This is a genomic window from Nonomuraea sp. NPDC005650, from assembly GCF_040605375.1.
Lineage (GTDB): Bacteria > Actinomycetota > Actinomycetes > Streptosporangiales > Streptosporangiaceae > Nonomuraea.
This window is the reverse complement of the sequence record NZ_JBEXCR010000061.1, coordinates 1-57671: the sequence shown is the minus strand read 5'-3', so window position 1 is coordinate 57671 and position 57671 is coordinate 1. Positions and strand designations below refer to the sequence as shown.

Annotated in this window: 50 protein-coding genes and 1 pseudogene (1 of these 51 running past the window's edge); 18 read left to right on the top strand and 33 right to left on the bottom strand. The window is 70.0% G+C overall.

Annotation, left to right across the window (positions count from 1 at the left end; genetic code table 11):
• The 23 genes from ABZS69_RS59280 to thrC all read right to left on the bottom strand — a co-directional run.
• Nucleotides 1-236 carry the 5' portion of a F0F1 ATP synthase subunit epsilon gene (locus ABZS69_RS59280; RefSeq protein ID WP_043616272.1) on the bottom strand. It extends 166 nt beyond the left edge of the window, so only the first 236 of its 402 coding nucleotides appear in the window; the start codon lies at nucleotides 234-236; the stop codon falls past the left edge of the window.
• A 101-nt stretch (nucleotides 237-337) separates the two neighbouring features.
• Entirely contained in the window at nucleotides 338-1786 is a 1449-nt protein-coding gene (gene atpD / locus ABZS69_RS59275; RefSeq protein WP_355391298.1) for a F0F1 ATP synthase subunit beta, read from the bottom strand.
• Between the two features lies 1 nt (nucleotide 1787).
• Entirely contained in the window at nucleotides 1788-2690 is a 903-nt protein-coding gene (locus tag ABZS69_RS59270) for a F0F1 ATP synthase subunit gamma (RefSeq protein ID WP_355391295.1), read from the bottom strand.
• Nucleotides 2691-2693: 3 nt separating this feature from the next.
• Nucleotides 2694-4343 carry a F0F1 ATP synthase subunit alpha gene (atpA, locus tag ABZS69_RS59265; RefSeq protein ID WP_355391292.1) on the bottom strand — a complete coding sequence of 550 codons (1650 nt, stop codon included), beginning with the start codon at nucleotides 4341-4343 and terminating at the stop codon, nucleotides 2694-2696.
• A gap of 23 nt (nucleotides 4344-4366) precedes the next feature.
• On the bottom strand, nucleotides 4367-5176 hold the full coding sequence (locus tag ABZS69_RS59260) for a F0F1 ATP synthase subunit delta (RefSeq protein WP_355391289.1): 810 nt from the start codon (nucleotides 5174-5176) through the stop codon (nucleotides 4367-4369).
• Nucleotides 5176-5721, bottom strand: coding sequence for a F0F1 ATP synthase subunit B (locus tag ABZS69_RS59255; protein WP_355391286.1), 546 nt, complete (start codon nucleotides 5719-5721; stop codon nucleotides 5176-5178). Before ABZS69_RS59255 ends, ABZS69_RS59260 begins: the two co-directional genes overlap by 1 nt.
• 35 nt (nucleotides 5722-5756) lie before the next feature.
• Nucleotides 5757-5987: an ATP synthase F0 subunit C gene (gene atpE, locus ABZS69_RS59250; RefSeq protein ID WP_185071369.1), complete on the bottom strand. Its 231-nt coding sequence runs from the start codon at nucleotides 5985-5987 to the stop codon at nucleotides 5757-5759.
• A 71-nt stretch (nucleotides 5988-6058) separates the two neighbouring features.
• Complete coding sequence (atpB, locus tag ABZS69_RS59245) at nucleotides 6059-6859, bottom strand: F0F1 ATP synthase subunit A (protein WP_355391282.1); 801 nt, start codon at nucleotides 6857-6859, stop codon at nucleotides 6059-6061.
• 73 nt (nucleotides 6860-6932) lie between these two features.
• Nucleotides 6933-7148, bottom strand: a complete 216-nt coding sequence (locus ABZS69_RS59240; protein WP_355391279.1) for an AtpZ/AtpI family protein — start codon at nucleotides 7146-7148, stop codon at nucleotides 6933-6935.
• A 66-nt stretch (nucleotides 7149-7214) separates the two neighbouring features.
• The gene (locus ABZS69_RS59235; protein WP_355391276.1) at nucleotides 7215-7637 is read right to left on the bottom strand and encodes a hypothetical protein; all 423 of its coding nucleotides are present in this window, start codon (nucleotides 7635-7637) and stop codon (nucleotides 7215-7217) included.
• 130 nt (nucleotides 7638-7767) lie between these two features.
• A complete protein-coding gene (locus tag ABZS69_RS59230; protein WP_355391273.1) occupies nucleotides 7768-9048 on the bottom strand; it encodes an MraY family glycosyltransferase in 1281 nt (426 codons plus the stop codon).
• 57 nt (nucleotides 9049-9105) lie between these two features.
• A complete protein-coding gene (gene glyA / locus ABZS69_RS59225; RefSeq protein WP_355391270.1) occupies nucleotides 9106-10371 on the bottom strand; it encodes a serine hydroxymethyltransferase in 1266 nt (421 codons plus the stop codon).
• A gap of 64 nt (nucleotides 10372-10435) precedes the next feature.
• Nucleotides 10436-10810, bottom strand: coding sequence for a hypothetical protein (locus ABZS69_RS59220; RefSeq protein ID WP_355391267.1), 375 nt, complete (start codon nucleotides 10808-10810; stop codon nucleotides 10436-10438).
• Nucleotides 10810-12567, bottom strand: coding sequence for a hypothetical protein (locus tag ABZS69_RS59215; protein ID WP_355391264.1), 1758 nt, complete (start codon nucleotides 12565-12567; stop codon nucleotides 10810-10812). Before ABZS69_RS59215 ends, ABZS69_RS59220 begins: the two co-directional genes overlap by 1 nt.
• A gap of 107 nt (nucleotides 12568-12674) precedes the next feature.
• On the bottom strand, nucleotides 12675-13322 hold the full coding sequence (locus ABZS69_RS59210; protein WP_355391261.1) for an L-threonylcarbamoyladenylate synthase: 648 nt from the start codon (nucleotides 13320-13322) through the stop codon (nucleotides 12675-12677).
• Nucleotides 13323-13350: 28 nt separating this feature from the next.
• Entirely contained in the window at nucleotides 13351-14205 is an 855-nt protein-coding gene (prmC, locus tag ABZS69_RS59205) for a peptide chain release factor N(5)-glutamine methyltransferase (RefSeq protein ID WP_355391258.1), read from the bottom strand.
• On the bottom strand, nucleotides 14202-15254 hold the full coding sequence (gene prfA, locus ABZS69_RS59200; protein WP_355391255.1) for a peptide chain release factor 1: 1053 nt from the start codon (nucleotides 15252-15254) through the stop codon (nucleotides 14202-14204). The genes prmC and prfA overlap by 4 nt, the downstream gene beginning before the upstream one ends.
• A gap of 87 nt (nucleotides 15255-15341) precedes the next feature.
• Entirely contained in the window at nucleotides 15342-15560 is a 219-nt protein-coding gene (rpmE, locus tag ABZS69_RS59195; protein WP_355391252.1) for a 50S ribosomal protein L31, read from the bottom strand.
• A gap of 126 nt (nucleotides 15561-15686) precedes the next feature.
• Nucleotides 15687-16322 carry a response regulator transcription factor gene (locus ABZS69_RS59190; RefSeq protein ID WP_355391249.1) on the bottom strand — a complete coding sequence of 212 codons (636 nt, stop codon included), beginning with the start codon at nucleotides 16320-16322 and terminating at the stop codon, nucleotides 15687-15689.
• Between the two features lie 40 nt (nucleotides 16323-16362).
• Nucleotides 16363-17628: a sensor domain-containing protein gene (locus ABZS69_RS59185; protein WP_355391246.1), complete on the bottom strand. Its 1266-nt coding sequence runs from the start codon at nucleotides 17626-17628 to the stop codon at nucleotides 16363-16365.
• Nucleotides 17629-17784: 156 nt separating this feature from the next.
• A complete protein-coding gene (gene rho / locus ABZS69_RS59180) occupies nucleotides 17785-19875 on the bottom strand; it encodes a transcription termination factor Rho (RefSeq protein WP_355391243.1) in 2091 nt (696 codons plus the stop codon).
• Between the two features lie 457 nt (nucleotides 19876-20332).
• Nucleotides 20333-21259: a homoserine kinase gene (thrB, locus tag ABZS69_RS59175; RefSeq protein ID WP_355391240.1), complete on the bottom strand. Its 927-nt coding sequence runs from the start codon at nucleotides 21257-21259 to the stop codon at nucleotides 20333-20335.
• Nucleotides 21260-21272: 13 nt separating this feature from the next.
• Entirely contained in the window at nucleotides 21273-22331 is a 1059-nt protein-coding gene (gene thrC / locus ABZS69_RS59170) for a threonine synthase (protein ID WP_355391237.1), read from the bottom strand.
• A 158-nt stretch (nucleotides 22332-22489) separates the two neighbouring features.
• Here thrC and ABZS69_RS59165 point away from each other — a divergent pair, with 158 nt between their 5' ends.
• The gene (locus ABZS69_RS59165; protein ID WP_355391234.1) at nucleotides 22490-23983 is read left to right on the top strand and encodes a glycosyltransferase; all 1494 of its coding nucleotides are present in this window, start codon (nucleotides 22490-22492) and stop codon (nucleotides 23981-23983) included.
• A gap of 24 nt (nucleotides 23984-24007) precedes the next feature.
• Here ABZS69_RS59165 and ABZS69_RS59160 read toward each other — a convergent pair whose 3' ends face one another.
• Nucleotides 24008-25654 carry a glycosyltransferase gene (locus ABZS69_RS59160; RefSeq protein WP_355391231.1) on the bottom strand — a complete coding sequence of 549 codons (1647 nt, stop codon included), beginning with the start codon at nucleotides 25652-25654 and terminating at the stop codon, nucleotides 24008-24010.
• On the bottom strand, nucleotides 25651-26724 hold the full coding sequence (locus ABZS69_RS59155; RefSeq protein ID WP_355391228.1) for a glycosyltransferase: 1074 nt from the start codon (nucleotides 26722-26724) through the stop codon (nucleotides 25651-25653). Before ABZS69_RS59155 ends, ABZS69_RS59160 begins: the two co-directional genes overlap by 4 nt.
• A gap of 222 nt (nucleotides 26725-26946) precedes the next feature.
• On the opposite strand from ABZS69_RS59155, the gene ABZS69_RS59150 reads away from it, so the two are divergent.
• From ABZS69_RS59150 to ABZS69_RS59135, 4 genes are read left to right on the top strand one after another with little or no spacing between them, the layout of a single operon-like run.
• Nucleotides 26947-27384, top strand: a complete 438-nt coding sequence (locus ABZS69_RS59150; RefSeq protein WP_355391225.1) for a hypothetical protein — start codon at nucleotides 26947-26949, stop codon at nucleotides 27382-27384.
• Nucleotides 27381-28880, top strand: a complete 1500-nt coding sequence (locus ABZS69_RS59145) for a glycosyltransferase (RefSeq protein ID WP_355391222.1) — start codon at nucleotides 27381-27383, stop codon at nucleotides 28878-28880. Before ABZS69_RS59150 ends, ABZS69_RS59145 begins: the two co-directional genes overlap by 4 nt.
• Entirely contained in the window at nucleotides 28877-30874 is a 1998-nt protein-coding gene (locus tag ABZS69_RS59140; RefSeq protein ID WP_355391219.1) for a glycosyltransferase, read from the top strand. Before ABZS69_RS59145 ends, ABZS69_RS59140 begins: the two co-directional genes overlap by 4 nt.
• Entirely contained in the window at nucleotides 30871-32586 is a 1716-nt protein-coding gene (locus tag ABZS69_RS59135) for a glycosyltransferase (protein ID WP_355391216.1), read from the top strand. The genes ABZS69_RS59140 and ABZS69_RS59135 overlap by 4 nt, the downstream gene beginning before the upstream one ends.
• Here the strand turns inward: ABZS69_RS59135 and ABZS69_RS59130 are convergent.
• From ABZS69_RS59130 to ABZS69_RS59115, 4 genes are all read right to left on the bottom strand, one after another.
• Nucleotides 32583-33872, bottom strand: coding sequence for a homoserine dehydrogenase (locus ABZS69_RS59130; RefSeq protein ID WP_355391213.1), 1290 nt, complete (start codon nucleotides 33870-33872; stop codon nucleotides 32583-32585). The genes ABZS69_RS59135 and ABZS69_RS59130 overlap by 4 nt on opposite strands.
• Nucleotides 33869-35251, bottom strand: coding sequence for a diaminopimelate decarboxylase (gene lysA, locus ABZS69_RS59125; protein WP_355391211.1), 1383 nt, complete (start codon nucleotides 35249-35251; stop codon nucleotides 33869-33871). Before lysA ends, ABZS69_RS59130 begins: the two co-directional genes overlap by 4 nt.
• A gap of 124 nt (nucleotides 35252-35375) precedes the next feature.
• A complete protein-coding gene (locus ABZS69_RS59120) occupies nucleotides 35376-35999 on the bottom strand; it encodes an anticodon-binding protein (protein WP_355391208.1) in 624 nt (207 codons plus the stop codon).
• A 25-nt stretch (nucleotides 36000-36024) separates the two neighbouring features.
• The gene (locus ABZS69_RS59115; protein WP_355391205.1) at nucleotides 36025-37836 is read right to left on the bottom strand and encodes a hypothetical protein; all 1812 of its coding nucleotides are present in this window, start codon (nucleotides 37834-37836) and stop codon (nucleotides 36025-36027) included.
• Between the two features lie 105 nt (nucleotides 37837-37941).
• On the opposite strand from ABZS69_RS59115, the gene ABZS69_RS59110 reads away from it, so the two are divergent.
• Nucleotides 37942-39576, top strand: coding sequence for an asparagine synthetase B family protein (locus ABZS69_RS59110; RefSeq protein ID WP_355391203.1), 1635 nt, complete (start codon nucleotides 37942-37944; stop codon nucleotides 39574-39576).
• Nucleotides 39577-39839: 263 nt separating this feature from the next.
• Nucleotides 39840-41555, top strand: a complete 1716-nt coding sequence (treS, locus tag ABZS69_RS59105) for a maltose alpha-D-glucosyltransferase (RefSeq protein ID WP_355391200.1) — start codon at nucleotides 39840-39842, stop codon at nucleotides 41553-41555.
• On the opposite strand, the gene ABZS69_RS59100 is transcribed toward treS, so the two are convergent.
• From ABZS69_RS59100 to ABZS69_RS59090, 3 genes are read right to left on the bottom strand one after another with little or no spacing between them, the layout of a single operon-like run.
• Nucleotides 41542-43809 carry an FtsX-like permease family protein gene (locus ABZS69_RS59100; RefSeq protein WP_355391198.1) on the bottom strand — a complete coding sequence of 756 codons (2268 nt, stop codon included), beginning with the start codon at nucleotides 43807-43809 and terminating at the stop codon, nucleotides 41542-41544. The genes treS and ABZS69_RS59100 overlap by 14 nt on opposite strands.
• Nucleotides 43810-43867: 58 nt before the next feature.
• Nucleotides 43868-44596 carry an ABC transporter ATP-binding protein gene (locus tag ABZS69_RS59095; RefSeq protein WP_355391195.1) on the bottom strand — a complete coding sequence of 243 codons (729 nt, stop codon included), beginning with the start codon at nucleotides 44594-44596 and terminating at the stop codon, nucleotides 43868-43870.
• The gene (locus ABZS69_RS59090; protein ID WP_350729978.1) at nucleotides 44593-45099 is read right to left on the bottom strand and encodes a PadR family transcriptional regulator; all 507 of its coding nucleotides are present in this window, start codon (nucleotides 45097-45099) and stop codon (nucleotides 44593-44595) included. Before ABZS69_RS59090 ends, ABZS69_RS59095 begins: the two co-directional genes overlap by 4 nt.
• Before the next feature lie 130 nt (nucleotides 45100-45229).
• Here ABZS69_RS59090 and ABZS69_RS59085 point away from each other — a divergent pair, with 130 nt between their 5' ends.
• The 10 genes from ABZS69_RS59085 to ABZS69_RS59040 all read left to right on the top strand — a co-directional run bounded on the left by ABZS69_RS59085 (nucleotide 45230) and on the right by ABZS69_RS59040 (nucleotide 55200).
• On the top strand, nucleotides 45230-46477 hold the full coding sequence (locus tag ABZS69_RS59085) for an ABC transporter substrate-binding protein (RefSeq protein ID WP_355391192.1): 1248 nt from the start codon (nucleotides 45230-45232) through the stop codon (nucleotides 46475-46477).
• Nucleotides 46478-46484: 7 nt separating this feature from the next.
• Complete coding sequence (locus tag ABZS69_RS59080; protein ID WP_355391190.1) at nucleotides 46485-47819, top strand: ABC transporter substrate-binding protein; 1335 nt, start codon at nucleotides 46485-46487, stop codon at nucleotides 47817-47819.
• A 12-nt stretch (nucleotides 47820-47831) separates the two neighbouring features.
• Complete coding sequence (locus ABZS69_RS59075) at nucleotides 47832-49208, top strand: ABC transporter permease subunit (RefSeq protein WP_355391187.1); 1377 nt, start codon at nucleotides 47832-47834, stop codon at nucleotides 49206-49208.
• A 52-nt stretch (nucleotides 49209-49260) separates the two neighbouring features.
• Entirely contained in the window at nucleotides 49261-50160 is a 900-nt protein-coding gene (locus tag ABZS69_RS59070) for a carbohydrate ABC transporter permease (RefSeq protein WP_355391184.1), read from the top strand.
• A gap of 106 nt (nucleotides 50161-50266) precedes the next feature.
• Entirely contained in the window at nucleotides 50267-50944 is a 678-nt protein-coding gene (locus tag ABZS69_RS59065) for a uracil-DNA glycosylase (protein ID WP_355391180.1), read from the top strand.
• 10 nt (nucleotides 50945-50954) lie between these two features.
• Complete coding sequence (locus tag ABZS69_RS59060; protein WP_355391177.1) at nucleotides 50955-51290, top strand: hypothetical protein; 336 nt, start codon at nucleotides 50955-50957, stop codon at nucleotides 51288-51290.
• A gap of 174 nt (nucleotides 51291-51464) precedes the next feature.
• Nucleotides 51465-51758: an MTH1187 family thiamine-binding protein gene (locus ABZS69_RS59055; protein ID WP_192790536.1), complete on the top strand. Its 294-nt coding sequence runs from the start codon at nucleotides 51465-51467 to the stop codon at nucleotides 51756-51758.
• 63 nt (nucleotides 51759-51821) lie between these two features.
• Nucleotides 51822-52316 (top strand): SigE family RNA polymerase sigma factor, encoded by a 495-nt coding sequence (locus ABZS69_RS59050; RefSeq protein ID WP_355391174.1) that lies wholly within the window; start codon nucleotides 51822-51824, stop codon nucleotides 52314-52316.
• Complete coding sequence (locus ABZS69_RS59045; protein ID WP_355391171.1) at nucleotides 52313-53401, top strand: hypothetical protein; 1089 nt, start codon at nucleotides 52313-52315, stop codon at nucleotides 53399-53401. Before ABZS69_RS59050 ends, ABZS69_RS59045 begins: the two co-directional genes overlap by 4 nt.
• A gap of 185 nt (nucleotides 53402-53586) precedes the next feature.
• Entirely contained in the window at nucleotides 53587-55200 is a 1614-nt protein-coding gene (locus ABZS69_RS59040) for an FAD-dependent monooxygenase (RefSeq protein WP_355391168.1), read from the top strand.
• Nucleotides 55201-55648: 448 nt separating this feature from the next.
• On the opposite strand, the gene ABZS69_RS59035 is transcribed toward ABZS69_RS59040, so the two are convergent.
• Nucleotides 55649-56221, bottom strand: coding sequence for a hypothetical protein (locus tag ABZS69_RS59035; protein WP_355391165.1), 573 nt, complete (start codon nucleotides 56219-56221; stop codon nucleotides 55649-55651).
• A gap of 867 nt (nucleotides 56222-57088) precedes the next feature.
• On the opposite strand from ABZS69_RS59035, the pseudogene ABZS69_RS59030 reads away from it, so the two are divergent.
• A pseudogene (locus ABZS69_RS59030) lies at nucleotides 57089-57671 on the top strand (hypothetical protein); the annotation flags it as partial.

The window sequence follows — 57671 nt, the reverse complement described above, 5'->3', positions numbered from 1 at the left end:
ACCGACACCTCGTCATCGGCCACGGAGATGAAACCGCCGTGCACGGCCGCCACGAGGTCGCCTTCGCCCTCCCGCTTCACGCGAAGCACGCCGCCCTCGACGAGGACGCCGAGCACAGGTGCGTGTTGCGGCATAATACCGATCTCGCCGTCCACGGTCTTGGCAATCACCATGTCGGCCTCGCCCGACCAGATCTCACGCTCGGGTGAGACAACCCCAACACGTAGCTTCGCCACTTGTGTAGGTTCCTTTCCGATCTGGTGGTGGCGCCCCGTTCATACCCCAAAGCACCACCATAGGTGCAGCGGGCCGCCGAAGACGACCCGCTGCAGGGCGATTAACTACGCTCGAGTTCCTTGGCCTTGGCCACGGCCTGCTCGATGCCACCGACCATGAAGAACGCCTGCTCGGGCAGGTGGTCGTACTCACCCGCGCACAGGCCCTTGAACGAGGCGATGGTCTCGTCGAGCGGGACGGTCTCGCCCGGCTGGCCGGTGAAGGCCTCGGCCGCGTACATCGGGTGCGACAGGAAGCGCTCGATGCGGCGGGCCCGCTGGACGGTGACCTTGTCCTCCTCGGACAGCTCGTCGATACCGAGGATCGCGATGATGTCCTGGAGCTCGCGGTACTTCTGCAGGATCCGCTTGGTCTCCTGGGCCACCCGGTAGTGCTCCTCGCCCACGATCTGCGGGTCGAGGATCCGGGAGGTGGAGTCGAGCGGGTCCACCGCGGGGTAGATGCCCTTCTCCGAGATCGGCCGCGAGAGCACGGTCTGCGCGTCGAGGTGCGCGAACGCGTTGTGCGGGGCCGGGTCGGTGATGTCGTCCGCGGGCACGTAGATCGCCTGCATGGAGGTGATCGAGTGACCGCGCGTCGAGGTGATGCGCTCCTGGAGCACACCCATCTCGTCGGCCAGCGTGGGCTGGTAACCCACGGCGGACGGCATACGGCCGAGCAGCGTGGAGACCTCGGAACCGGCCTGCGTGAAGCGGAAGATGTTGTCGATGAAGAGCAGCACGTCCTGCTTCTGCACATCGCGGAAGTACTCCGCCATGGTCAGCGCCGACAGGGCGACCCGCAGACGGGTGCCCGGCGGCTCGTCCATCTGACCGAAGACGAGCGCGGTGTCCTTGAGGACGTCCGCCTCCTCCATCTCCAGCCAGAGGTCGTTGCCCTCACGGGTACGCTCGCCGACACCGGCGAAGCACGAGGTGCCGCCGAAGTTACGGGCGACGCGGCGGATCATCTCCTGGATCAGAACGGTCTTGCCCACGCCGGCGCCGCCGAACAGGCCGATCTTCCCACCCTGCACGTACGGGGTGAGCAGGTCGATGACCTTGATGCCCGTGACGAGCAGCTCGGTACGGGACTCGAGCTGGTCGAACGGCGGCGACGGACGGTGGATGCCCCACCGCTCCTCGATCTTGAGGGACGCGGTCGGCACGTCGAGCGTCTCGCCCAGCGCGTTCCACACGTGGCCCTTGACGACGTCGCCGACCGGCACCGAGATCGGCGCGCCGGTGTCCTGCACCGCCTGGCCGCGGACCAGGCCGTCGGTGGGCTGCATCGAGATGGTACGGACCAGGTTGTCACCCAGGTGCTGGGCGACCTCCAGGGTCAGGGTCTTGGTCTCCCCGCCGAGGGTCACCTCGACCTTGAGCGCGTTATAGATCTCGGGCATCGCCTCGACGGGGAACTCCACGTCGACGACGGCGCCGGTGACACGTGCCACGCGGCCTGTGCCGGCCGCCGCGGCCTCTACAGTTTCAACAGCCTCTGCAGTCATTTCACTCTTTCCCCGCTGCGGCGTCAGCGAGCGCGTTGGCGCCACCGACGATCTCGCTGATTTCCTGGGTGATCTCGGCCTGGCGAGCCTGGTTCATCTGCTGGGTGAGCACCCGCATCAGCTCGTTGGCGTTGTCTGTCGCGGACTTCATCGCGCGCCGCCGCGCGGCCTCCTCAGAGGCCGCGGACTGCAACAGCGCCGTGAAGATGCGCGACTCCACGTAACGTGGCAGGAGCGACTCCAGCACGTCGGCAGCGGTCGGCTCGAACTCGAAGTACGGCGGGATCGCGGTCGTCTCCGTCGCCTCGGTCTCCTCGACCTCCAGCGGCAGAACACGCTTGACCACGACGTTCTGGGTCAGCATCGAGACGAACTCGGTCGAGACGATGTGGATCTCGTCGATCCCGTTCTCGTCCTTGAACGACTCGATCAGCGTCTGCGCGATCTCCTTGGCGTCGACGTAGGCCGGGTTCCTGGAGAAGCCGACCCACTGCCCGCCCATGTCGCGGCCGCGGAAGGAGTGCCAGGTGACACCCTTGCGCCCGGTGACGAACGGGATCACGTTGAGACCGCGGCTCTCCAGCAGTCCGCGCAGGGCCTCGGCCTCGCGCAGCACGTTGGCGTTGAAGCCGCCGCAGAAGCCGCTGTCGCTGGTGACGATGAGGACGCCCGCCTTGGTGGGGTTCTCCTTCGCCACGGTCAGCGGATGGTCAACGCTGGCCGCGTTGCTGACGACGCCGGTGACGGCGCGAGTGATCTCACGCTCGTACGGCAGCGCCGCCTGCATCCGCAGCTGCGCCCTCACGATCCGCGAGGAAGCGATGAGCTCCTGGGCGCGCGTGATCTTCGCGGTCGACTTGACCGAGCTGATCCGCCGCCGCAGCAGCCTTAGCTGGGCACCCATGTCCTACTTCTTCTCCGCCGGACGGACGACCTTCTTGATCTTCTCCTGGCCGACCTCTTCGGCGCCCAGCGGCGCCACCGGCTCGTCCTTGACCAGGAGCTCGCCCGAAGAGGTGGTGAAGCTCTTCTTGAAGTCCGTGACAACGTCCTTCAGAGCGGTCACCGTGTCGTCGGACAGGTCCCTGGTCTCGCGGATGGTGTCGAAGATGCCCTTGTGCGAGGCCTGGATGAAGTCCAGGAACTCCGACTCGAAGCGGCGGACGTCCTCGATCGGCACGTCGTCCAGCTCGCCCGTGGTGCCCGCCCAGATGGAGGCCACCTCGCGCTCCAGCGAGAACGGGCTGTACTGGGGCTGCTTGAGCAGCTCGACCAGCCGCTGACCGCGCTCCAGCTGAGCCTTGGACGCGGCGTCCAGGTCGGAGGCGAAGGAAGCGAAGGCCTCCAGGTCACGGTACTGCGACAGCGACAGACGCAGCGTGCCCGCGACCTTGCGCATGGCCTTGGCCTGCGCGGAGCCACCGACTCGGGACACCGAGACGCCGACGTTGATGGCGGGCCGCACACCGGCGTTGAACAGGTCGGTCTCGAGGAAGACCTGGCCGTCGGTGATGGAGATGACGTTGGTCGGGATGAACGCCGAGACGTCGTTACCCTTGGTCTCGATGACCGGCAGGCCGGTCATCGAGCCTGCGCCCATGTCGTCGGAGAGCTTGGCGCAGCGCTCCAGCAGACGGGAGTGGAGGTAGAAGACGTCGCCGGGGAAGGCCTCACGGCCCGGCGGGCGGCGCAGCAGCAGGGAGACGGCGCGGTACGCGTCCGCCTGCTTGGTCAGGTCGTCGAAGACGATCAGGACGTGCTTGCCCTGGTACATCCAGTGCTGACCGATCGCCGAGCCGGCGTAAGGCGCGATGTACTTGTAACCAGCGGGGTCGGAAGCGGGCGCGGCGACGATGGTGGTGTACTCCATCGCGCCGGCCTCCTCCAGCCGGGCGCGCACCTGCGCGATGGTCGAGCCCTTCTGGCCGACCGCGACGTAGACGCAGCGGACCTGCTTGGCGGGGTCGCCGGAGGCCCAGTTCTCGCGCTGGTTGAGGATGGTGTCGACGGCGATCGCGGTCTTGCCGGTGCCACGGTCACCGATGATCAGCTGGCGCTGACCACGGCCGATCGCGGTCATGGCGTCGATCGCCTTGATGCCGGTCGCCAGCGACTCCTTCACGGGCTGCCGCTGGACGACGGTGGGCGCCTGAAGCTCGAGGGCACGAACGGCCTCGGCCTCGATGGCGCCCTTGCCGTCGAGCGGGATGCCCAGGGGGTCGACCACGCGGCCGAGGAAGTTGTCGCCGACGGGCACGGACAGGACCTCGCCCGTCCGGCGGACCGTCTGGCCTTCCTCGATCTTGCTGAAGTCGCCCAGGACAACGACACCGATCTCGCGGGTGTCGAGGTTAAGCGCCAGGCCGCGCGTGCCGTCCTCGAACTCGAGCAGTTCGTTCGCCATCGCCGAGGGAAGGCCGGAGACATGGGCAATGCCGTCGCCGGCGTCGACGACGGTCCCGATCTCCTCGCGCGCGGCGCCTTCCGGTTCGTACGCCTGGACGAAGCGCTCAAGCGCGTCCCGGATCTCGTCCGGCCGGATCGTAAGCTCCGCCATCTCTACTCTGTCTCCCTATTCGCCTAGCCGGCCAACCGGCGGCGGACTTCTTCGATTCGTCCCACAATGGTGGTGTCGATGATCTCGTCGCCGATGCGGACCGAGAACCCACCGAGCACTCGCTTGTCCACCTCGACGTTCAGGTGCACGTCACGGCCGTAGGAGGTGCTCAACCACGTAGCCAGGCGCTGCTTCTGCGCCTCGGTCAGCTCGACCGCACTCCGCACCACCGCCACGAGGCGCTGGCGCTGCTGGGCCACGAGCTGGATGAACTCCTCCAGGCCCGACTCCAGGCTACGCCCACGCGGATGCACCGCGACCTGCGTGATCAGGCGCAGGCTGGTCGGCGCGACCTTCCCGCCGACCAGGTCGCGCAGCAGCTGCTCCTTGCCCGCCTCAGGCGCGGCCTGATCGGTGAGCGCGCGACGCAGGGCAGGGTTGGCGGCGACGATGCGGCCGAAGCGGAAGAGCTCGTCCTCCACGTCGTCGATCCTGGACTGGCCCTCGGCCTCCGCGGCCGCGGCGACGACGCCGAGCCGCTCGATCGCATCTGCCAGGTCACCGGCGCGCGACCACCGGGCCGAGACCGCGGCCTCGGTCGTGGCGATCGCCGCGTCGCTGACCTTGCCCGCGAGCAGCGCGCGCACGGTGGCCGCCTTCTGCTCTCCGGACCTGGCCGGGTCGGACAGAGCCCGGCGCAGGCCGTGTTCGCGGTCGAGCAGATCCGCGACCGCGAACAGCTCGTCGGAGAGCACACCGAGGTCGGCACTGCCGGCGACCGCGTTGAACCGCTCCTCGACCTCTGCCAGCGACGTCCTGCTCAGACCGCGCATCAGCGCACCGCCTGCGGCGTGGCCTCGAGCTCGTCGAGGAACCGGTCGACGATGCGGCTCTGCCGGACCTCGTCCTCAAGGGACTCGCCGACGATGCGGCCGGCCAGCTCGGTCGACAGGCGGCCGATCTCGGTGCGGAGCTGGGCGAAGGCCGCCTGGCGGTCCGCCTCGATCTGCGCGTGCGCCGCCTCGACGAGGCGGCGGGCCTCGGCCTGCGCCTCCTCACGGAGCTCGGCCTTGATCTGCGCGGCCTGCTCGCGAGCTTCCTCGCGCAGCCGGGCCGCCTCGTGCCTGGCCTCGGCCAGCTGGTCGCGGTACTGCTGCTGCAGGGCCTGCGCCTCGGCCTGGGCCTCCTCGGCCCTCTTGATGCCACCCTCGATCGCGTCGGTCCGCTCGCCCAGCGTCTTCTGGATGCGCGGAACGAGGATCTTACCGACGACGACGAGAACGACGAGGAACGAGAAGATACCGACGACGAGCTCGAAAGTGTGCGGAAGGAGCGGGTTAGCGCCCTCCTCCGCGAGGAGCGTAGCTGCCTTGATCATGGTTGCAGCCTTTCGTCAGGGGTTTTCTTCTGGTCTTAGAGGGCCTGGAAGATGAACGGCGCGACCAGACCGAGCAGGGCGAGGGCCTCGGTGAGAACGAAGCCGAGGAGCATGTTCTGGCGAATCAGGCCGTAAGCCTCGGGCTGGCGCGCGATGGCCTGCACGCCCTGACCGAAGATGATGCCGACGCCGATGCCGGGGCCGATGGCGGCGAGACCGTAACCGATGGCGGTGACGTTGCCGGAGACCTCAGCGAGAACGCTCATTGCTGTATTCCTTTACTGGACGGCCGGTGAAGCGGAGTCTCACCGGTCATGGATATTCCGGTACGTGGATCTCAGTGCTCTGCGTGCAGGGAGCCGCCGATGTACATCGCGGCCAGCATCGCGAAGAGGAACGCCTGCAGGAACTGGATGAACATCTCGAAGGCCGTGAAGATGATGGTCATGACCACACCGATCACGCCCACCCCGGCGCCGAGCGGCGTCAGCTTCTCGAACAGGAACCAGAAGCCGACCATGCTGAAGAACGCCAGCAGCATGTGGCCGGCGAACATGTTGGCGAAGAGTCGGACCGCGTGCGTGAAGGGCGCGATGATCAGGTTCGACAGGAACTCGATCGGCGACAGCAGCAGGTAGATCGGCTTGGGCAGTCCCGGCGGGAACATCATGTTCTTGAAGTAGCCGATCGGGCCCTGGTGCTTCATGCCCAGATAGACCTTGAGCACGTAGATCGAACCCGCGAGCACGGCCGGGAAGGCGATGTGCGAGGCGACCGGGAACTGGATCACCGGGATCACGCCCATGATGTTCCAGATGAACACCAGGAAGAACAGCGTCAGCAGCAGGCCCATCCACCGGTCGGCGTCCTTGCCCAGGAAGGGCCGGGCGACCTGGTCGCGGACGAACATGTAGCCGTACTCGGCGACGTTCTGCACGCCCCTGGGGACGATCTTGGGGTTGGCGAAGCCCGCCCAGCAGAAGCCGATCACCAGGATCGCGCTGAGGATGGCGAGGAGAACCGGCTTGGTGAACCAGTCGACCCCGGGGATGATCGGGGTAAAGGAGTTGAACAGCTCGTCAGGCGATGGGGCCCGGAACTGGTCTTCAGGAGGAGCGAGGACCGTCAGCGCAATCACGCGGCGTTCCCTTCAACGTCGTAGTGTGGATCACAAGGGTTTTCCTCAGCGAAGCGATCTACTGCCGTATGGGCTAGCGACCGAACTTCCGGTATGCCAGGTAGCCACCGAGCACCAGCCCCAGGACGATGCCTATGGGGAAGAACGCGGACATGTCCAACCACCGGTCCAGCAACCAGCCGGCGCCTCCGTAGATAGCCATCCCGGCGATCAAGTAGCTCGGGACTGACCACATGGCGTCGGCGAAGTCGCGACCGTCCTCTTCGGGTCGGCGTTCCTGTGCGCTCATCGCGGCCCTGACGATAGCAGGCAAGTAGAGGACTAGTCATATCGGGCCCGCCCGCTTTACCTGACTTCACGAGTCGCCCTTGCCGGGAACCCCGGCCTCGGGGTCGACGTAGAGCATCTTGGTCTTCATGAAGGCGCGCACTTCGAAGCCCGTCCAGACGAGCGTGCAGACGACGACCGTCCAGGCGAACGCCTGGGTGTTCCAGGCCGTGGTGTCGCGGAAAGAGGCAAGGACGACCATGATGGCGACGACCTTGACGAGGTAGCTGACCATCGCCGCGATCGCCATCAGCTGGGGGGAGACTCGAGCGGCGTAGGACACCGCAATCACGCTGATGCTGAAGAAGACCCCGACGAGCAAGGTGCCGATCGCGGCGCCCAGCGCTCCCTTGCCGCCGATCGTCAGGAGCGAGACAGCCACGGCGACCACCCCAACCGCGAAGGTCGGAATCGCGGCGCTCTTGAGTACGCGCACGTCGTTGGCCTGCATCGGTGCTCCATCAACAAGTTATCAAGCGAGCGTTTGCTACCTCCAGAACCGGTGGGTCTGGAGTCCCTGCTCGTGAAAGATATCACAAGCTCACGGAAGACCGCTTTTACCTGCCGTTTCTAGTTCGCGATCAAGAACGGCTCGGAAAGGCAGGAATGACCGGTTTGCCCTCGGCGCTCGCGCGGGCGCCGTCAGGAGGCGGCTGCTGTCTCCTGACCGGGGAGTCCTCGGGCGGGATCGGCGGCATCGGCCCGGTGGGAGGCCCGTCGTCGTCGGGGTTGTTGTCGCGCGGCGCCGCGTGCGCCCCGCCCCTGCCCCGCCAGCGCGGCAGGGCCATCAGCACCAGGACGGCCAGGGCCAGCACGATGACCGCGGGGAAGAGCAGGACGGGCACGCCGACCCTGGACATGCCCACGATGCCGAACGAGAACAGGAACGTCCAGGCGTACATGATGAGCACCGAACGCCGGTGCGAGTGGCCGATGTCCATCAGCCGATGGTGCAGGTGACCGCGGTCGGGCGCGAACGGCGACAGGCCCTGCGACGTGCGCCGCACGACGGCGGTGATCAGGTCGATGAGCGGCAGCACCAGCACCGCCGCGGGGACCAGCAGCGGCAGCAGCACGGGGAACTTGTTCATCTCCACGATGGCCGAGGTGTCGACCGGCGTAACCGTGACGATGGAGGATGCGAGCACGAGGCCGATCAGCATGGCGCCCGTGTCGCCCATGAAGATCTTCGCGGGATGGAAGTTGTGCGGCAGGAAGCCCAGGCAGGAGCCGATGAGGACGGCGGCGATGGCGGCCGTGGCGGTGATGTTGCTGCCCGTGATGTCCTGGCTGATGATGATCGAGTAGGCCCAGGTGGCCATGCCCGCGATGCACACGATCCCGGCGGCCAGCCCGTCGAGCCCGTCGACGAAGTTGACCGCGTTGATGGTCACGACCACGACCAGGATCGTGATGATCGTGCTGAGCGTGTAGTCGAGGCTGGTCGAGCCGCCCCAGCTCTCCGGCAGCGGGATCGACGTCAGCCGCATGTCGAAGAAGACCAGCACCCCGGCCGCCGCGATCTGGCCGGCGAGCTTGATGAGGGCGTCCATGCCCCACCAGTCGTCGAGGAAGCCGGTGAACGTGATGAGCCCGCCCGCGATGATCAGCGCGGGCACCGGATTCGCGCCCGTCCCCGCCAGGGCCTCGCCCGAGTGGGTCATCTGACCGGCCAGCAGCAGCCCCACGACCAGCCCGCCGTACATGGCCAGGCCGCCCAGCCTGGGCGTCGGCGTGGTGTGCACGTCGCGCTCGCGAATCTCCGGCATGGCACCGATGCGGATGGCGAAGCGGCGCACCAACGGGACCAGCAGATAGGTCACCGCCGCGGCGATGAGCGCCATGAACAGGTATTCGCGCACGAACCTAGTTTCCCGGATCCTCCGGCCATCTGGGACCGGAAAACGACACAGACCAGCTTAATATTCGCTGAGATATGGCTGATGGATGGCCAGAAGCGCCGACACTCTTTCCCGTACCTCCCCAGCATCGGCTGGATACCGCACCGCCCGGGTCACCAGCGTCCCGACCTCCTTCATTTCCTGGGGCCCCATGCCCTGCGTGGTCACGCACGGGGTGCCGACGCGGATCCCCGACGTGATCGACGCGGGCTCGGGATCGTACGGGATCACGTTCCGGTTGAGCGTGATGCCGGCCCGCGCGCACCTGAGCTCGGCCTCGGCGCCCGACACGTCGAGATCCCGCAGGTCGATCAGGGCGAGGTGGGTGTCCGTACCGCCGGACACGGGCCGCATCCCCTGCCCGGCCAGCGCCTCCGTCAGCACCCGGGCGTTCGCGATCACCTGCCTGGCGTAGTCGGCGAACTCCGGCCGCATCGCCTCCGCGAACGCCACCGCCTTGGCCGCCACCACGTGCATCAACGGCCCGCCCTGGATGAACGGGAACACCGCCCGGTCGATCTTCCTGGCCAGCTCCCGCGTGCACAGGATGGCGCCGCCGCGCGGCCCGCGCAGCGCCTTGTGCGTGGTGAACGTCACGACGTCCGCGTACGGCACCGCCGACGGGATCGCGCCGCCCGCCATCAGCCCGATCGGGTGCGCCACGTCGGCCAGCAGCCACGCGCCCACCTCGTCCGCGATGCCGCGGAAGACCGAGAAATCGATCAGCCTGGGGTACGCCGTGGCGCCGCACACGATGAGCTTCGGCTGGTGCCGCAGGGCCAGATCCCGGACTTCGTCGTAGTCGATGAGTTCGGTGTCGCGCCGCACTCCGTATGACACGACGTCGAACCATCTTCCCGAAAAATTCACCTTGGAGCCGTGGGTGAGGTGGCCGCCGTGCGGCAGCGCCATGGCCAGCATGGTGTCGCCGGGTTGCAGGAGCGCGGCGTAGGCGGCCAGGTTCGCGGAGGCGCCGGAGTGGGGCTGCACGTTGGCGTGCTCGGCCCCGAACAGCGTGCGCGCCCGCTCGATCGCCAGCTCTTCGGCCCGGTCCACCACCTCGCAGCCGCCGTAGTAGCGCCTTCCGGGGTAGCCCTCGGCGTACTTGTTGGTGAGGGTGGAGCCGAGGGCGGCCAGGACGGCGGGCGAGGTGAAGTTCTCGCTCGCGATCAACTGGATTCCGCCGCGCACCCGCTCCAGCTCGTCGAGCAGCACTTGTGCGAGCTCCGGGTCCTGCCTCTGCAGCAACCCGAAGTCCGGACCGTAGTAGGGTTCCCCACCCATTTCCCCACTGTACGACCTAATGTCCGTTTCTCCCAGACACAACCTCTCGGAGGGCGCGGGCGCGCTACTGGAACGCGTGCGGCGCGTTGGCCGTCGTGGGGATCCACCGAGGCGTGTCCGCCGCCTCGTCGCTGATGGCGGTCAGCACGGAGTGGCGGTAGACGGCCAGCCTGGTGCGCCATTCGCGGATGTCCTGGACGTAACGCTCGCCCACCGGGGCGTCCCACGTCTGAGGGCTCTTGGCCAGCCCGTACGCCTTGTCCAGAGCCGTCCTGAGCGTCTCCAGCTGCGGCAGGACGGTGTTCCAGGCCAGGACCAGGCGCTGGTAGTCGGGATTGAACTCCCAGGCCCTCTGCGGGCTGTCCAGGGGCCCTGAGGGGGCGGCGGGCGGGGTCTCGTCGCGCTCCCTGGGCCTGGGCGCCGGCGGGTCGACGTACATCACGCGCTCCTTTCCGGCGTGCCGGGGTCGATGTCACCGGGTGGGCCGTCGGGCCGGATGTCCCTGGGCGCCCACTCTCCCTTGCCGTACTCGCCCGCCGGGACCTCCACGGACGGCATGTCGAGGGGCTGGATCTCGCGGTGGTGCTCCACGACCGTCCGCAGGGCGTCCAGGCTGGGCGGGGAGACGTCCACGGAGACGACGTCGCTGCCGTCGGTCGCCCAGGCGGTGACGTCGGATCCGGCGGGAGGAACTGCTTGCGGCCCGTACGCGATCTGCGGCTGGACGGAGGGGTTGGTCGGCGGAATCCGAACAGGCGCCCCTTGACCACCTTGGCCGCCCTGACCACCCTGACCACCCTGGCCACCTTGACCGCCCTGGCCGCCTTGGTCGCGGGTCCCTTGGTCGCGGGTCCCTTGGTCGCCCGTCCCTCGGTCTTGGTCGCCGACGCCGGTCCCCCGGTCGCCCGCCGGCTGGCCGTCGCCCGTCCGCTGGCCCGCGTCGCCGGCCGAGGGCTGGTCAGGCGTCGTGTCCTTCGCGCCCGGGGTGGTGTCCGTGCCGGAGGCGCAGCCGTCGTTCCCGCCCGCGGTGGCAGCGGTGCCGTCCGCGGGCGTGGTGTCGTCGCCGAAGGTGTCCGTCAGGCCGGGCATCTCCAGTGGCGGGATCTCCCGGTGATGGCCCACCACCGTCTTCAGCGCGTCCAGGTTGGGCGGATCGGTGTCCGCGGAGACGATGTCGCTGCCGTCGTTCGCCCAGGTGTCGACGTTCGCGGCGGCGGTGCTGTCGGCGTGGACCTTCGGCATGTCCGCCGGTTGCACCTTGTCGGCGTTCTGGAGGAGGTCGTCCAGTTGCTCGGCTGTGGGCGGGTCGATGGGGATCTGGAGGACCTTTACGCCGTCCACTTCCACGATCTGCGGCTTGGTCGGGTCCTGCCGGTCCTTGGCCGGGGTGTTGACGGCGCCGTCGTCCGACTCGGCGCCGTGGTCGCGCCTGCTGCCCACGTCGTCGTCCTTGGGCTGGTCAGCGGGCTGATCCCCGGTCTTGCCGTCGCTCCCGCCGTCCTGGCCGGTCCCGGTGTCCTTATCCCCGTCGCACGTCTTCCCGTCAGCGTCGGAGCCGGTCTTCCCGTCGGAATCCGACTTCCCGTCAGCACCGGTCTTGCTGTCCGAGTCCGACTTCCCGTCGGCACCGGTCTTCCCGTCGGAATCCGACTTCCCGTCGGCACCGGTCTTCCCGTCGGAATCCGACTTCCCGTCGGCACCGGTCTTCCCGTCGGAATCCGACTTCCCATCGGCACCGGTCTTCCCGTCGGAATCCGACTTCCCATCGGCACCGGTCTTCCCGTCCGAGTCCGACTTCCCATCGGCACCCGTCTTGCCGTCCGAGTCCGACTTCCCGTCAGCACCCGTCTTGCCATCCGAGTCCGACTTGGTGTCGTCGTCCTTCGAGGGTGGCTCGTCGGCGCGCGGGTTGTCGTACTTGTCCCGGTCCCCCCGCACCTGCTTGGGATCGTCGTCCTCCGTGGCCCCCGCCCCCATCCGGGGCGGGTCGACCCGCTTCTCCAGCACGCCGAGCCGGGTGTTGACGTCCTTGACCATCACGTCGACGGCGTCGGCGACCTGGGCGGGGCGGTGGGTGGTCTGGGTGGACAGCCCGGCACGGCGCATGGCACCCCTGACCTGCTCCTCGACCGTACGCATCTGCGTGGCCGCGTGTTTCACCTCGGTCAGCAGGTCACGGACCAACTTGGGATCCATGCCGTCGAACTTGCCCATGGGCCACTCCCGGACGTAATCGCCGCTCCGGGCCTCACCGTAGTGTCGGCCGGAGCGCGATCGCAGCCGGGATAAGCAGACGGTATACGTCAGTCGTCGGTGGCGACGTACCCGATGATGCCCCGCAGCTTCTCCACCGGGATCGCCCCGCGCCGCAGCAGCCGGGGCACGGCGGTGGTGAGGTCGAGGATGGTGGAGGGGGTGTTGTCGGTGGTCTTGCCGCCGTCGAGGTAGATCTCGACCGAGTCGCCGAGCTGCTCCTCGGCCTCCTCCGCCGTGGTGGCGGCGGGGGCGCCGGAGCGGTTGGCGCTGGAGACGGCCATGGGGCCGGTCTCCTTGAGCAGGTCGAGCGCGACCGGGTGGAGCGGCATGCGGACGGCCACCGTGCCCTTGGTCTCCCCCAGGTCCCAGGAAAGGGCCCTGTTGGCCTTGCAGACGAGCGTGAGCGACCCGGGCCAGAAGGCGTCTATCAGGTCCTGCCCGTACGGCCCGAGGTCGTCTATGAGCGCTGTGGCGGCTCTGACGGTGCCCACGAGCACGGGCGGCGGCATCTCGCGCCCCCGGCCCTTGGCGTCGAGCAGCGCCGTGACGGCCGCCGGCGTGAACGCGTCGGCGCCGATGCCGTAGACGGTGTCGGTCGGCAGCACCACGAGCTCGCCCCGCCGCACGGCGGCGGCGGCCTCCATCACGCCCACGGTCCGCTGCTCCAGGTCGGAGCAGTCAAAGCGTCTGGCCATCGGTCCTGTCACCTCGCTCGCATGGATCCTAGTCCTGGCCCAGCCGGGCCGTGACGAAGCGGTCCCTTCTGGTGAGGTCCTGGCGAAGGCGCACGTCGCGCCAGCCGTTGTCCTCTGGGAACGTCAGATAGACCGCCCTGCCCTGCTCGTCGGCGTGCTCGACGGCCACCCAGCCGCCGGGCCGCAGCAGGCGGCGGGCCGTACGCTCGACCGCGCGCACCTCGTCCAGGCCGTCGTCGCCGGAGCCGTACAGCGCCCTGGAGGGGTCGTAGTCGCGCACCTCGGGGTCGCGCGGGATCCCGCCCGGCGGGATGTAGGGCGGATTGGAGATGACCAGGTCGACCTTGCCGTTGAGCTCGGGCAGCGCCTCCGCCAGGTCCTCGGGGTGCAGGTGGGTGCGCCCCTGGCCGAGCTCGGAGATGTTGCGCTTGGCCCACGTGTACGCCTCGGGGTCGACCTCCACGGCGTGGACCTCGGCCAGGGCCACCTCCTGGGCGATCGACAGCGCGATCGCGCCCGAGCCGGTGCCGAGATCGACGACGAGCGGGGCGTTGACGTCCATCTCGCGCAGCGTCTCGATGGCCCAGCCCGCCACCACCTCGGTCTCGGGCCGGGGCACGAACACGCCGGGCCCGACCGCCAGCTCGAGGTAGCGGAAGTAGGCGTGGCCGGTGATGTGCTGCAGCGGCTCGCGGGCCTCGCGCCTGGCCACGCCCTCCCAGAACAGCGCGTCGAAGTCGGAGTCCTTGACCGTGTGGAGCTCGCTCCTGCGCACGCCGTGGACGAACGCCGCGATCTCCTCAGCGTCGGTGCGCGGTGAGGGAACACCTGCCTCGGCCAGCCGGGCGGTGGCGAGGGCGATCTCGTCCAGCAGAAATGTCATGAGTGTTGTGCGAGCTTCTCCGCCATCTCGGCGTCGATGAGGGCCTGGGTGACGGCGTTGAGCTCACCGTCGAGAACCTGGTCGAGGTTATACGCCTTGAAGCCGACCCGGTGGTCGGAGATGCGGTTTTCCGGGAAGTTGTAGGTGCGTACGCGCTCGGAGCGGTCGACCGTGCGGACCTGCGACTTGCGCTCGGCCTGCGCGGCGGCCTCGGCCTGCTCCTGCGCGATGGCCAGCAGCCGGGCCCGCAGGATGCGCAGGGCCGACTCCTTGTTCTGGAGCTGGCTCTTCTCGTTCTGGCAGGAGACGACCACGCCGGTGGGCAGGTGGGTGATGCGGACCGCAGAGTCGGTGGTGTTGACGCTCTGGCCGCCGGGACCGCTGGAGCGGTAGACGTCGATGCGCAGGTCGTTGGGGTCGACCTGGACGTCGACGTCCTCCGCCTCGGGGTAGACGAGCACGCCCGCGGCGCTGGTGTGGATGCGGCCCTGCGACTCGGTGACGGGCACCCGCTGCACGCGGTGGACGCCGCCCTCGTACTTGAGCCTGGACCACACGCCCTCGTCGCCCTTGGCCTTGATCCCGACCGTGACGTCTTTGTAACCGCCCAGGTCGGAGGGCTGGCTGTCGATGACCTCGGTCTTCCAGCCGAGCCGCTCGGCGTATCTCAGGTACATCCGCAGCAGGTCGCCCGCGAACAGCGCGGACTCCTCGCCGCCCTCGCCCGCCTTGATCTCCATGATGATGTCCTTGTCATCGTTGGGATCGCGCGGGATGAGCAGGTGCCTGAGCTTCTCCTCGAGCTGGGGGATGCGCTCCTCCAGCTCGACCGCCTCGGCCGCGAACGCCTCGTCCTCACCGGCCAGCTCCTTGGCGGCGCTCAGGTCGTCGCGCGTGGAGTCGAGCTCGCGGTACGTCGTGACGATCGGCGTGAGCTGCGAGTATCGCCTGCCGAGAGTGCGGGCCTTGTTCTGGTCTGCGTGCACGGCGGGGTCGGCAAGCTGCAGCTCCAGCTCGGAATACTCCTTGAGCAACTCGTCGAGGTTCACCGTGGGTCCTTCAGTCGGGGTTTACGCCTTCACACTGACAACGCCGACCCAGCGCACGGGCGTGCGTCCGGGCCGGCGTCGGTGAAGCTACTTGCCCGTGGTCTTCTTGCCGAAGCGCTTCTCGAAGCGAGCCACCCGGCCGCCGGTGTCGAGGATCTTCTGCTTGCCGGTGTAGAACGGGTGGCAGGCAGAGCACACGTCGGCGTGGATGACGCCGTTCTTGGCGGTGCTACGGGTGGTGAACGTGTTACCGCAGGAGCAGCTCACCTGGGTCACGTTGTAGTCAGGGTGGATGTCGCGCTTCATCGCTGTCCTTTCGGGGTGCGGCCGCCGGGTCGCCGCAAAAAATGCACGGCGTGAACCGGAACCGCTAAATGGTCAGCTACCAGTGTGCCAGATCGTCCAACCATCCCAGGCCATCGCGCATTCCCGTCAGCGGCCCAGATAGGTCAGCACGGCCAGCACCCGGCGGTGATCCTCGGGCGCCGGCCCGAGGGCCAGCTTGGCGAAGATGCCGGAGATGTGCTTCTCCACCGCGCCTTCCGTGACGACCAGCCTGGCGGCGATGGCGGTGTTGGAGCGGCCCTCGGCCATCAGGGCGAGCACCTCGCGCTCGCGGGGCGACAGCGAGTCGAGCGGGGCGCCCCGGCGCTGGCGGCTCAGCAACTGTACGACGACCTCGGGATCGATGACCGTGCCGCCCGCCGCCACCTGCCGCACCGTCTCCAGGAACTCGGCCACGTCCGCCACCCGCTCCTTCAGCAGGTAGCCGACGGCCTTGCCGATGAGGTCGCCGGCGTAGCGCTCCTCGACGTACTGCGACAGGACCAGGATCGGGAAGTCCGGCCTGGCCACGCGCACCTGCAGCGCCGCCCGCAGGCCCTCGTCGGTGTGGCTCGGCGGCATGCGCACGTCGACGATCGCCAGGTCGGGCTCGTGCTCCAGGACGGCGGACACGAGCGCGGCCCCGTCTGAGACGGCGGCGACGGTCTCGATGCCGCCGTCGGCGAGCAGGCGGGCGAGCCCCTCGCGCAGCAGTACGGAGTCCTCGGCGATGACCACGCGCATGGCCACATGACTACCATTCGCGGGCCCGCTCCGCACGGGCCTACCACTCGCAGGGCAGCTCCGCGCGCACGAGGGTGGACCCGCCCACGGGGCTGTGCAGGACGAGCACGCCGTCGATGGTGGCCGCCCGGTCCGCCAGCCCCGACAGGCCGCCGCCCGGACAGAGGACGGCCCCGCCGATGCCGTTGTCCCACACGTCCACGACCACGCCGCGATCGTCCCTGATCACCGTCACCGACGCCTCGGTGGCGCCGGAGTGCTTGGCCATGTTGGTCAGGCTCTCGGCCACGATGAAGTACGCGATGCTCTCGACCGCGGCGGGCGGCCGCTCCCGCAGCTCGACGGAGACGTCCACGCGGATGGGCGCCCGCGCGGCCAGCCCCGACAGCGCCGCGTCCAGGCCGCGGTCGCTCAGGATCGCCGGGTGGATCCCCCTGGCCAGGTTGCGCAGCTCGGCGATGGCGGCCTTCGTGCCCGCGTGGGCCTGCGCGATGAGCATCCTGGCCTCCTCGGGCTCGCTGTCGAACTTCGACTGCGCCCGCCCCAGGTCCACCGCCACCGACAGCAGCCGCTGCTGCGCGCCGTCGTGCAGGTCCCGCTCGATCCTGCGCCGCTCCGCCTCCGCGGCGTCGATCCCCCTGGCCCTGCTGGCCCTCAGCCGCTCCTCCTGGCTGCCGCCGAGCAGCACCGTCGCCAGCGTCCCGTGTAACCAGGCCATCCCGCGTACGAGGTAGGCCGCCAGCACGAACAGCAGCACCCCGAAGACCATGGCGACGACGGAGCCCGGCCAGCTGTCGACGGTGAGCTCGCTGTAGACGCCCGCGACCTCCCACAGCGTCATCAGGAGGGGCTGGATGATCAGCACCACCGCCGTGAACCACAGCATGACCGACACCGCGGTCTCGACCAGGCCGAGCGGCAGCAGCATCAGCAGGTATCCCAGGTCCTGCCAGGTGGCCGCGTCCCCCAGCAGCCAGCGGAGATGCGCGCCCACCCCGCGTTCGGGCCTCGGCCGGTACGGGTCGGCGATCTTCACGCCGAACGCCGCGCGCATCAGCCGTCTCTCCAGCATCGCCCCGCCGCGCCACACCAGCACCGTGGCCATCACCAGCGGCACGCCCACCCAGACGACGGTCAGCGTGAGCGAGAGGGGCAGGGCGACGGACAGCAGGACGAACCAGCCGATCCCGGTCAATCCCGTGATCAACAGGTACGGTGCCGCCCGCCACGTCATCGGGTCCACCACGATCCCCAGCGGGCCCCTGGCCCCGAACGGCACGCGGTCCTTCAACGCGACTGATCGCATGCCCTCAGACTGCCCTTGAAAGGCGCCGCCGTGAATCCGGAAGGCAGCCGTCGCCGGGGTAGGGCTATCCCCCCTTCCCGCACCCCGACGAACCCCCCGTACACGCGAAAGGGGCGACACGGGGAGAAACCCCCTGCCGCCCCTCCCGAGGAGCCGCTAGTCGCGGTCGTTGCTCACCGTGGTCTTCTGGACCTGCAGGAGGAACTCCGCGTTGGACTTGGTCTCCTTCATCTTCTCAAGGAGCAGCTCGAGCGCCTGCTGCATGTCGAGCGCGTGCAGCACCCGGCGAAGCTTCCAGACGATCTGGAGCTCGTCCTTGCCCATGAGGATCTCTTCCTTACGCGTGCCGGACGCGTCGACGTCCACCGCGGGGAAGATCCGCTTGTCGGCCAGGGAGCGGTTGAGCTTGAGCTCGGCGTTGCCGGTGCCCTTGAACTCCTCGAAGATGACCTCGTCCATCTTGGACCCGGTCTCGACCAGGGCCGTGGCGAGGATCGTCAGCGAGCCGCCGTTCTCGATGTTGCGCGCGGCGCCGAAGAACCGCTTGGGCGGGTAGAGCGCCGTGGAGTCGACACCACCCGACAGGATGCGCCCGGACGCCGGGGCCGCCAGGTTGTAGGCGCGGCCGAGGCGGGTGATCGAGTCGAGCAGGACGACCACGTCGTGGCCCAGCTCCACCAGGCGCTTGGCCCGCTCGATGGCGAGCTCGGCGACCGTGGTGTGGTCCTCGGCGGGACGGTCGAAGGTCGAGTGGATGACCTCGCCCTTGACCGACCGCTGCATGTCGGTGACCTCTTCAGGCCGCTCGTCCACGAGCACGACCATCAGGTGGCACTCGGGGTTGTTGCGGGTGATCGCGTTGGCGATGGCCTGCAGCACCATCGTCTTACCGGCCTTGGGCGGCGAGACGATGAGACCGCGCTGGCCCTTGCCGATCGGCGACACGAGGTCGATGATCCGCGTGGTCAGGATGTTCGGCTCGGTCTCGAGGCGCAGGCGCTCCTGCGGGTAGAGCGGCGTCAGCTTGTTGAAGTCAGGCCGGTTGCGGGCCTGGTCCGGGTCCATGCCGTTGACGGTGTCGAGGCGGACCAGGGCGTTGAACTTCTCGCGCCGCTCGCCGTCGCGGGGCTGCCGGACGGCGCCGGTGATGACGTCGCCCTTGCGCAGGCCGTTGCGGCGGATCTGGGCGAGCGAGACGTAGACGTCGTTGCTGCCCGGCAGGTAGCCGCTGGTCCTGACGAACGCGTAGTTGTCGAGGATGTCGAGGATGCCGGCGATCGGGATGAGCACGTCGTCGTCGCCGATGACGGGCTCGCCGCCGCCCTCGAAGCGGTCGCGGCCGCGGCCACGGTTGCGCTCCCTGAAGCGGCCCCGGCGACCACGCCCGCCGCGGTCGTCGTCGTCGCCGCCAACGCCGCGCTGGTCACGCTGGTCACGCGAGTCACCGCGCTGGTCGCTGCGACCCGCGTCGGCGGCGCGCTCGCGCTGCTCGCCACGTCCGCCGTCACGGCCGCCGTCACGAACGCTGTCGCGCCCGCCGTCACGGATGCCGTCACGTCCGCCGTCACGGACACTGTCGCGCCCGCTGTCACGTCCGCCGTCGCGAACGCTGTCACGTCCGCCGTCACGAACGTTGTCGCGCCCGCCGTCACGAACGCTGTCACCGCGGTCGCTGCCGGCACGGTCGCCCCGCTCGCGGCGCTCGCCACGGCCGCGGCGCTCGCGACGGCTCTCGCCGCGCTCGGCGCGCACTTCGCTCTGGCCGCTCTCCACGGCCTGGGCCTGCGGCTCCACGACCGGGTCAGCCGGAGCGGCGGCCGCGACGGGCTCGGGGGCCGCGGCCACGGGCTCCGCCGGCTGCGCGACGGGCTGGGGCGCGGGCTCCTCGACGGTCTTGGTGCGGGAACGTTCCCTGCGCGTACGGGTGGGCCGCTCGGCGGCCGGAGCGGCGTCAGCCGCGGCTGCGGCGGGCGCCTCGGTGGCCGCGGCGGGAGCCGGTGCTGCCTCGCCGGAGCCGCCACCCTGCTTCTCCTGGATGGCCGCGATGAGCTGGCTCTTCCGCATGCGCCCGGTCCCGCTGATGCCCAGCTCCGCTGCCATCTTCTGCAGCTCGGGCAGCACCTTGGCGGACAGGCCGGTGCCGGAGCGACGCGCACGGGTGGTCTTCGCCGGTGCGCGGGTGGGGGTGTCGCCGGACGCCGGCTCAGCGCCTGATGCGTCGGAGAGGAGTTCGGTGGTGTCGCTCAACTAAAAGGTCCTTCCCAGGGGTCGGGCGCCGGTTTCGTTCTGCCGGGCGTCCCGGAGGTGCTTGCGATCCGGCGGGACAGACCGGGTCGGGGTGCACTCTGCGATCTTCGGCTGTCGCTGTGGACGGCCACCACTCTTGGGGAGGGGCTCGTCCAAGCGGCCACATGGCCGTGGCGCGTGGCTGACACCCCCCAGATTGCTGTCGCCAACCAGATGTCGATGTGATTCGAACGCGCAGATCCCCGTCGTCGCCGCCTCGTTTCGAGCCAACCGGGTGTGGGCCAACCGGAGGCAACGGAGTCCGGGGAGACAGCCGCGCTGCTCACGCCTCGCGACGTGAAACATGATGCAGCGATGTGTGGCTGACAAGCACGCACCCACCAAGGGGGCATCTGGTGCGGCTATCAGCCTAACATCACCAGCGCACACGGCTATTCCCTGAAGGTCTAAAGAGGCATCAGCGTGTCTCGGGAACCTGAACGTTCGCACCAACCGGGTCGACGTCCATTTGCTGGATGTGCCAGTCATTACCCACTTCTGGCGCGATCAAATCCTGCGTATCCGATGTCGAAAACGCAAGAACCGTGGGACCCGCTCCCGAAACGACCGCGGGCACGCCCACTGCACGGAGACGTTCTACCAGATCCGCGGTCTCCCGCATCGCAGGCGCGCGGTAGTGCTGGTGGAGTCGATCTTCGGTGGCGGCGAGCAGAAGCCCCGGCTCCGGCCGCTGGGTCAGCGCCGCGATCAGCAGCGCAGCCCTGCCGGCGTTGAACGATGCGTCCTTGTGGGGCACGTCCTTCGGCAGCAGCCCCCGTGCGGTCTCCGTGGCCAGCCGCGCCGCAGGAACGACCACGACCGGGCGGATGCGCTCGTCAGGAGCCAGTTTCACCATATGCGGCGCCCCGGAGTGGTCATGCCAGGCCACGGTCAGCCCGCCCGCCAGACAGGGCGCGACGTTGTCGGGATGGCCCTCAATCTCGGTGGCCAGCGCGAAAACGTCGTCATCGGAAAATCGCCCGCGCTCAGAAAGTTGTTCGCCCTCAGCCAAAGCGCGGGCCGCCAGGATGCCCGCGCAGAGGGCCGCCGACGAGGATCCCAGCCCGCGCGCGTGCGGAATCCTGTTACGGCAGCGCAACCGGATGCCGCTGGGCTGCGCGATCCCCATGCGGTCGAACGTGGCCCGCATCGCCCTGACGATCAGGTGGCCCTCTCCGAGATCGAGCTCGCCCGCCCCCTCGCCCTCGACGGTGACGCGGACCCCGGACTCGTCGGTGAGCGCGGCCTCGACGTCGTCGTACAGGCTCAGTGCCAGCCCGAGCGCGTCGAACCCGGGACCCAGGTTCGCCGAGGTGGCGGGCACGCGAATCTCAACGGTCCGCACAGAAGACTCCCTGTCACGCGAGGTTGAGCGCCGCCGCGGCGGCGTGGACGTCGATGGGGATGACGACGGGCGCGGGCGCGCCCGAGATCGCCCAGTCGGGGTCCTTCAGCCCGTTGCCGGTGACCGTGCAGACGATGCGCTGACCCGGGTCGACCAGCCCCTGCGCGTGGGCCTGCAGGAGCCCCGCGACGCCGGCGGCCGAGGCCAGCTCCACGAACACGCCCTCCTCCTGCGCCAGCAGCTTGTACGCCGCCGCGATCTGCCGGTCGGTCACCGCCTGGATGACGCCGCCCGACTCGTCGCGCGCCGCGGTGGCCAGCGACCAGGAGGCCGGGTTGCCGATGCGGATGGCGGTGGCGATCGTGTGCGGATGGGAGACGGGCGCGCCCTGGACGATCGGCGCCGCCCCGCTGGCCTGGAAGCCGAACATGCGTGGCCGCTTGGCCGCCACGCCGTCGGCCGCGTACTCCTGGTAGCCCATCCAGTACGCCGAGATGTTGCCCGCGTTGCCCACCGGGATGCAGTGGATGTCGGGCGCGTCGCCCAGCGTGTCGACGATCTCGAACGCCGCCGTCTTCTGGCCCTGCAGCCGGAACGGGTTGACCGAGTTGACCAGCGCGATCGGGTAGCTGGACGACAGCTTGCGGGTCATCTCGAGACAGTCGTCGAACGACCCCTCGACCTGCAGCAGCGTGGCGCCGTGCACGAGTGCCTGGGCCAGCTTGCCCATGGCGATCTTCCCCCGGGGCACCAGCACGGCGCAGGTCAGCCCGGCGCGCACGGCGTAGGCCGCGGCCGAGGCCGAGGTGTTGCCGGTGGAGGCGCAGATGACCGCCTTGGCACCCTCCTCGACCGCCTTGCTGATGGCCATGGTCATGCCACGGTCCTTGAAGCTGCCCGTCGGGTTGGCCCCCTCGACCTTCAGGTAGACGTCGCACCCCGTGAGCGCGGACAGGCGGTTCGCGGGGACCAGCGGCGTGCCGCCCTCGAGCAGCGTGATGACGGGCGTCTTCGGAGTGACAGGAAGACGCTCGCGGTATTCCTCGATGAGGCCACGCCACGACCTGCTCATGATGACTCCCTACCTGCGGTGTTGGGCACAGAGTGTACGGGGTGCGCCGCCCCGTCGCGGATCCGTGTCCACCGGCCGGACACATCCATTGGACAGGGGCGCTATTCAGGAAATTCTCAGCATCTCCCGATAAGGTCTCGGGGCAGGGGGTCACCACCATGGACGCGCGTCCTGCCTTGACGCAGAACGACTATTCACCGATCGCGGCGCCGGAGCTCGGCACCTGGTCACCCGCCCTTTCCGTGAGCGTGGTGATACCCGCTCACGGCGGGCAGGACCGGCTCGACCTGACACTCGCGGCGCTGGCGGCGCAGACGTACCCGGACCATCTCATGGAGGTCCTCGTCGTCGACGACGGCAGTGAGCCCCCCATCCGCCTGCCCGAGATCCGGCCGGCCAACACCCGCGTCGTACGGGTGCATGACGGCTGGGGCATCTCCAACGCCGTCAACACCGGCGCCAAGGCCGCCGACGGCGAGATCATCCAGCGGCTCGACGCCGACATGGTGGCCTGCCGCGAGCACATCGAGGCCCTGGCCCGCTGGCACCACGTGACCGACTACCTGGTCACCATCGGGATGAAGAAGTTCGTGGACACGCCCCCGGTCACGCCGCGGCAGGTCTACCGGGCGGGGCACCTGGGAGAGCTGTTCGACCTGGCCGGTGCCGTGTCCAGCTCCACCGAGGCGACGATCGCCAAGACCGACGGGCTACGCAAGAGCCGCAATCCGTACCACGTGTGCACGGGGCCGACCTTCGCCCTGCCCCGGGAGGTCTTCCACGCCGTGGGCGGCCTCGACCCGAACGTGGCTCGGGGCGAGGATACCGAGTTCTCCTACCGGCTGGCCATGCACGGCGTGGTGTTCGTCCCTGACCTGGACGCGCAGGCCGTGCACCTGGGGCTGCCCGCGCAGCACCGCGACAGGGAACGCGCCGTGCGGGCCGTGGAGCCGTACCTGGCGCACCGGGTCCCGCTGCGCAGGGACCTGCGCAAGGACCGGACGCGGCGGTGGCTGGTGCCGTACGTGGAGATCGTGTTCGACGTCACCGACACCTCCGAGTCCGTCGTGCGGCAGGCGGTGGCGGCGGCGCTGGACGGCAAGCTGCAGGACGTGGTCGTGACGCTGGAGGGGCCGTGGTCGCGGCTGAGCTCCGGGCGCCGGTCCGTCCTGTCGGATCCGTGTTTCGAGCTGCGGCTGATGCGCGACCTGTTCGCGCACGACGAACGCATCCGCCTGATCGACGAGGCCGCCCCCACGCCCGCGCCCACGCCGTTCCGCTACCGCGGGCCGGTCGACGTGCCGCTGCACCGGGCGACGCTGGAGCGCATGATCGAGTCGGTGCAGAAGGATCTGACCGGCGTGCTGATCGTCGACCTGCCCGACGGGCGCACGGCCCGGCTGGAGCGCACCTCCGCCCTCGGCCGCGCCGTCCTGCTGTCCGACCCGGGGGCCGACGACGTGGACGACCTCATCGCCACGACCCATGGGGTGCGCCACGAGCCGCCCGACCGCTTCTGGCCCGCGCCCACGCAGCCCGATCCGGTCACCATCCCCGCGCCGGCCCCGGCCTCCGCCCCGGTGACGGTCTCGGTGGAGCCGCCGGAGAACACGCTGCTGCGCCGCCTCAAGTCCGCCCTGCGCCCCAACTGACCCTCCCGCACAAGGCGGGACAGGTCAGCCGCGCCGGCCTTTGCGCAGGGCACGTTTCATGGTCGACGACACCAGGCTCCGGAGGCTCTGCTCGACGCGGCCGGCGGCGGCCATCTGGCGGCGCAGCGTGCCGACCTCGCGCCGCAGCTCCACGGTCGACCTGCGCCAGCGCCCCGCCTCGTCCCGCCACTTGGCCACCTGGGCGCGCAGCCGCTCTGCCTCCTTGGCCAGCCGCGCCGCCTCGGCCTGCGCCTCCAGCCGCGCCCGGTAGGCCCCCCGCCGCCCGAGCAGCGCCCCCGCCTCGGTCGTGAACCCGTACGTCTCCCCCTCCACCCAGGTCACGCCCGACACCGAGTCCACCGCGTCGTCCAGATCCTCCCCCGGCGCCAGCACGATGCGGGCCCGCGCGAAGGCGGAGGCGCGTTCCAGGCGGGCCGCCACGACCCCCTGGGACGACTCGTGGAGCAGCACGTTCACCAGGCCGAGCCCCTCGTCGCGGGCCAGGTCGAGCAGGCGGGCGAGCGAGTCCTCGCCGGGCACCCAGCCGGGCGGCAGGCGCAGCACGAAGGGCACCGCCGGGTCGACGGACTCGGTGGCGGACAGGCGTACCCGGCCTTCGTGCCGGTAGTGACCCTGGACCAGCACCAGGTCGAGGCCGGGGTCCTTCAGCGGCGTGCGGCGGTCGCGGTCGAGGGTGTCCCAGGGCCCGAGTACGAGCACGGACAGGTCGGGCACGGTGCCGGCGAGCAGGGCGTCCACCGTCGCCCGCACCGAGTCGTAGCCCGCCGCGCCGTCCAACACCACGGTGACGTACGGCACCTTCCACTGCCGTCCGGGATGCCCCCGGAGCCAGCGGTAGGCCGGGATGCGGTCGGCCACGAACGCGTGGCTCACCCGGTCGATCGGTTGTTTGCCGCGCATCCGCATGGTGGGCCCGAGGTGGTAGGCGCGGGCCGCGGGCTCCGGCACGAAGACGGCGCCCGCCTGGCCGAGCCGGTAGCCCATCTCGGTGTCCTGGCCCAGGATCAGCTCGTCGTCCATCGGCCCGGCGGCCCTGACCAGCCGGGCGTTGACCGAGGTCGCGCCCCCGACGTGCAGGCTGAACGGGCGCTGGGGGTTGTCGGTGAGGCCGCCGGTGCGCTCCACGAGGTCGACGATCCAGGCGTGCGGCGTCGCGGGTTCGAAGTATCCCTCCAGGTCGTCGGGGAGCTCGCCGGGCAGCTCCGCGTCGGTGAAGCGGATGTAGCCGGTGACGACCAGGTAGGCCGCGGCGTGGTGCCAGCGCATGTGGGCCTCGATCGCGCCCGGGGTGAGCACCACGTCGGAGTCGAGCCAGTGGATCACGTCGCCGGTGGCCGCGGCCAGCCCGGCGTTGCGGGCGTTGGCCCGGCCCGGCGTCTCGCAGACGATCAGGCGGGTCAGCTCGGGGCGGAGGGCGGGCAGGCGCAGCGGGGGCGCGCTGCCGTTGTCGACGACGATGACCTCGATCAGCTCCGCCGGGTACGTCTGCCCGGCCAGCCCGGCGAGCACCAGGTCGAGCTTGTCCTGCCCGCCGTAGGCCGGGACGACCACGCTGACGGTGAGCTCTGGGGCGCGGTCTTCCGGGAGGGGTTCGAGGCTGCGGTAGTCGTTGCCGCGCACTCTGGCCGCGCCCGCGAGATGCGTGGTCATGCGGCTTCCATCAGCAGGCTCGGACGGAAGCCGCGCCACTGGTTGGCGGCCACCTTGAGGAAGTGGGCGAGGGGCAGCTGCCAGGTGTGCTCGTCGCTGAGCCCCCGGCGCAGGACGTAGCCCAGCCCGTGGGTACGGTAGACGCGCGCGCCTGCCTTTTGCGCTGCTTTGAGAAACTCGAGATCTACTGCCCGCGATAACCCAGGAAATCCCCCAATTTCCTGAAATTTCTCCCGAGAAATCAAGATCGTCCCTCCGGCCACATGATCGGCCCACACCTCACTCGGATACGCCGCCCCGCTCGCGAACGTCGTCCGCCGCACCGTGGCCCGCAGCGGCTCCAGGTAGAAGAACTCGGCCGTCGTCCCCACCACGTCGGCCCCCGAGTACGCCAGCGCCATGAGCAGATCGCCCAGATGGCGCGGCCCGTACCAGTCGTCGTCATCCCACTTCACCAGGTAGTCGCCGCGCGCCAGGGCCGCCACCCGGTTGAGCACCTCGCCGAACGGGACCGCCCGCGGGACCTCGATCCATTTCACGGGCAGCGAACACGCCTCGACCGCCTCCCGCACCTCCTCGAAGCCCACCCCGTGCAGCCCGAGCACCACCTCGGCCTCGACGTCCCGCTGCCGGACCATCTGGGCCAGCGCCGGGCCCACCATCCCCGGCCGCCTGCTGGACATCACGATGCTGACCTTCGGTCGGGAGGTCAGGTGCGCCAGGCGGCGCAGGCGTACGCTGTGCTCCTCCCGCCGCAGGTCGGCCAGCGATCGCGCGGTCCCGTCGGCCGCGTGGCCGAGCCAGTCGCGGTCGGTGAGCAGCGCGGCGAGGTCGGCGGGCACCCAGGGCGCGGCGAGGTCGGCGGTCAGCGGCACCCCGGCGGCGGCCAGCGCCAGCAGCCCTTCCAAGGGCACCTCGGCGGCGGGCCACTCGATCTCCAGGCCGCGCAGCGGGCGCAACGCCGGCACGTCGGGGCGCCGGCCCTCCACCGCCCAGCCGTCGTACGTCCAGTGCAGGCGGGCCAGCCCCTTCTCCGGCGTACGCGCGAAGCCACAAGGGGTGATGGACATGGGCCTCCTTGGGACTTGGTCGGCGCCTACCTTACGCCCGTTTTACTGAGCGGTAGACGCGGCCACCACATTCGGCAGGCCCGGCGGCGCAGGTGAAGGAGAGGTGATTCTCAGTTTTCCTCCAGGAAGCTATGGCACGGTGGGTGCCGTTGTTTATTAAGGTGTCAATAATCCCCTGATGTCCTCGACGCCTCTGATGTTCCAAACGAAAGGTATGCGCGGATGCTTTCGCCCCGCCGACTGGCAGCGACCGCCGCACTCCTCGCAGCTCTCACCGCCGTCGTGCTCGTGCTGCTCGTCCTCGCCGGTCTGATCACTCTCGGCGCGGCGGCGACCACGGTGGCCTTCATGGCCACGCTGGCGGCCCTCGCCTTCCTCGTGCTCACCGTGCGCCGCCTCGACGGCAAGGCGCACCGGATCGATCTGCGGATCAAGAAGTACGAGGCCGAGCTGACAAGGACCACGACCGCTCTCAAGAACATCGAGACCAGGCTGGACCTGCTGGTGCAGGCCGTCGAGGACTCCGCCGGGCGGCGGGCCGACGACCTCGGCGCGATCCTGGCCTCGCTCGGGGAGGACCGGGTCAACGCCATGGCGCGGGCGCGAGAGGTGGAGGAGCTGCGCGCGGAGGTTCGCGCGCTGGCCAGGGACTCCGTATGACGCGGGTCCGGCACAACGACTACGGGGCGCTGACCCCGCCGGCGGTGGGGGCGTGGGAGCCCTCGCTGCGGGTCTCCGTGGTCATCCCGGCCTACAACTGCGCGGAGGCGCTGGAGCGCACGGTTCCGGCGCTGGCGCGGCAGACGTACCCGGCCGAGCTGGTCGAGATCGTGATCGCGGACGACGGCAGCGAGCCGCCGCTGGAGGTGGCGGGCGCGCGGGTCGTACGGGTGGCCGGCGGGTGGGGACGCGGCGCGGCCAGGCAGACCGGGCAGCTCGCGGCCACCGGGGACGTGATCCACTGGCTCGACTCCGACATGCTCCTCGCGGACGACCACATCGAGGCGCACATGCGCTGGCACCATCTGATCGACCACGCGGTGGTGATCGGGGACCTCCGCTTCGTCGAGGAGCCGGGCGAGGAGGGCGTCCAGTCCGAGTACACGCGCAGGACCCTGGAGTCGACCAGGTGGCTCAAGGACGCGGGCATGAACGCGTACCTGCTGCACACGGGCGCGTCCACGTCCGTACGGGCCGATCTGCTGCGCGCGGCGGGCGGCGTGGACCCGTCGCTGAACATGGCGGAGGACACCGAGCTCGGCTACCGGCTGGCGCAGGCGGGGGCGGTGTTCATCCCCGACGCGCAGGCCAGGGCCTGGCACGTCGGGTCCTCCACCGTGATGCTGCGGGAGAAGGAGGTGCACCGGCACAACTGGTCCTACCTGGGCGATCTCATCCCGGACCTGCGCTGGCTGCGCAGCCATCCCAGGCGTCACTGGCGCGTGCCGTACGTGCGGGTCGTCGTGGCGGCGACCACCTACGAGCAGACGCGGGCGACCGTCGACTCGGCCCTCGCGGGCACCCTCGCCGACGCGGCGGTCACCGTCGTCGGCCCTTGGGGCAAGCTGACCGGCGAGCGCCGCTCCAGCCTCGACGACCCCCTCCTCGACCTGCGCCTGCTGCACAATCTCTACACGCACGAGCCCCGGGTCGTGTTCGCGGAGAGCGTACCCGCCTCCGCCGCGCCGGCCCCCTTCCTGCTCCACGTGCCCTCCGGATGGACGCTGGGCGCCGACACGCTCTCCAGGCTCGTCCACCACGCGGACGGCGACCTGCTCGGCCTGGTCAGCGTCGCGCTGTCGGAGGACGCGTCCGGGGTCGTGGCCGCCCGCCTGGAGCGCACGGCCGCCTTCTCCCGCGCCGCGCTCCACGGGGGCCCGTCCGACGGCCTGGTGCACGAGATGTTCGGGTCGGAGTGGGTCAGCGGCGGCGAGTACGGGTTCGCGGTGGCGGAGGAGGCCGAGCCGCTGGCCGGTGACCCCGCGAAGTGGCGGGCGCTGGCCGGGGAGCGGCTGCGGGAGGTCAAGGAGCTGCGGGCGGAGGTGGAACGGCTCGCCGCCGAGGTCGAACGGCTGTCCGCCGCGCCGCCCGCCGACCAGCCGGCCGAGCGCGGCGGGTTGAGCTCGCTGATCAGGCACCTGCGGAGCGCCGGATGATCCGTCAGCTGCTGGCGGAGCTGCCCGGAGCACGTGTCTTCTTCGCCGGGATCGACGACGTCGCCCCGCTGTACGCCGCTCCCGCCCGTACCTCCGCCTCCACGCAGCCCCGGGAGGTCGTGGACCTCGACCGGGACCTGCTGGAGCCGCCCACTGAGGCCGAGCAGGTGGGCGAGGTCCTCGTGCTCGCCAGGACACCGGCCGACCTGCGCAGGGTCGCGACCCTGCACAAGCTGCTGCCGCAGGCCGAGCGGGTGGTCGTGGCCGTGCTCGACACGCCCGCCGCCCACCCCGCGCCGGTCCCCACCCCCACTCCCGCGCACCGGTGGCGGTCTTTGACGGATCTGCGGGTCTACCAGCCCAAGAACCGGATCTGGGTGGTCGACGCCCGTTTCTCCGCCTCCACGCCCGCGGGCCGTACCGTGACCGCGACGGCGCGGGCGTTCGCCGGCCACCGCCTCGACGTGATCGCGGCCCCGGCGGCGGCGATCGCGGGCGTCGGGGCGGCCGACTGGCGCCCCGGCGACCCCAACGCGACGCCCGCCGAGGTGACGGGGCCGGTGCCAGAACGGGTCGGCGCGCCGGGCAGCGACGTGGTCCTGCGCACCCTCGGCCACCCGTCGGTGGAGCACCCCACCCCGGGCGAATCTGCCCCCGCGCAGGTCGACGACCCTGCCGAGGACGCCGAGACCGTGGAGTGGGCCGGGGACGAGACGCCCATCGAGCGGCCGACGTTGCACGCGGTGAGCTGGGAGCACCTCGGCAGGCCGGGCATGGCCGGCTCGCCGCTGGCCGACCCCGACGTGCTCGGCGAGCCCTCCATGGTCCCTCCGGTGGACGAACGCCTCGTGAACCCCCAGGGTTTCGTCACCACCCCGTCCCGGGGCATGGCCTCCCTGGTGGAGCGGGACGGCCGGTGGTCGGTGGTGCTGGATGACAAGGTCGTGACGTCGTTCGCCGAGTCCGGCGGGGTCACCGACGCCGACGTGGCCAGGCTCCGCCAGATCCGCGGCGTCGAGGTGGACTGGCGGCACGCGCACAACGGCCCCCTGTCCGCCGTACGGGTGCTGACCGGCCTGGCCGCCGCCGGGGTGCCGCTGCGCGCGGAGGCCGTGCCGCGCTGGGCGGGCGCGCTCGGGGACGAGATCATCGAGCTCGTCGAGCTCTGCCCGGACCTCTCGGACGAGCTCCGGCGCGAGGAGCACAGCATCCGCCTGCGCCGCGCCGCGCTCCGCACGCACGGTGTCGCGGCGAGGTGGGAGCAGCTCGGCGCGCCCGCCCCCGCTCCCCCGCTCACCTCGGTCCTGCTGGCCACCCGCCGCACCGACATGGTGTCGTTCGCCCTCGACCAGGTCGCCCGCCAGCGCGGCGCCGAGCTGGAGGTCGTCCTCGCCCTGCACGGCGTCCCCAAGGGCCACCCGGAGGTGGCCAAGGCGATCGACGCGTTCGAGGGCTCGGTGACCGTGTTCGAGGCCGACCGCCAGCACGTGTTCGGCGAGGTGCTGAACCACGCGGCCGCCATGGCCTCGGGTTCGTTCCTGCTGAAGATGGACGACGACGACTGGTACGGCCCCGACTTCCTGTCCGACCTGCTGCTGGCGCATTCGTACTCGGGCGCCCAGGTGGTGGGCACGGTGCCGGAGTTCGTGTACCTGTCGTCCATCGACGTCACCGTGCACCGCAGGCAGGTCACCGAGCAGATCACCAGCTTCGTCGCCGGGGGGACGATCCTGGTGGAGCGCTCGGCCTTCCAGGCGGTGGGCGGGTTCCGGCCGTTGCGGCGCTCGGTGGACACCCAGTTCCAGGAGGCCCTGCAGGCGGCGGGCGGGCAGATCTACCGTACGCACGGGCTCGGCTACATCCTGCGCAGGGGCCCGGCGGCCAACCACACGTGGCAGGAGCCGATCGGGACGTTCCTGCAGCGCAACAGGCAGCAGTGGCGCGGCTTCCGCCCGAACGCCCTCATGGCCCTGGACGGGAGCGAGCCCGCATGACCGGCGTCCCCCGCATCCGCCACAACGACTTCGGCGTGCTCGCCCCGCCCGCCCTGGGCGCCTGGGAGCCCACGCTCACCGTCACCGTCGTCATCCCGGCCCACGACCGCCAGGAGACCCTGAACCTCACCCTGGCGGCCCTGTCCGCCCAGAGCTACCCCGAGCACCTGCTCGACGTCATCGTCGTGGACGACGGCAGCGCCACCCCGCTCCATCTGCCGGAGCTCGTGCCGGCCAGGACCAAGCTGATCTCCAGCCCGCCGGGGGGCTGGGGCCGGGCCTGGGCCCTTCAGGCGGGCCTGGACGCCGCGACCGGCGAGGTCGTCTTCGTCCTGGACGCCGACATGGTCCCGCACCGGCGGCACGTGGAGGCCCAGCTCCGCTGGCACCACCTGGCCCCGTACGTGGTGGCCCTGGGCTGGATCGACTTCACCGCCGCCACCGATCTCCCGACGCAGGAGCGGGTGCGCCAGGCGCTGGAGTCGGACGAGGAGGGCGCGCTCTTCCCCCTGTCACCGCACCGCCACGACTGGGCTGAGCAGATCATCGACGACCACGACGGCCTGCGTACCGCCCCCAGCTCCCTGGCGACCCGCATCCACGTGGGCGCGACGGCGTCGTACCCGGCCGGGCTCCTGCGCTCGATCGGCGGCCTGGACACGTCCCTGGTGCTGGCCGAGGACACCGAGCTGGGCTACCGGCTCACCCAGGCGGGCGTGGTGTTCGTCCCGGACCCGGACTCCCGCGCCTGGCACATCGGGCTGCCGACGGCGATGCGCGAGTTCGCGGCGCTGAAGCGCTACAACGACCCCTACGTCGCCGACCGGGTCCCCTACCGCCGCTACCTCCGCACGGACCCGGGCCGCCAGTGGCTGGTGCCGTACGTGGACGCGACGGTGCCGGCGGGCCCGTACGAGGACACGAGGGCGACGGTCGACGGCCTCCTGGCCGGCACGATCCCGGACGTCCGGGTCACCGTCCCCGGCCCCTGGGAGTCGCTGAGCGAGGAACGCCGCTCCCCGCTCGCCGACCCGGACCTCGACCTCCGCCTCATCCAGGCCAACTTCGCCGGCGACCCCCGGGTCCACCTGACCAGCCCCCTGGAGGGGACCGCCCCGTTCCGGCTCTCGGTGCCGCCCGGCTGGGTCGCGTCGAAGGAGACGGTGGAACGCCTGGTGGCCCACATGGAGGAGCACGACCTGGGCGCCCTCTGCGTGGCCCTGGAGGAGACGGAGCAGGGCGTCACGACGGCCAGGCTGGACCGTACGGCGGCCGAGTCCAGGGCCGCGCTGATCGCCGCCCCGGACGACGAGTGGGACGACCTGATCGACGCCCTCTTCGGCCTGGAGTGGCTGGACGGGGAGAGCTGGGGCTTCAAGCGCCGCCCCGCCGTCTATCCGCCGCGCAAGAAGCCGATCCCGGAGCTCGACCGGCTCGCCGCCGAGCACGAGAAGAAGCTCGCCCTCTACCGCAAGCGCACCTCCGCCCTCCGCGCGGAGCTGGCGCAGCTGCGGCGGGAGGCGGGCAAGAACGGCAGGGACGCGACGCGCTGGCGCGAGAAGGCCGAGACCTGGCGCAGGGAGGCGGTCCGCCTCACCCGCGCCCAGAACCGCACGGTGCTAGAAAGAGCCGTCCGCAAGGTCCGCGACCTGGCCTTCCCCACCGGCTCCCCGGCGCGGGAAGACCAGCCGTCGCCGGTGTCCGACGACTAGTCGTCGCCCTCCACGCGCATCACGCCGGCCACGGCGCGCACGATGTCGAGCTCGCGCAGCCCCTCCATGGTCGCCGACAGGGCGGCGTCCGTGGCGCGGTGGGTGACGATGACGAGCTGGGCGTCGTCACCGTGGCCCTCCTGGCGCACGGTCTGGATCGACACGTCGTGCTTGGCGAACAGCTCCGCCACCCGCGCCAGCACGCCCGGCTTGTCGGCCACGTCGAGCGCCACGTGCAGGCGCGTGACGGTGTCGCCCATGGGATGGGCCACCAGGTCGGCGTAGGTCGACTCCTCCGGCCCGCGCGTGCCCGCCAGGCGGTTGCGGGCGACGGCCACCAGGTCGCCGAGGACCGCGGAGGCCGTGGGCGCCCCGCCCGCCCCCTTGCCGTAGAACATGAGCTGCCCCGCCGACTCCGCCTCCACGAAGACCGCGTTGTACGCCTCCCGCACCCCGGCCAGCGGGTGCGACCGCGGGATCATCGCGGGGTGCACCCGCACGCCGAACGAGCGGCCGTCCTCGGAGCGGGCGCAGATGGCCAGGAGCTTGATGACGTAGCCCATGGCCTTGGCCGAGGCCACGTCGGTGGCGGTGATCTCGGTGATGCCCTCGCGGTGCACCTCGGCGGCCGTGACGCGGCTGTGGAAGGCGAGCCCGGCCAGGATGGCGGCCTTGGCGGCGGCGTCGAAGCCCTCGACGTCGGCCGTCGGGTCGGCCTCGGCGTAGCCGAGCGTCTGGGCCTCCTCCAGGGCGTCGGTGAAGGACGCGCCCGTCGAGTCCATCTTGTCGAGGATGTAGTTGGTGGTGCCGTTGACGATGCCGAGCACGCGCTTGACGTGGTCGCCCGCCAGCGACTCGCGCAGGGGGCGCAGCAGCGGGATGGCGCCGGCCACGCTGGCCTCGAAGTAGAGGTCGCCGTTGCCCTGCCTGGCGGCCTCGTGCAGGGTGGCGCCGTCTTCGGCCAGCAGCGCCTTGTTGGCGGTGACCACGGACTTGCCCTTGGAAAGGGCGGCGACGATCAGCGTGCGGGCGGGCTCGATGCCGCCGATGACCTCGATGACGATGTCGACGTCGTCGCGGGTGACCAGCGCCTCGGCGTCGGTGGTCAGCAGCGACGGGTCCACCTCGACGTCGCGTTTGCGGCCGAGCCTGCGCACCGCGACCCCGGCCAGCTCCAGCGGGGCGCCGATGCGCGCGGCCAGGTCGGCGGCCTGCTCGTGCATGAGCCTGATGACCTGCGAGCCGACGACGCCACAGCCCAGCAGTGCCACTCTCAGCGGTTTCACAGCTGCCCCCTCAACAGGTCGTCCTCGGTCTCGCCCCGCACGATCACGCGCGCCTTGCCGCCGGAGACGGCGACCACGGCCGGCCTGGGCAGGTAGTTGTAGTTGTTGGCCAGCGACCGGCAGTAGGCCCCGGTGGCCGCCACCGCGATCAGGTCGCCGGGGGCGAGGTCGGCGGGCAGGTGGAGGTCGCGCACGATGATGTCGCCGCTCTCGCAGTGCTTGCCGACCAGGCGGCTGAGCATGGGCTCGGCGGTGCTCTCGCGGCTGGCCAGCACCGCGGTGTAATCGGCGCCGTAGAGCGCGGTGCGCACGTTGTCGCTCATGCCGCCGTCGATGCTCACGTACGTGCGCAGGCCCTCGACGTCCTTGACGGTGCCGACCGCGTAGAGGGTGACGCCGCCGGGCCCGACGATGGTGCGCCCCGGCTCCACGGTCAGCCTGGGCACGGGCAGGCCGGCGTCCGTGCACACCTTGGTGACGATCTCGCGCAGCCCGTCGGCCAGCTCCTTGATGTCGGGCGCCTCGTCGCCCTCGACGTAGGCGATGCCGTAGCCGCCGCCGAGGTCGAGCTCGGGCAGCACGACGCCGTGCTCCTCCTTGATCTGCACGAGCAGCGCGGTCAGCCGCCTGGCCGCCACCTCGAACCCGGCCGTGTCGACGATCTGGGAGCCGATGTGCGAGTGCAGCCCGACGAGCTCGAGCTGCGGGAGGGCGAGGATCCGGCGCACGGCCTCCGCGGCCGCCCCGGTGTTGAGCGACAGCCCGAACTTCTGGTCGTCGTGCGCCGTCGCGATGAACTCGTGCGTGTGCGCCTCGACCCCGGTGGTCACCCGGATCATCACCTTGGGCCGCTTGCCCAGCCGCTGGGCGAGGTGGCCGAGCCTGGCGATCTCCTCGTAGGAGTCGACCACGATGTGGCCGACCCCGACCTCCAGCGCCCTGGTCAGCTCGGCGACGGACTTGTTGTTGCCGTGCATCGTGATGAGCTCGGGCGGGAACCCGACGCTGAGCGCCACCGCCAGCTCGCCGCCGCTGGCCACGTCGAGCCCGAGGCCCTCGTCGTGGAGCCAGCGCACGATCTCCTTGCACAGGAACGCCTTGCCGGCGTAGTGGACCTCGGAGCCGGCGAAGGCCGTGGCGTAGTCGCGCATGCGCGAGCGCACGTCGTCCTCGTCGAGGACGTAGAGCGGCGTGCCGTGCTCGCGGGCCAGATCGCGCACGTCCACTCCGCCGACAGTGAGCGCGCCATCGGTCCGGGTCGACGTTCGCGGCCAGATCGCGGGGTTGATCCGGTTGAGGTCGGCGGGCGCCAGCGGAGGGCGCTCGTGGGGCAGCATCTCGGCGTGCCGGTCCCCGGCGGGATGGACGAATCGACTCACCTGATCGAGGCTATCGGAACCGCAACAGAGCCATGACCCGGTGCCCACGTATCGAGACGCGATCAAGCTCCAGAAGGGATATTTTTACGATTCTTCGCCGTTTGGCCGAATATTTTGCAATCCCCTACAGCCGTTCCGGCCCAGGCAGCACACCCGTCACAGCCTCGGCCAGCCGCACCCGGGCCGTGTGCACCGGCCCCGGCGCCTCGTCGCCGACCGGGACGGCCGGCGCGTGCTCGTGCGCGTCGTGATAGGCCAGCGCCAGCCGCACCAGGTACGTCTCCCACCCCGGCTCCCTGCTGACCAGCCGCCCGGGCAGCTCGGCCAGCACCCGCAGCACCCGCCGGTCGTACGGGCCGTCGAGCAGCTCCCCCCTGAACCCCTCGGGCGGCACCCCCAGCTCCCGTGCCCACCTGAGCACCGCTCGGGCCCGCGCATGGGCGTACCGCACCACGAACCCGGGGTTCTCCCAGGTCCGCGGGAAGTCCGGCCACGGGGGCTCCGGGAGGTCGACCGGCCCGACCCCGTCCGCCAGCTCCCCCGGCTCGCTGACCACGATCCGCAGGAAGCCGTCCGGCCGGACCTCCACCAGGGAGACCCCGTCCAGCTCCCGTACCCGCCCGGCGAGCTCCTCGGCGGGGACCCGGCGGCGCAGCGCGGCCGCGGAGACGTAGCCGGCCTCGCCCTCCCACGTCCCCTCCGGCACCGGGGGCTCCCCCAGCACCTCGGCCAGCTCCACGGGCGTCATGGCCCAAACCCTAGGGCGTCGCGCCTCAGATGAGGGCGTGCGGCTCGGCGGAGCCGTACTCGACCAGGTGGGCGGCCCCGAGCAGCCAGCGGTCCTCGTCGCGTACCCGCACGTAGCCGAACCGGTCGGCCGAGAACACCTTGATCCCGTCCGTCCGGCACTGCCGCATGAGCACCTCGTCCCACCCGTCCGTCAGGTCGGCGAAGCCGATCTCGCGCAGGGTGTTGCGGCGGGCCAGGAGGGTCGCGCCGGCGATCTCCGGGAGGTAGGCGTACTCGGCGTCGGGCTGCTTGAGCAGCGTGGCCTGCGGCTTGCGGAGGTGGGCGTAGAAGGCCGCCTTGCCGACGATGTCGGCGGTGCTGAAGAGGAAGGCCCGCCGCAGGTCCGACAGGTAGTGCGGGCCGTACACGTCGCGCGGGTCCATGACCGCCACCAGGTCGGCCTCGCACAGGTCGATGCCCGCGTCGAGCATCGCGCCCTCGGTCATCGCCGGGTGCGGGCGGCGGTAGACGATCTCCACGTCCGGCAGCACGTCGCGGGCGCGCAGCTCGGACTCCGGCGGCCCGATGACGATGAGCTGGTCGACCCCCGACTGCTTGGCGACCTGCGCCAGCGCGTGCTCCATCAGGAACGGGTCCATGATCGGCAGCAGCACCGAGGTGTTGAGGCTGGCGCGGGCGCTGGGCAGGCCGATCGCGTCGAGGAGCTCGTCGATCCGCTCGGTCATCGTGCCCATCTGGTACGCCCGCCGCAGCGCCACGTGCGCCCGCCGCGTGTCGCCCTCGGTGCCGATGGGCGTGCCGCAGGCGGCGAGCTCGGCCAGCCGCCACTGGGGCGTGCCCGGCGGGCAGTCCACCGCGGCCGGCCAGCGGTAGGAGGTCAGCACGTCGGGGTAGGTCAGGTGCCCGGGCAGGAGCTGGTCCAGCGTGAGGACCCGGTCGATGCGCCCGCCGGAGAGCGGCAGCGGGTTGTGCACCCGCGGCTGCACCCCGAACTGCAGCCGCGGCCAGGCCACGGTCAGGTCGGTCGTGAACCGGTGCTCGAACAGCTCGGCCGCCGCCGCGTACGCGTCCACGTCGCCCTGCGTGTGCCAGAAGACCGTGCGGATGCCGCGCTCGGCGCACCAGGCCAGCAGCGCCTTGAGCCCTTCGCCCGGCTCGCCGGTGATCTCCTCGACCCACGGCCCCTGCGCGACGGACTCGACCACCAGCAGGTGGGGCACCTCCAGCGGGAGCACCCTGGCGAAGTCGCGCGGCGTGAAGCCGGTCGTCTGCCGCCATTCGTAGCGCAGCAGCGCCTCGGCGTGCGGGTCGGCGATGACCGCGGCCGTCAGGTGCGGCCTGGTGTTGGGTCCCGTGGGCACCCGGAAGGGCTTGAGCTTGAAGGAGGCGCCCCCGAGCGTCCTGGTCGTGCTGGTGGCCTGGTACGCCGCCCCGGGGCGCTCGTCCTTGGCCTTGGCGCTCGTGGGGGGCTTGCGCTTGGGCGCGATGGGCCGTTTGACGGGCTTGGCCGCGCCCCTGAGCCCCTTGGCCAGCCGGACCGGGTTGCTCTTGCCGCTCTTGATCGCGTCACCGAGCCGGTTCCAGCGGGCGACCTTGATCGAGGACAGCTTCCAGTTGGCCACCTCGGCCTGGAAACGCTGCTCGGCCAGATCCTTGCGCAGCTTCTCGGCGGCCGTCCGCTCGACCTCGAGCCGCTCCTCGGCCTCGCTCAGCCGCTCGGCCAGCGACCTGGCCTCCTCGGCGCTCTGCTCGGCGGCGGCCAGCTTGGCCTCGGCGGCGCCCAGCAGCCTGGCCAGCTCCGCGGCGCGCTCGGCCTGCGCGACAGCATCCCGCAACGCTCGGCGAGTGCTTTCCAGCTCCGTCGACAATTGACCCTCCGCTCCCTCAGCCCGGCAAAGGATACTCTTTTTGCCTGAAGCGTCTCGAAGGGATGAGATCCGGTGCAGTTCAACGTGCGGCCCTACGTCTGCGGCGCTCTAGGCCGGATCGACCCCGCCCTGCTGGGCAAGTTGACCGCGGCGGGCCCACGGCTCCTTCCAGCGCTCCAGTCGGCCGAGGCGGCGCTGTTCAGCTCCGCGCCGCTGCCGCCCTACCACCGCCAGGGGCACGCGTACGCGTTCTCGTGGGGCGAACGCAAGCCGGCCGCGAAGGACGACTGGATGGCGGTCGCGGAGACGTACGAGGCCCCCGGGCTGATCGGCGACGACGCGAGTGTCACGCTCCACACGGGCGCCCTGGGCCTCGTGGACGTCTACTACGTCCGCCTGGGCGACGCGGTCTACTTCTCGTCCCAGATCCAGCCGCTGCTCAGCCTGGTGCCGGTCGAGATCGACTGGTCGGCGTGGGCGTCGATCCTCCAGGTGACGTTCCCGCTGGGCGAGGCGACCCCGTACGCGGACGTCAAGCGGCTGCCGGGCTCCAGCGCCCTGGTGTGGCGGCACGGCAGGCTCGCAACCGAGCGCCGGCTGCCACGCTGGCTGCGTTCTGAGCCGTACGAGTCGTGGATCAGCCCGCGCGAGATCGTCGAGCTGCTGGACGAGGTCTACCGGGACTACGACGGCCGCAAGCTGCTCGTGCCGGTCAGCGGCGGCTACGACTCGCGGCTGCTGGCCGGCGTGGCCAAGGCCCGCGGGATGGACGTCGAGTCGTGGACGACCAGCCCGGACGACGGCACCGACACCGACATCGCGTTCGCCAGGTCGATCACCAGGGAGCTGGGCATCCCCCACCGGGTGATCACCCAGAACGCCGCCGACTACCCGGACGACGCCGTCGAGGTGGCCCGCAGGCTCGAATACCTGACGCCGCACCACGCCTGGTACGCCCCCTTCGCCAAGGAGGTGCACCAGGCGGGCCGGATCCTGGTCGACGGCCTGGCCGGCGGTCCGCTGCTGAAGAACTTCATGGTCAGCAGCGCTGCACTGGAGGCCACCACGCAGGCGGAGCGCTCGGCGGCCGTGCTCGGCTCGCTGTCGCTGGGGGCGCCCTCGCAGCCGTTCCTGTCCAAGGCCGCCGCCCAGTGGATGGAGGAGACCGTGCGCGAGCAGTTCCTGGCCGCCACCTCCATGTTCCACGGGCACCGGGCCGAGCTGCCGCTGTCGGTGCTGCACACCAGGACCGTGCGCGGCATCGCGCGCTCCGCGGTCAACCTGGTGGGGCCCGAGGCGTCGTTCGCGGCGCCGTTCATCGATCCGCGCTTCTTCGACGCCGCGCTGTCGGTCGGCGTGGCCCGCAAGGACAAGGGCCGCTTCTACCGCGAGGTGCTCCACGCGGCCCATCCACGGGTGGCCGCACTCCCCTCGACGAATGTGGTCAAGCAGCCGCTCCAAAGGGTGCCGCTGCGGTCGACGGCCGCCCCCGCCCGAAATTATTCGCACCGCATGCTGGAGACTGTGGTGAGAAGGGTGCCTGGCCTGCTGTCGGACGAGCTGCACGAGGTCGTCTCAGGCGGTCCCGACGCCTTGACCAGGTTCAATGGGTGGAACGACCGCTTCTGGGTGCGCGGATTGGTGCTCTTCGGACTATGGTTGAGCGACTTCGAGAACGACCTGTCGGACCTCGCGGCACCTTTTTAGTGAACTCTCGGTAACGGGGCGATTACGTACGGATCTCGCGGGTATTAACCCTGGCACAGCAGAAGCGGGTTCCGGAAAGCCACCGGGCTGATAGTGTTCGGCCCGTAAGCGCCGCACAAACGGGCACCAGATCACAAATCCGGTCTCGTTCTAGGGCAGTGGAGTTCGCAGGGATGACGACTCCACGCGGCGCGGTCACCAGATAGTAACGCCGGGGCAACCGGTGACTTCGTCCTGCCCACATCTCTTCCTGTGAGCGACATATGATCAACGCATCCCCATTGCCGGAGCCGATCTCCGAGGCGTTCGTCTCGGAGGATCCTGCCTGGTACAAGCGGGCGGTGTTCTACGAGATTCTCGTCCGGGGGTTCAAGGACTCCAACGGCGACGGCACCGGCGACCTGCGCGGTCTGACCGAGAAGCTCGGCTACCTCAAGTGGCTCGGCGTGGACTGCCTGTGGTTGCTGCCGCTGTACGAGTCGCCGCTCCGCGACGGCGGGTATGACATCTCGGACTACATGAAGATCCTCCCCGACTTCGGGGACCTGGGGGACTTCGTACAGCTGATCGAGAAGGCTCACGAAGGCGGCCTGCGGATCGTCACCGACCTCGTGATGAACCACACCAGCGACCGCCACCCCTGGTTCCAGGCGTCCCGTCACGACCCCGAGGGTCCGTACGGCGACTTCTACGTATGGTCGGACCATCCTGGCGGCTATCCCGACGCCCCGATCATCTTCATCGGCGCCGAAGAGTCCAACTGGACCTACGACCCTGTGCGCAAGCAGTACTACTGGCACCGTTTCTTCCACCACCAGCCGGACCTCAACTATGACAACCCGGCGGTGCAGGAGGCCATGCTGGAGGTCCTGCGCTTCTGGCTGGACCTGGGCATCGACGGGTTCCGGCTGGACGCGGTGCCGTACCTGTTCGAGCGCGAGGGCACCGCGTGCTCGGGGCTGCCGGAGACGCACGCGTACCTGAAGAAGATCAGGGCCGAGGTGGACCGCCTCTACCCCGACCGGGTGCTGCTGGCCGAGGCCAACGGCTGGCCCGAGGACGTGGTGGAGTACTTCGGCGACCCCACCATGGGCGGCGACGAGTGCCACATGGCCTTCCACTTCCCGCTCATGCCGCGCATCTACATGGCGGTCAAGAAGGAGACGCGCGAACCGATCTCCGAGATCATGTCGCGCACGCCCAAGCTGCCCGAGAAGGCGCAGTGGGGCATCTTCCTCCGCAACCACGACGAGCTCACGCTCGAGACGGTGACCGAGGAAGAGCGCGACTACATGCACAACGAGTACGCCAAAGACCCGCGCATGCGCGCCTACCTGGGCATCCGCCGGCGCCTGGCCCCGCTGCTCGACAACGACCGGGACCGGATCGAGCTGTTCACGGCCCTGCTGCTGAGCCTGCCCGGTTCGCCGGTCATGTACTACGGCGACGAGATCGGCATGGGCGACAACATCTGGCTGGAGGACCGCGACTCGGTCCGCACGCCGATGCAGTGGAGCCCCGACCGCAACGCCGGGTTCTCCTCCGCCGACCCCGGACGGCTCTACCTGCCCGCGGTCATGGACCCGATCTACGGCTACCAGGCGGTCAACGTGGAGGCCCAGCAGCGCCATGAGGGCTCGCTGCTCCACTTCACCCGCAAGATGCTGGAGATCCGGCGCAGGCACGCGGTGTTCGGCGTGGGGGCGTACACGGAAATGTGGTCGTCGAACCCCTGCGTGCTCACCTACGTCCGCGAGGACCGCGACGACATCATGCTCTGCGTGAACAACCTGTCGAAGTTCCCGCAGCCGGTCGAGCTGGACCTGCGCAGGTTCGAGGGGATGGTCCCGGTCGAGGCGCGGGGCGGGGTGGAGTTCCCGCCGATCGGTGAGCTGCCGTACCTGCTCACGCTGCCGGGGCACGGCTTCTACTGGTTCGCCCTGAAGAAGAAGGAAGAAGCCGCGCTCAGCGCGCGGTGACCGGCACCTGGGCACGGGCCGCGCGGCGGGCGGGAATGAGCGCCACCGCGAGGGCCGTGCCCACGGCCGTCACCACGGCGACGGCCAGTGTCAGGGCGGAGGGCGCACGCCCGATGCCCGCGCCGACGCCGCTCGTGTGGCCCTGCAGGTCGATCAGCCCGGTCACCACGGACATGCCCGCCGCCGCGCCCGTGCCGATCCCGAGCACGACCAGCAGCCCGGTGCCCGTCACGAGCGTGGCCATGACCTGGCGCGGCGTCAGCCCCATGGCCTTGAGCACGGCCAGGTCGAACGCGTGGTCACGCAGCCCGAGCGCGCTGGCGGTGAGCAGGTTGGCCAGGCCGATCAGCATCAGCACGGCGATCAGCGCCACGATCACCACCCGGATGATCGCCAGCCGGTCCGCCGGGTTGACCGCGGCCTGCACGTCGAGGCTCTCGCCCGACTCGGCCATCAGCCGCCCGCGCACCTCGCCCTGGTCTGCGCCCGGTTTCAGCGCCAGCGCGTAGAACTCCGGCGGCACCGAGTCCTTGGCCGCCAGGCTGTCGAGCCCCACGGAGATCACCTCGCCGTCGAGGTCGGGCTCGACGGTCCTGCCGACGATCCTGACGATCAGCGGCGTGCCGCCCACGGTCAGCCGCACCCGGTCGCCGATCTTGATGCCCAGCAGGTCGAACAGGCCCTGCCCGGCCACCGCCTCCCCCTGCTGGCCGTACATGCGCCCCTCGACCACGGGGAACGGGTACGGCTCCGTCGAGCTGCCGATGGCCCGCACGCGCACCGAACGGGCCATGCCGGGCGCCAGGGCGTTCACGTCGGTGCCCGGATAGACCGTGGCCACGTCCCTGTCCAGCCGGGCGATGCGTTCGGCCTCGGCCGGCTCCAGCTTGCCCGGCCTGACGTACAGGGAGGCGTGCTGGCCGACCTGCTCGGGGTGGTCGGCGAAGTTGTCGAGAGTGGCCCAGACGCCCAGCCCGATCGTGATCATCATCATCGGCACGGCCAGCCCGAACGCCGTCAGGAACGCCGGCACGCGCCTGGTGAAGGCGTCTCTGGTGCCGAGGACGAGGGCGGGCGGGAGGCGTACGAGGAGGGCCAGGCGGGCCAGCCTGGACAGGCGGCCGCGCGGCGGCAGGGCGGGCGCGGCGGGGATCGGCGGTGTGCGGCCGCCGCGCCACGCGGGCACCCCCACCGCGGCCAGCACCACCAGGGCCGTGCCGCCGACGATGGCCAGCACGGGGATCGGCGCCACGGACGTCGCGCCGAGCATCGCCGCCATCACGCCCCAGCCCACCACGGCGCCGATCGCGACGCCGATCAGGCCCAGCGCGCCGTGCTCGACCAGGAGCAGCAGCGCGATCTGGCCCCTGGTGAAGCCCATCGACTTGAGCGTGGCCAGGTCGCGGAGCTGGGCCAGCACCCGGCCGCCGGCCGCGTTGGCCAGGGCGAGCGCGGCGGCCACCAGCCCGACCACCCCGAACAGCGCCAGCATCGTGCCCAGCAGCCGGTTGTCCAGCTCCATGGCCGCCCTGACCTCGCGCCAGGTGTAGACCCGCTGGAGTTTGTCCTCCAGCATGACGACCACGCGCTGCGAGACGACCTGCGTGGCGTCGGGGTCGGCCAGGCGCAGCCCGGTGACCCACTCGCTGCGGCCCAGCATGGGCTCGATGCGGTCGAGCGTGACGGGCAGCACGTAGGCCAGGCCGGGCGTCCACTGGGGGTAGAAGCCCTGCTCGGCGGAGTCGGCTATGCCGCGTACGTACAGGGTGTGGCGCTTGCCGTCGAGCGCGATGATCGTGAAGGGCGCGCCGATCTTGAGCCGCAGCGAGGTCGCGAACGAGCGCTCGACGACCACGCCGTCGGGCTGGGAGGCGTCCAGCCACCGGCCCTCGGCGACCACCGGGTGCGCCACCTGCGGCGCCGCGGCGGGCATCGCGCGCAGCGCCGCGGGCTCCTTCTTGCCCTCCTGCGCCACGGTCACCGGCGCCGACCGGTACGGGCCCGCGATCTGCGTCACGCCGTCGATGCCGCCGAGGTCGGCCTGGGGGCTGTCGTCGGTGTAGAGCCAGACGTGGGCGCCGTCGGTCTGGGCGAACAGGCTGCGCCACGGGTTGGTGCCGTCCTCGAGCAGGGTCGCCGCGGTGATCAGCGCGGCCACGATCCCGGCCACGGTCAGCACCGTCAGCACCGCCTGGCCCTTGCGGGCCCGCAGGTCGGCCTTGATCCACCGGCTTCCCGCCAGAGTGGCTGTCACAGGCCCTCCTTCTTCGGACCTGTGACAGCGGCGGTGCTGTGTCCGATCGTTCGCTCGCTCACCTGAGGTCGATCACTTCTCCGGCCGTGCGCGTGCGCCGGCGCGCGATGCGGCCGTCGTCCACGATCTCCCCGTCGAACAGCGACACCAGCCGGTCGGCCAGGCTCGCCACGCGCGCGTCGTGGGTGACCATCACGATCGTCTGGCCCTCCTTGTGGACGTCGCTGAGCAGGCGGAGCACGTCTCGGGTGTTGCGGCTGTCGAGGTTGCCGGTGGGCTCGTCGGCCAGCAGCACGCTGGGCTGGTTGGCCAGCGCCCTGGCCAGCGCGACCCGCTGCTGCTCGCCCCCGGAGAGCTGGGCGGGCGAGGCCTCGGACCGGTCGGTGAGGTTGAGCGCGCCGAGCAGGCTCTCCCTGCGCTCGCGGGCCACCTTGGGCGAGGCCCCGGCCAGCAGCGCGGGCAGCTCGACGTTGTCGCCCACGGTCATGTTGGCGACGAGGTTGAAGAACTGGAAGACGAACCCGACCTTCTTGCGCCGCAGCAGCGCCCACGCGCTCTCCGAGAGCGTGTCGACGCGCTTGCCGTCGAGCCAGATCTCGCCGCTCGTCCTGGTGTCGAGCCCGCCCAGCATGTGGACGAGCGTGGACTTGCCGGAGCCGGACGGACCCATGATCGCGACGAACTCGCCCGGCTCGACCTGCAGGTCCACGCCGCGCACGGCAGGCACGGGCACCGCGCCATCCTGGTAGATTTTGACCAGATTGACCGTTTTCACAACCGCGCTCATGCCAGATCCTCCTGGCAACGCTCCAACCAGTCAAGATCTGCCTGCAGGTGGAGCATGGCGCCCTCGATGAGGAGTATCGCCACCCGATCGGTCGGCGCGGTGCGGGCCAGGAGGTCGTTGAGATCGCCCATGAGCGACAGGTAGTGGCGGCGCTGGCGACTGATCAGCGCCATCCGGTCGGCGATGCCGGTGAGCGGGGCCAGCACCAGCTTCATGAAGAACTCGTCGCGCACCCTGGGGCCCTCTGTGGGCTCGTCAACCCAGAGAGTGAGCACGTCACGGCCCTTGGCAGTGAGATAGTAGACCTTCTTGTTGGGCCGGTTGGACTGCTCCACGTCCACCGCCCGGACCAGGCCGTCCTTCTCCAGCCGGCCGAGCGTGACATAGATCTGGCCGATGTTGGGCGACGGATAGGCGCTGCCGAACGTCTGCTCCAGCGCCTGTTTGAGCTCGTAGCCATGGGCCGGCTCTTTAGCCAGGAGCGCCAGCAGATGAAGCCGCACCGCCCCACCTCCCCACCGTGTTACGAACGCGTTACGCAGTTAGCCGTTGACCTACAGATTACAGGTGTGCATAACATGAATGCATCTACCTAACACGTATGTAATTGGCTCTGAACGTGGAGGAAACGGAGTGCGCTCGCTCACGCTCTACCTGGTCGTCCTCCTGGCGGCGACCGGATGCGTGTCCGCGAGCAACAAGGGCGGCGGCGAAACGGGTACGGGCGGCACAGGCCCCATCACCTTCGCCACCGGTCGCGACACCACGGCGTACCTGCAACCCCTGCTGGACCGCTGGAACCAGGCCCACCCGGCCGAGAAGGTGACGCTGCTGGAGCTGCCCGAGGCCGCCGACGAGCAGCGTGCTCAGATGGTGGCCAACCTCCAGGCCAAGAGCAACCGGTACGACGTGCTTGGGCTCGACGTGGTGTGGACCGCCGAGTTCGCGGAGAACGGCTGGATCATCCCCCTGGAGCGCGGGTTGTTCCCGCTCGACAGGTTCCTGCCGCCGGTCGTGGAGACGGCGATCTACAAGGACAGGCTCTGGGCCGTCCCGTACACGAGCAACGCAGGGTTGCTCTACTACCGGACCGACCTGGTCAAGAAGCCGCCGCGGACGTGGGCCGAGCTACGCGACCAATCCCGACAAATCACCGAAAAGCACAATATTGGAGGTTATGCCGGGCAGTTCCTGGCATACGAAGGGCTCACCGTCAACTTCTCGGAGGCACTGCAGTCCGCCGGCGGGCAGATCGTCAGCAAGGACGGCACTGAGGTGACCCTCGATCCCGCCAAGACGCGCATCGCCATCGACTTCCTGCTTCAGGGCCTGCGCGAGGGCTGGATCCCCAAGGAGTCGCTGAGCTACAAGGAGGAGGAGACGCGCCTGGCCTTCCAGGAGGGCCGGCTGGCCTTCGCCCGCAACTGGCCGCACGGCTACGGCCCCGCCAGGGCGAAGCTGGGCGACAAGCTGGGGGTGACCCGGCTGCCCGGGCCCAACGGCCCCGGGTCCAGCACGCTGGGCGGCGCCAACCTGGCCATCAGCGCGTACTCCAAGCATCAGCGCACGGCGCAGGAGTTCATCCGCTACTTCACGAGCCTGGAGAACGAGCGCCGCGTCCTGACCGAGGGCTCCTTTCCACCCGTGTGGACCGAGCTCTACGACGACCCCGTCCTGATCAAGCGCTTCCCCTACCTGCCCGTGCTCAAGGAGAGCATCCTCGCCGCGAAGGCACGGCCGGTGAGCGCCAACTACAACCAGCTGAGCCTGGTGATCGCCAGTACGGTCGCCAAGGCGCTCGGCAACCCCACCACCGAGTCCGCGGACGACGCCGCGGTCTCGATGAAGTCAGAACTAGAAGAGATCATCAGAACTCAGTGAGGCAGCCATGCGTAACGCCAGAGCAGCAGCAATCCTGGCCGGGCTCGCGGTAGCCGTCGCCGCCTGCGGCAACGCCCCTACCACCACCTCTCCGTCCGCCGACGCGTCGGGCTCCGCGTCGGCCCCCGCCGCCGGCGCCAAGACGCTGCAGGGCGTGAAGCTCGAGGTCGCCGCCAAGTGGACCGGCGACGAGCAGAAGAACTTCCAGCAGGTGCTCAAGGCCTTCACCGAGAAGACCGGCGCCGAGGTCACGTACGCCTCCACCGGTGAGGACACCGGCGCCTACCTCGGCCCGCGCATCCAGGGCAAGAACCCGCCGGACGTCGCGATCCTGCCGCAGCCGGGCCTGGTGCAGCAGTACGCCGACCAGAACGCGCTCATCCCGCTGACCGACGACGTCGTCAAGGAGGTGGACACCAACTACACCCCGTACTGGAAGGAGCTCGGCTCCGCCAGCGGCAAGGTGTACGGCGTGCTCATCAAGGCGGCGCACAAGTCGCTGGTCTGGTACCGGGCGCAGGCGTACGACGACGCGGGCGTGCAGCCGGCCACCACCTGGGACGAGCTGGTCAAGAACGCGCAGACCATCGCCGACTCCGGCACCGCGCCGTTCTCGTTCTGCGGCGCGTCCGGCTGGACGCTGACGGACCTCTTCGAGAACGTCTACCTGTCCTCCGCCGGGCCGGAGAACTACGACAAGCTCTCCAAGCACGAGATCCCGTGGACGGACCCGACCGTGACCACCGCGCTGGAGAAGATCGCGCAGATCACGGGCAAGAAGGAGTTCGTGCTCGACGGCAACGCCGGCTCCCTGCAGACCGACTTCCCCGGCTGCGTGACCAAGGTCTACGGCGACAAGAAGGCCGCCATGGTCATCGAGGCCGACTTCGTGGCCGTCTCCGCGGTGCAGTCGAAGGCCAAGGTGGGCGAGGAGGCCAAGTACTTCCCGTTCCCCAAGGCCGGTGACACGGCCCCCGTCGTCCTGGGCGGCGACGTCGCGGTCGCGATGAAGGACTCCCCCGGCGCGATGGCGCTGCTGCAGTTCCTGGCCTCCAAGGAAGGCGGCGAGATCTGGGCCAAGCTGCCCGGCTACCTGTCGCCCAACAAGAACGTCTCCCCCGACAACTACCCCGACGAGCTGACCAAGCAGCTCGGCCAGACGATCGTCTCGGCCGGCGACGCCGTCCGCTACGACATGTCCGACCTGGCGCCGAGCGCGTTCGGCGGCACCGACGGCAAGGGCGAGTGGAAGGCGCTGCAGGACTTCCTGCGCAACCCGAGCGACATCAAGGGCACCCAGGAAACACTCGAAGCCGAGGCCAAGAAGGCCTGGAAGAAGTAAAGAGGTAAGGCCGTGACCGAACGGTTGGACGGCCCGCAGGTCTCGTCCGCGGACACCGCGGACGAGCCCTCCACCGGACCGGCTGAAACCCCCCGTACGCAACGACGCATCGGCCCCTCGCCGGCGGTCGCCATCGCCTTCCTCCTCCCGGCAGCGGTGCTGCTGGGCATCTGGGTGGTCTATCCGATCGTCTACTCCATCTTCCGGAGCCTGTTCGACTCGGCGGGCACCGGATTCGTGGGGCTGGGCAACTACGCCACGATCTTCACCGACTCCAGCATGCTCACCACGATCCGCAACAACCTCATCTGGGTCGTTGTCGGACCGATCGTGGTGACCACGCTGGGCCTGATCTTCGCGGTGCTGACCGAGCGGATCAGATGGTCGACGGCGTTCAAGCTGATCGTGTTCATGCCCATGGCGGTCTCCCTGATGGCGGCGGGCGTGATCTTCCGCCTCGTCTACGAGCAGGACCCCGCCAAGGGCGTGGCCAACGCCGTGCTCACCACCGTGCACGACACGTTCTCCTCCTCGCAGGGCTACCCGGAGGCGCGGGCCCGCGAGGGCGACCAGTCGCCGGTCGCCGCCGACGGCGGCGCGGTCGTCACCAAGCAGCCCGCCCAGGCGGGTCAGCCGGTGCTGATCCCGATCGTGGGCGTCAAGCCGAACGTCATGCCGGGCAACGCCCAGACCGCCAAGGCCCCCGCGGGCGGCGACGGCGTCTCGGGGACCGTGTGGTTCGACTTCACGCCAGGAGGCGGCGGCAAGAACGGCGAGATAGACGCCTCGGAGAAGGGCCTGCCGGGCATGACGGTCGAGGCGGTACAGAACGGCCAGGTCGCCGCGACCGCCACGACCGCCACCGACGGCTCGTTCCGCTTCGAGGGCCTGCCCGCGGGCTCCTACGTCGTACGACTACCGCAGTCGAACTTCCAGGCCGCCTACAGCGGACTGAGCTGGCTCGGCCCGACACTCATCACCCCGGCGATCATCGGCGCGTTCGTCTGGGTGTGGGCCGGTTTCGCCATGGTGCTGATCGCGGCGGGCCTCGCGGCGATCCCGCGTGACGCGCTGGAGGCGGCCCGCATCGACGGCGCCACGGAGTGGCAGGTGTTCCGCAAGATCACCGTGCCGCTGCTGTCGCCGGTGCTGCTCGTCGTCTTCGTGACGATGATCATCAATACGCTGAAGGTGTTCGACCTGGTCTTCATCATCGCTCCGGCCTCGGTCCAACCCCAGGCGAACGTGATCGCGCTGGAGATGTGGCGCGTGGCGTTCGGCGGCGGGAACAACCAGGGTCTGGGCAGTGCGCTGGCCGTCTTCCTGCTCATTCTGGTCCTCCCCTTCATGATCATGAACATCCGCCGGTTCAGGAGGGACGAGTCATGACCGAATGGAGTGAGCATGGGAGTCCGGTCATGAGACCGGCGAAGGAGGGGTCATGACCACGGCAACCGCGACCGCGCCCTCGGGGCTGGAGACGGGGGCGCCGCGCAGGAGCACGGTGAGCAAGATCGTGGACCGGATCGGCGGCGGCGCCGTCCAGGTGGTCATGATCGTGCTGGGCCTGTTCTGGCTGGTCCCGACGCTGGGCCTGCTGGTCGTCTCGATGCGTACGACGGACATCAACAACTCCGAGGGCTGGTGGACGATCTTCACCAAGCCCGCAGAGCTGACCCTCGCGAACTACCGGGACCTGCTGGCCAGCGGCTTCACCGCGTCCTTCTGGAACACCGTGCTGATCACGGTGCCGACCACGGTCCTGGTGATCGGCATCGCGGCCATGGCCGCCTACGCGTTCGCGTGGATGGAGTTCCCCGGGCGTGACCTGGGCTTCCTCATCGTGGTCGGGCTGCTGATCGTGCCCATCCAGATCGCGCTGATCCCCGTCGCGTCCTTCTACGGAGGCATCGGGATCTTCGGCTCGATCCCGGGCGTGGTGCTGTTCCACACCGCGTTCGGCCTGCCGTTCGCGATCTTCCTGCTCCGCAACTTCTTCGTCGGCATCCCGTCCTCGCTGCTGGAGGCGGCGCGGATGGACGGCGCGCCCGAGTGGAAGATCTTCGTGTCGGTGGTGTTCCCGCTGGGCAAGCCCGCCATCGCCTCGCTGGGCATCTTCCAGTTCCTTTGGGTCTGGAACGACATGCTCATCGCGCTGGTCTTCGCCGACACCGACAACCAGCCGATGACCAAGGCCCTGCAGTCTCAGATGCGGCAGTTCGGATCGAACGTGGACATCCTCTCGTCCGGCGCGTTCCTGTCGCTGCTCATCCCGCTGATCCTGTTCTTCGCGTTCCAGCGGTACTTCGTCCAGGGCATGATGGCCGGCTCCGTCAAGTGATCAAGGGTGCCCGCGCGGACAGCGCGGGCATCCTTGATCATTCTGGTACGGCTTGAACCGGCGTTTGGGCAGCAAGCCGTACCAGACCTAGATAAGCTCAACGGCCATGACCGGTCGTCCACTGCACGAAGTCGTCGAAGCCGGATGGGCCCGAGCGCTCGAGCCCGTCTCCGAGCAGATCTCCCTGATGGGCGAGTTCCTGCGCAAGGAAATCGCCGAAGGCAGGCAGTATCTGCCTGCGGGCGCGCACGTGCTGCGTGCCTTCAACCAGCCCTTCGACGACGTCAAGGTGCTGATCGTGGGTCAGGACCCCTACCCCACGCCCGGTCACCCGGTCGGGCTGTCGTTCTCGGTGGCGCCCGACGTGCGGCCGCTGCCCGGCAGCCTGCTCAACATCTACAAGGAGATGGAGACCGACCTCGGCCTCCCCCGCCCCGCCAACGGCGACCTGACCCCGTGGGCCGAGCAGGGCGTCCTGCTGCTCAACAGGGTCCTCACCGTGATGCCCGGCAAGCCCGCCTCCCACCGGGGCAAGGGCTGGGAGCAGGTCACCGAGCAGGCCATCCACGCCCTCGTGGCGCGCAACAAGCCGATGGTCGCCATCCTCTGGGGCCGCGACGCCCGCAACCTGGCCCCGATGCTCGGCGACGTGCCCCGCATCGAGTCCGCCCACCCCTCCCCCCTCTCCGCGCGCAGCGGCTTCTTCGGCTCGCGCCCGTTCAGCCGGGCCAACGAGCTGCTGGAACAGCAAGGCGCGGCACCCGTCGAGTGGAAGCTGCCCTAGAGTCGTCGCCATGAGTGATGAACCGAAGTTCCTGCGCCTCACGGTCGAGCTGACCGTCGAGGTGCTCGATGTGGACGCGTTGCAGGCGGCGGCGCTGGCCGAGATCAGGCACCCGGACGCCGACCTCACCGCCGAGGAGCGCACCGAGCAGGCCGAGCTGGTCAGCTCCGACGAGACGGGCGCCTCGGCGCTGCAGTGGCTCATCGAGCCTGACCACGTGCTGCAGCTCGTCGACCACATCAACGAGATCGAGCCGCGCGAGGCCGTCCTCGGGGTGGAGCCCTCCGAAGGCCCCAGCGAGGACGAGGACGAAGAGGAGCACGACCACGACCACGACCACGCGTGACGCGTGGTCGAAGCACGGCGGTTGGCCACGGCGTTCGCGTCGTGGCTTTTCGCTTTCTGGCGGCTCGCCAAGGTCGTGGCTCTCGTTTTCCGGCGGCTCGCTAGGGTCGGGGCTCTCGCTTTCCGGCGGCTCGCTAAGATCGGGACCCTCCGGCAAGCCGCAAGGAGGCACGCAGTGATCGTCGCATTCTCCATCACCCCGCTGGGCGTCGGCGAAGGAGTCGCCGAGCCCGTCGCCCGCGCCGTCAAGGTGGTCCGCGACAGCGGCCTGCCCAACCGGACGGACGCCATGTTCACCACGATCGAGGGCGAGTGGGACGAGGTCATGGACGTGGTCAAGCGCGCCGTGGACGCGGTGGCGGAGGTCGCGCCCCGGGTCAGCCTGGTGCTCAAGGCCGACCTCCGGCAGGGGGTCACCGACGGGATGACCAGCAAACTCGAATCCCTGGAACGCCATCTCTCCGAGTAGCCGACACCACCGGGCCCGCGGAATTTTCCAACCTTGGACCCTTCGGCGAAGTTGTTTCCATGCATGGACCGTTATGAGGGGTTCCCCGAGTTCGTACGGGCGCGCCAGCAATCGCTGATGCGGACGGCGTACCTGCTCACCGGGAACGCCCACCTCGCCGAGGACCTGTTGCAGACGGTCCTCACCCGCGTCGCCTCCCACTGGATGAAGCTCGCCAAAGGCGGCAACCCCGAGGCGTACGCGCGCAAAGCCCTGGTGAACCAGACCATCTCCTGGCGCAAGCGGAAGCGGATCGAGCTTCCCGAGGCCGAGGTGCCGGAGCTCGCGGCGTCCGGGCAGCCGCACGACGAGGCGACCGTGCGCCGGCTCGCCCTGCTCCAGGCGCTGGTGCGGCTCACGCCGAAGCAGCGGGCGGTGATCGTGCTGCGCTTCTACGAGGACCGCACCGAGCACGAGACCGCGCAGCTCATGGGCGTCTCGATCGGCACCGTCAAGAGCCAGACGCATTACGCGCTGTCCAAACTGCGCGCGCTCATCCCTCAGGAGGTGTACCGGTGAACCCGCTGCGCGAAGACCTGCACGCGCTGGCCGAACAGGCGCCCGCCGTCGATCTGGCGGCCCTGGCGGTACGGGGCGCCCGCCGCCGGCGCACGACCCGCCTGGCCGTCGCCATCGCCGCGGCGACCTGCCTCATCGCGGGCGGCGGCACCGTACTGTTCCAGCAGCTGCTCCCCAAGCCCCCCGTCGTGCTCACACCGCCGCAGACGACGGCCCCGCCGCTGCCCGCGGAAGGGGTCGGACCGGTCGAGCAGGCGTACCGGCAGAATTGCCGCACCACCGCGTGCACGAAGCCGGCCTGGCGCATTGTGACCCGCGACGGCGACACCTACGAGCTGGCCCCGTCCAGGGAGACCGGCCCGCTGGAGGTCACGGCGGACGGCCGCCGGCTCGCCTACTACAACTCGAAACAGCGCACGATCGTGGTGCGCGACCTGGCGAGCGGCAGGACCTGGAAGTCCCCGCTGACGCAGCCCGCGAAAGACTTCTCGACCGAGTACGCCCTGCGGCTGTCACCCAACGGGCTGCGGTTCATCGTGTCGGGCTGGGGCGGGTCGCGAGAGCCCAACAAACTGGTGGACGTGGAGCGGGGCACGGTGTCCGACCTCCCGCGGGGATGGTGGCCCGTGAGTGTGTCCGACGGATCCGGCCCCGTCGTCCTCACCAAAGCGCACGACAAGACCAGCCAGGTGTGGATGCTCGGCCACGACCCGATCACCATCCCGGACTTCACGTACGCGTACAGCGCCCTCGCCCCCGACGGCCGAACCCTCGCCCGACTGGGCCAGACCGTCGAGGCGAACCGCAGTCCGATGGTGCAGCCGGACGGTTCGATCGTCCTGTTCGACGCGGCGCGGGGCGGCAAGGAGACGCGCATCCCGCTGTCCGGCATCCCGGCCGAACTCCAGCCCGCACGACTCGGCAGCTGGCTGAACGCCACCGAGGTCACCGTGGTGGCCGCCCCCGGGTCACCACGCGGACCCGCGTCGATCGTCTATGCGGTGGACGTACGAACCGGCAAGAGCCGGGAACTGTTCGCCCTACGCCAGCACGGCACGTACCTGATCCCCGGCCTGGTCGACTGACAAGGAGCCAAGTGCCCGCCCTCCCCAAGCGCGGGCACACCCCCTCCCACCCACCCTCACCCCGGTTGTCACCTCCATCCCCACCCCCACCCTCAACGCGATATGTCTTGACTGCCTCTCCAGACGCGACATATCGTGTCCCTCAATGCCAACGCGATACTACGCGTTCCCGGAGGTGGACAAGCATGGAACAAGAGCAAGTACACGAACAAGAGCGGGTGCCCGTCCTCGTGGTGGGCGGTGGGTACGCAGGGCTGAGCGCGGCAACGCTCCTGGCCTGGCGCGACGTACCCGTCATGCTGGTGGAGAGGCATCCGAGCACCTCGATCCAACCCAAGGCGTTCGGCGTCGGCCCGCGAGCCGTCGAGCTGCTGCGCCCCGTACCCGGCATCGAGCAGGAGCTCCGCGAGACCTGGTCAGGCATCGGGGACGACATGCGCATCGCGATCGCCAAGAGCTTGGCCGACCCGAACCCCCAGATGCTCTTCAGCAATGAGCGCGAGGCGATGTCCTTCCTGACCGACATCACCCCGGCGGCGCAGGTGGGGGCGCCTCAGGCCGTGATCGAACGGCTGCTGCGGTCCACAGCCGAGGAGCTGGGCGCCGACCTGCGTTTCTCCACCGAGCTGGTCTCACTGGAGCAGGACGAGGACGGCGTGACCGCGCTGATCCGCGACGCCGACGGCGACCGCCTCGTGCGCGCCGACTACGTGGTGGCCGCCGACGGCTACCGGAGCCCGCTCCGCCGCCTCCTGAACGTCCCCACGTCGGGCAAGGGCGAGCTGGGCCGGATGTGCTCGATCATGTTCGACGCCGACCTGAGCGGAATGGTACGCGAACGCGAGGTCACCCTCTGGTACCTGCAGAACGACACCTTCACCGGCGTGATCGTGACCGGCACCGGCGTGGGGGCGCACGTGCTCGGCGTCAACTACTCCGACGGCCAGACCGATGCCGACTTCACCGAAGAACACTGCATAGACCTCGTACGCATCGCGATCGACCAACCCGACCTGAACGTTCGGTTGCTGGACAAGGCATCGTTCGCCCTGGCACACGTGGTGGCCGACACGTACCGCGCGGGCCGGGTGTTCTTCGCCGGGGACGCGGCCCACACCATGCCGCCCACCGGCGGGCAGGGCGGCAGCACCGCGCTCCAGGACGGATGCGATCTCGCCTGGCGTCTCTGGCTCGTCGTCACGGGCCAGGCGGGCCCCGACTTCCTCGACACGTACGACGCCGAACGCCGCCCGATCGGCATGCTGACGGCCGACGCCCAACTCGCCAACCTCGGCATACGCATGCCTCCAGCGGCCCGCGTCGGCTACCCGGAGCCCCTCGAGGATTTCATGAGCGTCATCATCGGATACCGCTACCACTCCACCGCCATCCTGGACGAACCCGACGACGACGGCTCCATCCTGGAGGACCCACGCGTACCGAACGGCCGCCCCGGCAGCCGCGCCCCACACGTGGTGCTCGACTGGGAAGGCCAGCGCATCTCGACCATCGACCTCTTCGGCTCCGGCTTCGTACTTCTGGCCGACAGGCAGGGCGGCCATGCCTGGATGGACGCCGGACGCCTGGTCAAGGAGCGCCTCGGCATCCAGCTCACGCGGTTGGTGGTGGACGAGGAACTGAAGGACGTGGAGGGGCACTTCCGGGAGCGGTACGGCGTCAGCGGGGGCGGCGCCGTCCTGGTCCGCCCTGACGGCTACGTGGCTTGGCGCTCCCCCGGCCCTACCCCAAACCCAGCAACCACCCTCCAACAGATCATGACCCAACTCCTCAACCGCTAACAAACCCAGCGACCATCTCAGAGCAAACCCACCCCCTCCCCAACCCTCAACCCACCGCACCGCCCCGGCCCAACCCTCAACCCCCACCGCACCGCACCGCACCGCCCCAACCCCAACGCCCACGCCCACGCCCACGCCCACGCCGAAAGCTGCACCCGCCCACAGCCCAGCCCCAACCCACCAAAGCCGCACCCGCCCACAGCCCAGCTACAACCCACCAGAGCTGTACCGCCCGCAGCCAAGCCGCAACCCACCAGAGCCGCCGCCTCCCAAAGTGGCCAGCCACCGCAACCCGCACCCAGCCCCATCTCCACCCCGAAACCGGATTTCTGCCCCACCCCCACCTCCAGCACCGGGCCCCTGGTCGGCCAGAGGCCCGACCATCGCCCCATCGGACTTGGGCGCCGGCCCAACCGATCTCGGACGGAGCGAGCCGAGCAGCCCCGACTCAGCCGAGTAGCACTTCCTCGCGCCGAGCCCGCAGCCCGTCACGCAGCCGCTCCAACTCCCGGCAACGATCCTCGAGTTGCTCCACCACTTCGCGGACACCGCCCATCCCCTGCACGCCGCCATCCGCCATCATGCCGAGCGCCTCCACCTGCCGGGCGAACTCATCCACCGTCCCCTGGCCGCTCAGGACCGCGAGCCCTGCCGTCCTGGCGCGTTCACGAGCAGGCAACTCCACATCCAGCTCGGCCAGCAACCGCCCGATCTCCAGCAGCTCGGCACCCCGAGGATCGGCCGAAACGGCCAGTCTCCGCTCTTCACGTGCCAGCAACTCCTCGTAGAGCTCCCGCGCCGGCCCCACCTCGGCCAGGTCCCGTTCCACTGCCGCGAGCACGGTCAGGTACGCTCCCAGCTTCGCCTCCGCGACAGCTACCTGCTCCTGATCCCACACCTCGACCGCATCGAGCTCATGCCGGGTCTCTCTCGTGAGGGCGGTGACAGCCGCGTGGCGCTCGCTCAGCCCCTCCCAGCGACGCGCCCGCTGACGCGCCATACGCAGATCTTCATCGATCATCTCAAACGGGATCACGTCACTTGGACGGCCGAATACCTCGATTCGGTTCAGGATAACTATGCATATTTCCCAACAAATACGGTCAAAACGGGCATCGTAACCAAGGTCGGGGTCCCTAGTGGAAGCCTGAATCCTGGGTGGGAGCCACGCAGGTCCATGGCAGACCGAGGTCAGTGGCGGCCATAGTCCGTGGGGAGCCATGGGCCATGGCGGGCCCGAGGTCCGTAACGGAGCCAAGGACCGTAGCGGACCCGAGGTCCATAACGGGGTGAGGGTCCGTGACGGACCCGAGGACCGTAGCCGGGCCGAGGACCAGGGCGAGGCCGAGGTCTGTGGTGGTGAGGCTGAGGTCTGCGGCGGGGGGCTGAGGTCTGCAGTGAGGCTGAGGTCTGCGGTGAGGGACCAAGCCTGCGCCGGGGCCAAAGTCCGCCCCAGCGCTGGCGACTGGCGCCGGTGTCGGCGTCCGTGTAGTCGGCGTCCGTGCATGCGTCAGCGCTCGGGCGATGAACGATCTACCGGATTCGTCCGCAGCGCTCCGGCTTCAGGCCGAGGGTGAAACGGACCCATCCCGCGTAGCGGGGCAAGAACAGCCGATTCGCCCCTGAGGCGAAACGGCGTCCACCCGGCTCAGACCGGCCGGTTCTGCTGCTCGATGGACTGGCGGACGACGGTCAGCGGCGTCCCGCCACAACCCCCCGGCGACGTACGAACCGGAAGGTCAAGGACTTCGCCTGAAGCGCAGCGTGGAGAACTGGTCGTTCCGGACTAGGCAAAGCAGCGACCCTACTTTCGAAAGCACTATGGAAAGCTTCGGTGACGCTAGGTAATATGTGCGGTGGGTGATGACCATGTGACAGAAGGTGCGTAATGGCGATCCGCCGCTCCACCACCAACAATCAGGACCTGCCGCCGGTGGCGCAACCGCGGCTCGCCGCCACCCCGGCCCAGGACCCTGGCCTGGACAAGCGGCGGTTCGGGCACCGCGCCCGGCTCGCGCTGACACCCGCCCAGGCCCGCCTCATCGACGACCAGGCGCACGCGGCCCGGGCGCTGTGGAATCTGCTGCACGACTGGTGGACGATGCTGGCCAGACACCAGCGCACGCTGGGCGCGGCAGACGCTGCGATCCGGCAGGCTCGCCAGGACATCGATTGGCTCGCCGTGCTGCCCGCCCAGGCCGCCCAAGCCGTCCTCAAAACGTACTTCCAGGCGTGGAAGAACTGCTGGCAGGGCCGGGCCGAGGCGCCGACCTTCAAGGCCCGCTTGCGATCGGTGATGGCAGTGGACATCCCACAGGGCCGGGACCTGCAGGTCACGCGGGCGCACCGCCGCTGGGGCATGGTCAATATTCCCAAGGTCGGCCGGGTCCGGTTCCGCTGGACCAAGGACCTGCCCGTCGGCAAGACAGTCGATGCCGGCAACCGGATCACCGGTGCCCGGCTGGTCAAGG

Coding starts and splice junctions, on each gene's coding strand:
- atpD (WP_355391298.1), bottom strand. CDS start 1,786: ATGACTGCAGAGGCTGTTGAAACTGTAGAGGCCGCGGCGGCCGGCACA.
- ABZS69_RS59270 (WP_355391295.1), bottom strand. CDS start 2,690: ATGGGTGCCCAGCTAAGGCTGCTGCGGCGGCGGATCAGCTCGGTCAAG.
- atpA (WP_355391292.1), bottom strand. CDS start 4,343: ATGGCGGAGCTTACGATCCGGCCGGACGAGATCCGGGACGCGCTTGAG.
- ABZS69_RS59260 (WP_355391289.1), bottom strand. CDS start 5,176: ATGCGCGGTCTGAGCAGGACGTCGCTGGCAGAGGTCGAGGAGCGGTTC.
- ABZS69_RS59255 (WP_355391286.1), bottom strand. CDS start 5,721: ATGATCAAGGCAGCTACGCTCCTCGCGGAGGAGGGCGCTAACCCGCTC.
- atpE (WP_185071369.1), bottom strand. CDS start 5,987: ATGAGCGTTCTCGCTGAGGTCTCCGGCAACGTCACCGCCATCGGTTAC.
- ABZS69_RS59240 (WP_355391279.1), bottom strand. CDS start 7,148: ATGAGCGCACAGGAACGCCGACCCGAAGAGGACGGTCGCGACTTCGCC.
- ABZS69_RS59235 (WP_355391276.1), bottom strand. CDS start 7,637: ATGCAGGCCAACGACGTGCGCGTACTCAAGAGCGCCGCGATTCCGACC.
- glyA (WP_355391270.1), bottom strand. CDS start 10,371: ATGGGTGGGGAACCCTACTACGGTCCGGACTTCGGGTTGCTGCAGAGG.
- ABZS69_RS59220 (WP_355391267.1), bottom strand. CDS start 10,810: ATGTACGTCGACCCGCCGGCGCCCAGGCCCAGGGAGCGCGACGAGACC.
- ABZS69_RS59215 (WP_355391264.1), bottom strand. CDS start 12,567: ATGGATCCCAAGTTGGTCCGTGACCTGCTGACCGAGGTGAAACACGCG.
- ABZS69_RS59210 (WP_355391261.1), bottom strand. CDS start 13,322: ATGGCCAGACGCTTTGACTGCTCCGACCTGGAGCAGCGGACCGTGGGC.
- prmC (WP_355391258.1), bottom strand. CDS start 14,205: ATGACATTTCTGCTGGACGAGATCGCCCTCGCCACCGCCCGGCTGGCC.
- rpmE (WP_355391252.1), bottom strand. CDS start 15,560: ATGAAGCGCGACATCCACCCTGACTACAACGTGACCCAGGTGAGCTGC.
- ABZS69_RS59190 (WP_355391249.1), bottom strand. CDS start 16,322: ATGCGCGTGGTCATCGCCGAGGACTCCGTACTGCTGCGCGAGGGGCTC.
- ABZS69_RS59185 (WP_355391246.1), bottom strand. CDS start 17,628: ATGCGATCAGTCGCGTTGAAGGACCGCGTGCCGTTCGGGGCCAGGGGC.
- thrC (WP_355391237.1), bottom strand. CDS start 22,331: ATGAGCAGGTCGTGGCGTGGCCTCATCGAGGAATACCGCGAGCGTCTT.
- ABZS69_RS59165 (WP_355391234.1), top strand. CDS start 22,490: ATGGACGCGCGTCCTGCCTTGACGCAGAACGACTATTCACCGATCGCG.
- ABZS69_RS59160 (WP_355391231.1), bottom strand. CDS start 25,654: ATGACCACGCATCTCGCGGGCGCGGCCAGAGTGCGCGGCAACGACTAC.
- ABZS69_RS59155 (WP_355391228.1), bottom strand. CDS start 26,724: ATGTCCATCACCCCTTGTGGCTTCGCGCGTACGCCGGAGAAGGGGCTG.
- ABZS69_RS59150 (WP_355391225.1), top strand. CDS start 26,947: ATGCTTTCGCCCCGCCGACTGGCAGCGACCGCCGCACTCCTCGCAGCT.
- ABZS69_RS59145 (WP_355391222.1), top strand. CDS start 27,381: ATGACGCGGGTCCGGCACAACGACTACGGGGCGCTGACCCCGCCGGCG.
- ABZS69_RS59140 (WP_355391219.1), top strand. CDS start 28,877: ATGATCCGTCAGCTGCTGGCGGAGCTGCCCGGAGCACGTGTCTTCTTC.
- ABZS69_RS59135 (WP_355391216.1), top strand. CDS start 30,871: ATGACCGGCGTCCCCCGCATCCGCCACAACGACTTCGGCGTGCTCGCC.
- ABZS69_RS59120 (WP_355391208.1), bottom strand. CDS start 35,999: ATGACGCCCGTGGAGCTGGCCGAGGTGCTGGGGGAGCCCCCGGTGCCG.
- treS (WP_355391200.1), top strand. CDS start 39,840: ATGATCAACGCATCCCCATTGCCGGAGCCGATCTCCGAGGCGTTCGTC.
- ABZS69_RS59095 (WP_355391195.1), bottom strand. CDS start 44,596: ATGAGCGCGGTTGTGAAAACGGTCAATCTGGTCAAAATCTACCAGGAT.
- ABZS69_RS59080 (WP_355391190.1), top strand. CDS start 46,485: ATGCGTAACGCCAGAGCAGCAGCAATCCTGGCCGGGCTCGCGGTAGCC.
- ABZS69_RS59070 (WP_355391184.1), top strand. CDS start 49,261: ATGACCACGGCAACCGCGACCGCGCCCTCGGGGCTGGAGACGGGGGCG.
- ABZS69_RS59065 (WP_355391180.1), top strand. CDS start 50,267: ATGACCGGTCGTCCACTGCACGAAGTCGTCGAAGCCGGATGGGCCCGA.
- ABZS69_RS59060 (WP_355391177.1), top strand. CDS start 50,955: ATGAGTGATGAACCGAAGTTCCTGCGCCTCACGGTCGAGCTGACCGTC.
- ABZS69_RS59050 (WP_355391174.1), top strand. CDS start 51,822: ATGGACCGTTATGAGGGGTTCCCCGAGTTCGTACGGGCGCGCCAGCAA.
- ABZS69_RS59040 (WP_355391168.1), top strand. CDS start 53,587: ATGGAACAAGAGCAAGTACACGAACAAGAGCGGGTGCCCGTCCTCGTG.
- ABZS69_RS59035 (WP_355391165.1), bottom strand. CDS start 56,221: ATGATCGATGAAGATCTGCGTATGGCGCGTCAGCGGGCGCGTCGCTGG.